The organism is Bacteroidota bacterium (genome assembly GCA_016721765.1).
In the GTDB taxonomy this organism is placed as follows: Bacteria; Bacteroidota; Bacteroidia; order UBA4408; family UBA4408; genus UBA4408.
This window is the reverse complement of the sequence record JADKHO010000002.1, coordinates 230,686-288,356: the sequence shown is the minus strand read 5'-3', so window position 1 is coordinate 288,356 and position 57,671 is coordinate 230,686. Positions and strand designations below refer to the sequence as shown.

Sequence of the window (57,671 nt, the reverse complement as noted above, 5' to 3'; positions counted from 1 at the left end):
GCCACATCGTTCTCACTCAATAAATTTTGCAAGTCATCTGGAGTATAAATACTCACACCTTCCAATTTTTTTTTGCTTTTATTTTTATCGTCGTCAATAAAGGCAAGCACTTTATATTTTGTTCCGGCATCTCTATCGAGTGTTCTTTTAGCTATTAATCCTGCTTCTCCGGCACCGTAAATAATTACATTAATCTTTTCCTGCAAACGACTTTTTTGATTAAAGTACAACAGCTTTACCATAACCCTTGAGCTAATCATAATAAAAATGGTGCTCATCAATTCAATAAAAACAATGGAAAATGGAATGAGGAAAGTTTGATTGTAGAGATAGGAGAAAAGATTGCACCCGATAAAAAACAAACTCCCGGCAGTAATCGTTATAAAAATTCGTTTCGCATCTTCTGTACTGGTGTAGCGAATAATGCCGGCATAGGTTTTACCAATAAAGAAGGATAGTAGTCTAATCCCGATAACTAGCGCAAACACAAGCGGTAAAGCATTTTTATCCGCTTCTGGGGGCATCGAAAAATTAAATCGAAGCAAATAAGCAATACAAAGCGATACTATACAGATGGCCACATCAATTAACAAAATAATCCAACGGGGCATGCTGTTTTTTAACTCGAGCATTCTATTTTTGAAATGTTTTATAGAGTTCAAATATAATTGATATGTTTGAATGATGCTAGCTATGGGCATATTGCTAACTATTTTGCAGTGCCGCTTTGATCGAGTTGTATGATGGAAAGGACTACTTTATTTATCGATGTTATCTTGCCGCTGGCATTGCCACAGCGCTACACCTATCGCGTTCCCTTCGATTTAAATGAACATGTTCTTGTTGGTCAGCGGGTAGTGGTGCAGTTGGGTAAAAGCAAATTGTATACAGCAATTGTGAGAAGCGTTCATTCCACACCGCCTTCAAAATACGAGGCCAAATACATCGATAGCATTTTGGATGTAACACCAATCGTGAATCAAAAACAACTTGAGTTGTGGGAATGGATGGCGAAATACTACATGTGTACTGTTGGCGAAGTAATGAATGCAGCACTTCCATCCGGGTTAAAATTATCGAGCGAAACCAAAATATTGCTCAATCCTGCTTATACTGCACAATCGGATGAACAAAAATCATTACTCGAGCAAAGTTTAAGCGATAAGGAATTTTTAATTGCTGAGGCCCTTCAATTAAGAGAAGTAATTTCAATTCAAGAAGCCAGCGAGATTGTTGGACTCAAGATAGCTTATCCCATTATAAAAAGCCTCCTAGAGAAAAATGTTGTGCTGGTTGAGGAAGAATTGAAAGACAGATTTAAAGCTAAGGTCGAACAGTATGTAAGACTTAGCGAACAAGCGTCTTCCGAAGAAAAGTTAAAAGAAATTTTTGATAAATTAGAGAAAAAGGCATTTAAGCAATTACAAGTGCTGATGGCTTTTATTAAGCTGTCCGAAAGGTATTCCAATTTTCCAAAAGCAGTTAAAAAGAAAGAGTTATTAAATGAAAGTGGGGCCGGGGCATCCGTTTTAAATGACTTGGTGAAAAAGCAGGTGCTCGAAATTTATGAATTGGAAATAGATAGGCTGGGAACCTTTGCATCGGAAGGCAAAACCGTAAATTTAAGTGAACAGCAAGAAAAGGCTTACCAAAAAATTAATTCGGATTTTTCTAAAAAGGAAGTGGTGCTTTTGCAGGGTGTAACCTCAAGCGGTAAAACCGAAATTTATGTCAAACTTATTGCAGATGTCCTGGCTCGCGGAAAGCAAGTTTTATACTTGCTGCCCGAAATCGCATTAACCACTCAAATCATTAACCGCATTCGTAAATTTTTTGGCGAAGTGGTGGGTGTGTATCACAGTAAATTTAGTGAAAACGAAAGGGTAGAAGTTTGGAATAAAGTACTTGCTTTTCAACCGAACGATCCTGCGAAAGGAACCTTAAATAGCGAAGCTGTTAACAAGCTTGAATCCCCTGATAGAATTGATGGATTGCGCACAAATTCAAATTATCAACTCATCATTGGCGCCCGTTCTGCTTTGTTTTTGCCTTATGCTGATTTGGGATTAATAATTGTGGATGAAGAACACGATACTTCTTACAAACAATACGATCCTGCACCGCGCTATAATGCACGCGATTCAGCACTTTTTTTAGCGCAAGTTCATCGTTCTAAAACGCTATTGGGTTCAGCAACTCCGGCCTTAGAAAGTTATTTTAATGCCACTCAAAATAAATATGGGTATGTGCAGTTAACCGAAAGATTTGGTGGGGTTCAGCTTCCTGAAATTTTACTAGCGGACGTGCAAGAAGCAAAAAAGCGGAAAGAAATGAAATCGCATTTTACGCCTTTGTTGCTCAATCATATTCAAATGGCCTTAGAGAATAAAGAGCAGGTAATATTATTTCAAAACCGTCGTGGATTTGCTCCAATGCTCGAGTGCAATACCTGTGCCTGGGTGCCGCAATGCACGCAATGCGACGTGAGTTTAACCTATCATAAAAACGTAAATTTATTAAAATGCCATTATTGTGGCTTTAGTACAAAACCTCCTACAGCCTGCGAAGCATGCGGTTCCACCGAGATGTTGATGAAGGGATTTGGAACCGAAAAGATTGAGGAAGAACTTGCCATCTTTTTTCCAACAGCCCGTATCGCCAGAATGGACCTCGATACAACCCGCAGCAAATACGCCTACCAACAAATTATTCAAAGTTTTGAGGAACAGCAGGTAGATGTTTTAGTTGGTACACAAATGGTGACAAAGGGTTTAGATTTTGACCATGTGAGTGTAGTCGGGATATTGAATGCCGATAGCATGTTGCATTTTCCCGATTTTCGTTCTTTTGAACGCAGCTACCAACTCATGGCACAGGTGAGTGGGCGAGCAGGGCGGAAAGACAAACGAGGAAAAGTAATTATTCAAACGCATACACCCAACCATCAGGTAATTCGCACGGTTATTGAAAATAGTTGGGAAGAATTTTATACCGCACAATTGTTGGAACGCAAAAATTATTTGTATCCACCATTTTATCGATTAATTAAACTTACGCTTAAGCACAAGGATGCAAATATTTTAAACAATGCGGCTGCCGACTATGCTGATCAATTGCGCTTGAGTTTTGCTCATCGCGTGCTAGGTCCCGAATTTCCTGCTGTTTCGCGCGTACGCAATTATTTTTTGAAAAATATTTTAATAAAATTAGAAAAGGAAATATCCATTCAGCAGTCCAAACAAAAAATTGCTGCTTTAAGTGCGGAATTAAAACAAATTCCGGAATACAAGTCTATCGTTCTAGTTGCAGACGTTGACCCTGTTTAATATTAAAAGCGACTCAGTTTTTTTGTAACAGAGTAAGAATCATTTTTTATTCTAACAAAGTACAAACCACTTGTTTCTGCTGTTAAATCAATAGGAATTACATTAAGTCCTTGCGGCAGATAAGCATCTGTAAGCATGCGAATCAGTGTTCCATTGGCCGAGTATAATTCAATCTTTACTTTCCCACTTTGCTTTTGTTCAAAAGATAAAATACTTTTAGTGTCGGCAGGGTTAGGATAAACAAGCATATTATTGATTTCATTTTGCTCAGCTAGCCCAATTGAAATTACCGGACGAATGCTGTCTCTGTAACTAACCGAAGTAACCGTTTGCAGCGGCCCATCCGTAGCATTAATGGTCAAATAGGGAATACCACTGTTAACACCAATCCATTTGTATTCAACAGTTGGTTGTTGCACAATTTGAGTCCCAAACATCAGTTGGGTAATATATATCGTATCCGTAGCATAAGTGGTTGATTTCACCCGCAAAGTGTTGAAAGTTCCAAAAGGAGTAATCAATGTTCCCCATCCATCCACTATGTTCACACGTGTCGCCCTTCTTCTTAAGTATCCAATGCCCGGTAAACTCAGTTGAAACTTATACTTGCAGGAATCTTCATTTAAATAATTCATCGGAAAGCGATACACATAATCCAATGAATCGTAAGGAATAGAAGTGGGTAGTCCACTAATTGTGGCTCCAAATCCTACTTGCGCAAATGCCGCCGTGTTTACTTTATAAAAACCATAGGAATTGCTTATGGTAATAGGAGCCCCCGGAGGTAATGCCGGTGTTGCAATTTTTGTGGCTACTGTTGCTTTTGTGTTGGGATAAGTAAACTGATTATTAAAATACAGTTGATATAAGAATGGTGTTGAAGAAACCGCAACAAAGGTATCCACAGTTTGTGTCAGTGCCGTTAAGGAAGAATAATCCCAAGTGATGTTTGCACCCGTTGTGTCTAAATTATTGATGCCGATGCCCGATGCATTACTCACTCGAAAAGTGTCGCCTGCAATGGCAAAATCATTTTTAGTTATGGTGATTTGGGCTTTAGCCGCTGCAAATGCAAAAGTTAAACAAAGTAAGAGTAAGTTTTTTTTCATTTTTTCATTTTAATGGAAGTGTCAAAAATACGAATTTTCGTTGGCTGTTTTTTAATAAAGTTTTGCTTGTGCCGCATAATAACTTGCTTTTGCAGTATCGCCAATTGCCCCATATGCCATGCTCAAATTGTTAAATATTCCATTGCTGGGACTTAATGCCATTGCCTTTTCGAAATATGGGATGGCGGATTTAGGGTCACCCATGTTGTGAAAACTTGCACCTAAATTAGCGTAAGCATCGGTATATTTTGAATTGCTTTGTATCGCTTTTTTGAAATACGATTGAGCCGTAGCATATTCCTTTTTATTAAAATAAATTACACCCATATTATTTAAAGCTTCGGGATAATCAGGTTTTATTTTTAGTGCTTTTTCATACACTTCACTCGCTTTTTCAATTTCGTTTATGTTGTAGTACACCACGCCCATGTTGTAGTAAATACGCTCATCCTTATCATAAATTGCAAGTCCTTTTTGGTAAGATGAAATGGCTGATTTCGCAGCTTCTTGCTTCACAAAAAGGTCTGCACTGCCTTCTACTTTTTCGCGAAATTCATTTGCATAAGCAAAATGTACACGGGCGCTGTTGGGAGCAGTTTCGATTCCGGATGCAAAAAGCGTCGAATTATTTTTCCAAACGGCATTTCTTGAAATGGTTTTAAACGAAAAAAGCAAACACAACACCAAGCAAGTAGCAATTAATTTGGAAGCAATGCTTGCGCTAACTTTTTTTAAATCTAACTTAAGAATAAGTGCCAGCAAAAATGGAAAAGCAATGCAAAAGGCCAGAGATGGCGCAAACAGGAAGCGCTCGGCAAATGAAGATCCAATCTTAAAAAACAAATTGGAAGTAAGGGAATAGCTGATTAAATAAAAAAGAATGGCAAATGAAAAAATACTTTTCTTTTTTAGTCCAAGAATTGCAATCATGCCAAGCCCCAAATAAAGCAGCAAGGAAAGCAATGCCTCAATACTGCTCCAGCTTACAATTGGAAATTCATTAAAGGAGTAATCATAGGATAAAGTGATGGGGAAAAACAATAAGGTAATAGCCTTTAATAACATGGTAAAGTTAGTGGCCAATTGATCACTAAAGTTCGTTGCAGCTATCAATGAATTGTCCATTAAAACTAAATTTTTTGAAAGCATGAGCGAGTCTAACACAGCCATGCGAATAAGTAAATTAAGCCCGGCAATTGCAACGAAGGGCAGGCTTAAAAGCACAATTCTTTTGAAAGTTGAAGGTGTGAAAAAATAAAGTAAAAGTGGGATTAATCCCAAAAAGGTAAAACCATTCTCCTTGCACAAGAGGCACAAGAAAAAGCTGATGTAACTCCACACGGCATGTTTTAGATTATGACTGCTTTCGTATTTAAAAATAAAATGCAGTGAAATCAATCCAAATAAAAAACAAAGCAATTCATCCCTGCTTTTAATATTTGCCACTACCTCGGTGTGCAAGGGATGCAGCATAAAAAGCAACACAATTAATAAGGGGACATAAATGGGATAATTGGAAAATATTTTTCTTAAAAAGAAAAATAAAAGTGTACATATTAAGGCGTAGAGTAATACGTTAAAAAAGTGATTTGCCTTTGGTGAATTTCCAAAAAGCGATTTTTCGAGAGCAAAATTTATTAATACTAAAGGTCGGTAATCCGAAACATTGGTGCTGTCAAAACCAACCAAACTACCTTGTTTTACAAGCTCAGGAAAAGAACTTATACCTTTTTGAATAAAGCTGTTCTTGCGTGTATAAATATCATCATCTTGGGCATATTCATGTTGGAGCGTGTTGGAATAAATGAAAAATGCTAAGAAAAAAAATAGCAAAGGCAACCACTTCGAAATGGCTGTTGAACCGCTATTTGAGACAGTTGCTTTGTTTTTTTGTTTTTCTTTTACCATATAATTCTTTACTCAAAAATTTAAGGCTTGAAGATAGTTTTTTTGTTTTCAAATAAAAATAAGGCTTTGTATTAAGCTTATTAATACAAAAACATCATGATTGATATTCATTCATTAAACAATGGCAATCAGCTATTACCAAAATCCTTTCCATGCAACTGCTGTAGGATACATTACTACCTCATAAAAAATCATAATCATCCTAATAGATCAGCGTTCTATTTGAGTTTAATGAGAAAAATTTAGAACAGGAGATTGTTTTTTTTACCACTTTTGCAACAACAAGTAGCTGGAACTGTTTAATGGATCAAAAAACAATTGTTGTAATAGGAGGGGGAGCAGCCGGTTTTTTTGCAGCCATCAATGCAGCACAAAAAAATGCAACAGCCAAGGTTTTATTGCTCGAAAAATCAACAAAGCTGCTTTCTAAAGTAAAAGTTTCTGGAGGTGGAAGATGCAATGTAACCCATGCCTGCTTTGATATCCAACAGTTAGTTAAAAGCTATCCGCGTGGACAAAAGCAGTTGTTTCAAGCATTTCATCAATTCAATACAACCCACACCATCAACTGGTTCGAAAGCAGGGGAGTAGCGCTCAAGGCGGAAGGGGATGGTCGTATGTTTCCACAAAGCAATTCCTCTCAAAGCATTGTGGATTGCTTGATGCAAGAAGCTGAAAAATATCATGTACAACTGAAATTACAAGCCAATGTAAAAGCGATTCAAAAACGTGAAAATGGGTTTTTAATTCAAATGGAAAATGGCGGGGAATTCAGTTGTAATAAACTGATCATCGCAAATGGTGGAAGTGCAAAGCAAATTGATTATGACTACCTAACAAAATTAGGTCATAGCATAGAAGCCCCCGTTCCATCATTATTTACTTTTAATATTCCAAATACACCCATCAGCAAATTAATGGGACTATCGGTGCAACATGCTAAAGTTTCAATTAGCGGTACCAAACTTAGTCAGGAAGGGGCATTGTTAATTACACACTGGGGATTTAGCGGTCCTGCAGTGCTAAAGCTTTCTGCATGGGGTGCACGTAAACTTTTTGAACGCAATTATACATTCGAAATTCGGATCAATTGGTTAGCTCAATTTAATTTCGAAACCATTCAAAAGGAATTTACAAATTTTAAAAACGAAAGGGCTGCAAAGCAGGTCAGCACTTGCCCGTGGAACGAGATTCCGAAACGCTTATGGGAGTATTTTTTGGCGAAGGCCGATATTGTTGAAAATTTAAAATGGGGCGATGTCTCGAAAAAACAGTTCAATAAACTGGCTGAAATTATTTGCAACGATACCTATCAAGCCAAAGGAAAAACAACTTTCAAAGAGGAATTTGTAACCTGTGGTGGAGTTAAACTCGATGAAGTTGATTTTAAAACCATGGAAAGTAAAGTGTGTAAGAATTTATTTTTTGCCGGCGAAGTGCTTGATATAGATGGTATCACAGGCGGATTTAATTTTCAAGCAGCATGGACTACTGCTTGGATAGCTTCACAGAATGTCTGAAAATAAATTTAGTAATGAATTAATTTTTCATGTAATTGCTCTATCGGCAATCCCATCACATTAAAATACGAGCCTTCAATTTTATCGATTAATGCAATTTGATTTTGTGATGCCGTTGGTTGGATGCTTTTTTCAATTACATCCAATTTACCAATTCGGATTAAAAACTCAATTTCCTGCGCTGAACAAGGATTCATATTAGGTGCTAAAGTTTCTTGTGCACCGTAGGAACCTGCCTTGTCGTAAGGTTTACAAGTAGAAATATAAGTTTCTATATCAGCGTTGCTGAGCGTTTTAAAATAAACTTTAGTTGCAGTAAAAAAAGTTTCGGTTTTGAGCTTTGATTTAAGGCAAACTCCGGTAAACACTTCATGCATTTTTCCAGAAAGCATTTTTAACATACGCACCGCATCTTCAAAATTTTCGGGTTTATTTAAGACTTCATTTTCTACCCAAACAACCGTATCGGCAGTAATGACAAGGTTCTTATCGTCTTCCAGCTCTGCATCAAAATGATTTGCTTTGTGTGCACAGAGATAGAGAGGTATTTGTTCGGCCTTCAATTCTGTAGGAAAGCTTTCGTCCACTTCTTTTGTTTTTACTTCAAAACTAAAACCTAAATCCCGTAGCAACTGTTGCCTTCGCGGCGATTTTGAAGCAAGTAATAAGTTATATGGCAATTGCATCTTATGCGTTGTCTGATTTAAGTGCACCAATGCCCGCAAAAATCCAACCGGCTATAAAACACAAGCCACCTAAAGGAGTTATCGGGCCGAGCCACTTGTAATTTGTTAATCCAATGAGGTCATGCAAAGATAAAAGGTAGATTGAACCGGAGAATAATCCAATTCCTAATACAAAGGCCCATGCAGCATATCGAAGGAAGTTGAATTTTATTTTATCATCTAAAGCAGCAATTAATAATAATGCAAAAGCATGATATACTTGATACCGAACACCTGTTTCGTAACTAGTAAGTTGCTCGGGCGTAATCAGTGGTTTTAAGCCATGTGCCCCCAAGGCGCCTAAAATTACAGCAGTACCGGCTAAAATACTTCCCAATAATAAAACTGTTTTTGTTTTCATGGATAAAAAATAAAGCCCTTCAAAATGAATGTCATTCAGAAGGGCTTCAAAAGTAGAATTTTAATCTTAGCGCTGAAAACTGCTGATGTAAGAATTTAACTCATCAATAGAAGAAGAGAAACTAAAAGCATCGTTCACCTTGTAATAATTCCCAATATCAAAAGTATAACCGTAAGCATATTTGGCCAAATCCAATCTTGTTTCTTCAAAGCTAAAAAGCATCATAATTTCTTTTACTTGCCCGGATAGTAAGCAATTGCTTGCAATTACTTGTTTGGCAATAGTAAGTTTGGTTTCGTCAAAGCTCTTTGATGAAATAGAATTCTTTACACCATCAAAATCCTGACGCGAAAGGGGCCAAGGGCAGCCCACCGGACCATTGTAACCGGGCATTGAATATACATTTTGCTGTTGTTGTTGATGTTGTGGCTGCTGTTGCACCGGTTGATCGTAGTTACTGCTGCTACTGGTTGTAGTAGTTGTGGTAGTAGTAGTTTGTGTGCTGCCGTAGCCATCCATACCATTCACATTTACATTCATTCCAACACCTCCAATTCCAACATTTATATTCACATTATCTGGTTCGCCGTAAGTCGTGGTTGTTGTAGTTGATTGCTGCACTAATGTAGGCGTGTTGTGGTACATAACAACACTTTGATGTGCGCTTGGAGGCATTGATTGCGCCATTGGCACGGTGCTTTGCAAGCGTAAAGTATATACCCCTTGTGCATTTTTTTTAATGGCATAGGTTATTTCTGAACCGGCATCTACAAACACCGTTTTGTCCATATCGCCAATACTTTTGTTGACAAAAATTACTTTTAATTTGTAATTCGGAGCATTTAATCCGGTAACTTTTACATTGGTTTCGGGACGGTCATTTTGTTTAATGCCATTTAAGATAACGGTAAACTGTTCGCCTTGTTCGGTAAATAAAATAAGGTTGGAAACTTGTGCAAAAATGCTGCTAATGCTGAGTGTTGCTGCTACAAAAAGTAGGTAAATTTTTTTGTTCATAGTTCTTTTTTTTAGTTGAATCTTGGCCTAACCAATAGCTATGCCATTTTTTTCGAGTTCGAAAATACTAATTTCTTTGTAATGAATTTTCATTACTACAAATCGTATGATATTACTTATTGTTCAAGCTTCTGAACAATAATTTGGTGCGATAAACAACCATTTTCTCAGATGGAATAAAATTTAAATTTAACCGAATATCTATATAATCTGCAATCCGCTCAATAATTACTATTTATCAGCGTTGCATTACAATAATTTAATAGTTTTGTTTTACTCGCTATGATTCAAAAAGCCCTTCGATTTTCATTTCTTTTTTTCGTTTTCTCACAAGAATTGAGAAGTCAAAACTGGCAACAAATTGCTGATTTTCCTGCAAGTGAGCGCGACGATGGGACGTGCTTTTCCATTAATAATTATGTGTATTGTGGTACTGGGTTAAAGACCGGTTTTTCTATAAGCAAGGATTTTTATCGATTTAATACCCAAACTGAAACATGGGATACAATTGCAGCTTTGCCTCAATTTATGGAAAGGCAATATGCTTGTGGATTTTCATACAATGGCAATGGTTATATTTTTGGCGGAACCGGATTTGGAGTACTAAATGACCTATGGCGCTATTCTCCATCTTCAAATTCCTGGACACAGCTTAGTTCCAAGCCGGGTGCAGGCCTCTCTGGCGCTGCTTGTTTTGTGCTCCAAAATAATGCTTATTTTGTGGGTGGAAATAATACAACAATCACAGCAAGTCCGCAGGTTTGGCAATATAATATTACAACTGACACCTGGACACAAAAAAGTAATTTCCCCTCAAAGGGCAGTTGGCGGGCTAATGCTGCAGCCTTAAATGCAAAAGGATATCTGCTTTTTGGCAAAGATTCGCTTGGGAATTTTAATCGCATGTTATATGAATATTCTGAAACTTCTGATAATTGGACACCCATTTCTAATTTCCCTGCAAAAGCAAGAACCTATTCATCCATGCAGGTACTTGGAAATAGCCTTTTTGTATTTGGCGGAATAGATTCATTAGCTAATTATTACAATGATTTTTGGCAATACAGTTTTGATGATACTATTTGGCATTCTCAAGCAGCCATGCCGGCACAAGGCCGCAAAGGGGGTATGGCCTTTAGTTCCGGTTCTGCATTTTATTATACTACTGGTATTGATTCACTCAACACCCGTTTAAAAGAAAGTTGGAAAATTGAAAACATCATTTCTGTGAACGAATTAAATAGTTTCAGCGCAATTCAAGTATTTCCTAACCCTTGTCGGGATTATTTTAGTTTAAACGTACCAGATAAAATAAACTATTCTATGGAGCTTTTGAACTGCGTGGGTACCATTATTTGGAAAAAAAATGTGGTTGAAGGTCAAAAGCAGGATATTTCTGAATTACGCAGTGGAGTTTATTTTTTGATAGTTTATAATGGGGAGCAGTTTATCCTAAAAAAGCTTTTTGTAATGAATTAGAACTTTGTTAACCAACAAACTAATATTTCATAAAACTCAAACGATTCAATGCTGATTGTTTTTTTTGTTTTGATGCGAGAATAGTGATTTTAATCTCATAAATTGATAAAAATCATTTCCTTAGTTTTTTCTTAGAAACAAAATTCACTTTAAATCAACTTGTTTTAATTGAATAAATGCAGTTTTCATCTAAATTATAAACAATCTATAGTCAATATTCATTCAATAAAAATTTGCATAATCAGCTAAAAACTGTAAATTTGCGCCTCTAAAAAATAAATTATTTAAAAATGAAAAGCAATTTACATCCCGAAAACTATCGTATGGTAGCTTTTAAAGATATGTCGAACGAGTATACTTTTGTTACCCGCTCAACTGCCGAAACCAAAGATACTATTACAATTGACGGAGTGGAATATCCTTTAGTTAAATTGGAGATTTCTCACACTTCACATCCTTATTACACCGGTAAAATTAAATTAGTGGATACAGCAGGACGTGTGGATAAATTCCGCAGCCGTTACAATAAAAAAGAAGTTGCAGAATCAACTGAAGCAAAATAATTTTATTCATATACCTAAAAAACCTTCTGCCAATTTGGTTGGAAGGTTTTTTTTTGCCCTAAATTTGGCATTTCAAGCAATCCTAAAAAAAGCACACAATGAACTATATCTTTTTTGACGACAAAACGAACGATCAATTATTGCCCCTTACCTTTACCCGCCCGGTTTGCGACATCCGCTTAGGCATCCTAACCATCCGCGAAAAGTGGGAAAAGGTACTAAATACCAAAACTTCCACATTAGCTAAGGAATACCTCAATGTAAAATTTCCTTATGCTGTTAAGGAGGACGAAGATTCAATTTACATCAATGGCGCTGTATGTCCTAGTCCTGAATTGATTGAGAAAATTAGCGGTTTGGAAGAAGGTAGTGGAATTGTAAGCAATGGCTCACTGCTAGCCATAAACAATGGGAAAACCAAATTCTCATTCGCTAAGTTCAGTCTAAAAAAACTTCAAAAGCAAGTGGAACTCGAAACTCCCGTGATCCGCCTTAACCAGGTATGGGATATTTTTGCCAAGAATGCCGAAGCCATAATGCTCGATTTCGTTTTGCTTACTGCAGGTCGCACTTCTATGCCAATTAGCCGCAGCAACAAATACGTTAACCCGGAATGGATATTTATAGAAGAAGGTGCCTCCGTTGAATGTTCTATTTTAAATGCCAAGGATGGACCTATTTATATTGCCAAGGATGCCGAAGTAATGGAAGGCTCTTTAGTGCGCGGACCATTTGCGCTTTGTGAGCACTCCGTTTTAAAAATGGGTGCCAAGGTTTATGGTGCTACTACCATTGGTCCTTATAGTAAAGTAGGAGGTGAGATAAGTAACTCTATGGTACTGGGATTCAGCAATAAAGCTCACGATGGATTTCTTGGAAATTCCGTTATTGGTGAATGGTGTAATTTGGGTGCTGATACCAATAATTCGAATCTAAAAAACAATTATTCAAAAGTTCAGATTTACAATTATCCAAGCAAAAAATATACTGACACAGGATTACAATTTTGTGGTTTAATAATGGGCGACCACAGTAAGTGTGGTATCAATACAATGTTTAATACCGGAACAGTAGTAGGCGTTTCGGCCAATATTTTTGGCGCGGGTTTCCCCGATAAGTTTATACCCTCATTTACATGGGGAGGTGTGGAAGAAACAGATGTGTTTCAAATTGACAAAGCCATAGAATTAGCTGAGCGGGTGTATCAACGTAGAAGTATGGAATTTGATGCTGCCGACAAAAAAATTATGAATTATTTGTTTAAGAATAAGAAATAATTGACATTAAATAATTCTCGTTTGTTTTAATCGCAAAGCACGCAAATGAGGCGCAGCGGGCGCGGAGTGATCTATGTAAAGCTTACAAAAAGCGAATCTTAAAATCGTACGAATAAAATCAACTATAATCATAATCATCCGCGTAAATCAGCGTTCAATGTAACACATTTATGTAGAATCCCTTTGAATTAGCCATGTAAACAAATCCGCCAAAATCAGGAACCCAGACCCCTGCGCAACCCCCCAAAAAAAACTTTTTTAAGAGGCAGAAAATCAGCTATAATCATAATCATCCGCGTTAATCAGCGTTCTATTAAACACTTTTATGCAGATTGCATTTGAATTAACAAGGTGAACAAATCCGCCAAAATCAGCACAACCCGCGTCATCTGCGTTCAGTAAAAGCACAATTAACGACTTATAGCAGTCTCAATCACATTGCGCCAGATTAAAATAACCACACCTGAAATCGCCACCAATGCACCTAAGGTTGATTTAAGTGTTATCTTTTCACGGTAAAAAACGTATCCTAAGGGTAACACAATTACCGGTACCATTGAAAAAATGGTTTGTGCCACCGATACATTTATAAGCGACACAGCATACATACTAAGCACCACACCTAAGGTTGGGCCAAAAATAGTTCCGGCAACAATATACTTTAATCCCTTATTTTTATTTTCCCACAGGGGCTCATTAATCTCCCGCATTCGGCCAATGGTTATGGTAATTCCATACGTAACAAATGTTGCGGCAAACAAGCGAATAAAAGTTGCATGCACTGACGAAAGGGAGTGATGTTCAATTTCATAACCCATCCCCATTTTTGCGAATACCAAACCAAATCCCTGGCAAAGGGCTGCCAACACACCAAATAAAATTCCTTTTTCCTTTTTCCCAAATTCACTGTCTGCAATTTTAGCTTGTTCTTTCTTACTCATGCTTATCCATATAATTCCCGAAATGGTGATCAACATTCCGAAAATTCCAATCCAATTTAAAGCTTCACCCAATAAAAAATACCCCAGTACAAGTGAGGCTCCCGGTGCTAAGGTGGTGAGTAAGCTACCTGTGCGTGTTCCAAGAATGGCATAAGAAGTAAATCCAAAATAATCACCCAGCGCTAACCCAACAAGTCCCGATAATCCGAACCATAACCAATGTTGGGGTAGGGGCAAAGTAAACAATTGGATAGGTGTTAAACGAAATGCCAAGAGTAAAAAAATGGATAACAAAATAACTCCCAAAAGCAACCTAAAATGATTCACCGTATTGGGATTCATTCTGCGTGACGCTTCGGTGAATGGAAAGATACCGATACTCCATGAAAGTGCCGTTAATAATGCCGCTAATTCACCCCAATAGGTTGTATCCATAATTTGGTAAAACTAAAATAAATTGTTCAGAATTTTAAATGTACACCAACAGCTTTCAAACACGTGAAAAGCCAATAAAATAGAATTCAAACGTAAGAAACATAGCGACATTTATTTTTACCAATATTGAAAAAAAGCTAACACCTTCCTTGAACAGTGGAAATCCGCAAAATCCACCCGATTAGCGTTCCATTAATTGCTTACTGGTATTATTTTTTGGAGCCAATAAAAACATCCCAATCACTCTTCTAATTTTTGTAAATTCGCCTTCCAAAATAATCTCATTCCATGTTTGAAAATTTAAGCGAAAAGTTTGATCGGGCCTTTAAAGTGCTGAAAGGTCATGGAAGTATTTCCGAAATAAATGTTGCCGAAACCTTGAAGGAAGTCCGCAAAGCATTGCTGGATGCGGATGTTAATTTTAAAATAGCAAAACAATTCACCGATACTGTTAAAGAAAAGGCACTTGGACAAAATGTGCTAACTTCTATTTCACCGGGTCAGTTAATGGTGAAATTAGTGCATGAAGAACTCACCGCACTTATGGGGGGCGAAAAAGCTGACATCAATTTAAAAGGACAACCAGCTATTATTTTAATGTCGGGCTTACAAGGTTCCGGTAAAACCACCTTCTCCGGAAAGCTCGCCAATTATCTCAAAACAAAAAAAGGTAAAAACCCTTTGCTTGTTGCCTGTGACGTGTATCGTCCCGCTGCAATTAATCAATTGCAAGTGCTTGGCGAACAATTGGAAATTAAGGTGTATGCTGATGTTGACAATAAGGATCCTGTTAGCATTGCAAAAGCTGCGGTGCAGTTCGCAAAAGACAATAACCACAATGTGGTGATCATCGATACCGCCGGACGATTGGCTGTGGATGAGGTGATGATGAAAGAAATTGAAGCAGTAAAAAGAGCAATTAATCCATCCGAAATTTTATTTGTGGTGGATTCCATGACCGGTCAAGATGCAGTGAATACTGCAAAAGCATTTAACGATAAATTAAATTTTGATGGGGTAGTGCTCACCAAATTAGATGGAGATACCCGTGGTGGGGCAGCGTTGTCTATCCGCTACACAGTAGATAAGCCTATTAAGTTTGTGGGTACTGGTGAAAAGATGGATGCTCTGGATGTGTTTTATCCGGAACGTATGGCCGATAGAATTCTCGGAATGGGTGATGTGGTAAGCCTTGTAGAGCGCGCCCAAGAACAATACAACGAGGAGGAGGCACGTAAACTGAGTAAAAAAATAGCTCAAAATCAGTTTAATTTTAACGACTTTTTAGGTCAGCTTCAGCAGATTAAGAAGATGGGGAATTTAAAGGATTTGGTTGGTATGATTCCCGGAATTGGCAAGGCGATGAAAGGAATGGACATAGATGACAACGCGTTTAAAGGCATTGAGGCCATTATACATTCCATGACTCCATTTGAAAGAGAAAATCCTACCGTGTTAAATGGTAACCGCAGGAAGCGCATCGCAAGCGGTAGCGGCACTAATATTCAGGAAGTAAATAAACTCATCAAACAATTTGAAGATACCAGCAAAATGATGAAAATGATGGGTAATAAGGAACAAATGGCGCGCATGATGAAACAAATGCAAAACATGCCAATGCCCAAACGATAATTTATTAGCCCTGTTTATGCAGGGCTTTTTTTATTTATAAAAATATGATTTTATTAGACGGAAAGGCTACTTCACTTGCCATACAGGAAGAAATTAAAATAGAAGTAAGCCGTTTGAAGGAAAGTGGCGAAAAAATTCCACACCTCGCTGCGATTATTGTTGGCAACGACGGAGCCAGCGAAACGTATGTGGGCAGCAAAGTTAAAACTTGCGAGAAAATTGGTTTTGAATCATCGCTTTTGCGCTTACCGCTTGAGATAACAGAACAGGAACTGCTGGATAAAATTACTGAACTAAACCTCAATTCAAAGGTAGATGGATTTATTGTTCAGTTGCCTTTGCCCAAACACATTAACGAGCACAAAATTATTGAAGCCATTTCCCCCGAAAAGGATGTGGATGGATTTCATCCGAGCAATATTGGTAAAATGGTATTGAATTTACCCACCTATATTCCCGCCACACCATTCGGAATAATGGAACTTTTGAGACGCTATAAAATTGAAACGGAAGGAAAAAATTGTGTGGTAATCGGGCGCAGTCATATAGTGGGTTCGCCCATGAGTATATTGATGGCACGTAATACAAATCCCGGCAATTGTACGGTAACACTAACACACAGTAAAACAAAAAACTTGAAGGAAATATGCACTCAGGCCGATATTTTAATTGTTGCCTTAGGTAAAGCTGAATTTTTAACTGCTGATTATGTGAAACCTGGGGCTGTTGTAATCGATGTGGGTATTACACGAGTAGAAGCGAAAGAAACAAAATCAGGTTATAAAATTTTGGGCGATGTAAAGTTTGATGAGGTAGCAGCAAGGTGCTCCTTCATTACTCCGGTTCCAGGTGGAGTAGGACCCATGACGATAGCATCGTTGCTGCAGAATACGCTTCTCGCTGCCAAAGGAAAAAGAAATTAATCTTTTTCTAAAATAACTACTGCGTTCACAATGTCCTTTAAATGGGTGAGCGAAACATGAATTTTTGAAATTTTCTTTTTATTCACGGTTTGCAGCGTTTCTCCTAATAATTTTATATCGGGTTTACCCAAACGATTGTTCACAATCTCCACTTCATTAAACGACATCTTGCCGCGCCATCCTGTGCCAAAAGCCTTAAAAAACGCTTCCTTTGCAGCATAACGCGCAGCATAATTTTCACCCTTGTTTTTTTTGGTTTCGCAATAGGCAATTTCCTTTTCGCTGAAAACTCTTCGCTTCGCAAGTTCTCCTTTTTCAATGAGTTTAAGTACGCGCTCCACTTCTATAATATCTGTACCAATTCCGAAAATCATAATGTTAGTTTGATTTTTGAGTATTCAAGTTGCTGTTATTGTAGCTGAACGAAAAATAGATGACTAAGCCAATTAACAACCAAATTGCGAAACCTATCCAATTCTCTAATTCAATTTCGGCCATCATGTATAAGCAACTTGTCAAGCCCAGTACCGGTATTAAAGATAGGTTTTTGATAAAGCTCCAATACACCAACAAGATCGAAATAAAAATAAAAATCCACATGGGAATGTTGTGTTTAAACACATTCCAACCACTGCTGTATATTGATTCGGAAGGAAGTGATGCCAATCGTAGAATTGCGTTAGTTTGATTTGGTTTTAAGGCATTTAGATTTTCGGCAGCTGAATCTAGATTTGCACTGCACACAAATTTTACATCATAAGTTGCGAGCGCTTTTTGTTGCAAATGTTGCACTTCCTGAGAACTTAAAAGTGGAAGAATTTCTTCGGCAGATTTAACTTTTCGGGCGGCTAAAAAATCTTTAACATTATCGGTATTATAGTTCCATGATAAAACTAAACAAAGAAAAAACAGAATACCCGAAATGTATTTTGAATTGAGATAGGGGGTTTTAAATTTTCCACGTGGGGCTGTTGGGTCGTTCTGTAATTTTAAAACACCGGCACATACCAGTACAAATGCGAAAAGCGTTCCAATACTGCATAAATTCGTTACCATAGTTAAATTCAAAAATAATGCAGGTACAGCAACTACAAAGCCGGTTACAACAGTAGCAAAGGAAGGAGTTTTAAATTTGGGATGTATGCGTGAAAAAATTTTAGGTAATAAACCATCGCGGCTCATGCTCATCCAGATGCGTGGTTGACCTAATTGAAATACGAGCAATACACTTGCCATTGCAACTACTGCGCTCACCGCAATAATTCCACTCAACCATTTTAAATTTAATTTTTGAAACACAAATGCCAATGGATCACCCACGGCCAATTCATTGTATTTTACCATCCCGGTAAGTACTAAAGCGATGGCGACATATAAAACGGTACAAATAATAATTGCCCACATCATGCCTTTGGGCAAATCGCGCTGTGGGTTCACACATTCTTCGGCGGTGGTGCTGATGGCATCAAAACCTATATAAGCAAAAAACACTGCTGATACACCTTTTAGAATTCCACTTACACCATTGGGAGTGAAGGGATGCCAATTATTCGTATCAACATAAAAAACGCCTACTGCAATTATTAAAAGTACAACAGCCAATTTAATAATTACCATCAAGTTGGCAGCATTGCGTGATTCACGAATTCCTTTATATACCAACCAAGTAATAAAAATTATGATTCCGAGCGCCGGAATGTCAGCCACAAAATGAAAACCACCCATAGTCGGAGCGCTTAGCCAAGCTTGATAAGCATCTTGCAAAGAAAGTGATAGGCTGTTCAAAGCTGCCCCATCTGAAAGCTCTTTCATTGCAGCCGTATATCCCTTGGAAGCACTTAGGTAATCCATCGTCATCCATGCCGGCACATGAATTCCGCCACTGGCAAGCAATCCGGTAAAATAATCGCTCCATGAAATAGCCACGGTAATATTCCCAATTCCGTATTCCATAATTAAAGCCCAACCAATAATCCAAGCGGTAAGTTCTCCAAAAGCTACATAAGAATAAGTATATGCACTGCCCGAAACCGGCACCATGCTAGCAAATTCCGCGTAAGCAAATGCCGCAAAACCACAAGCGATTGCAGTGAAAATAAAAAGAAATATAACCCCTGGACCGCCATCGGCACTTGCTTGACCAATGGTGCTAAAAATACCGGCGCCAATAATTGCAGCAATACCAAAAGCGGTTAAATCCTTTACGCCCAAATGCTTTGCAAGTCCTGCATGTGCATTTGCTTCATCTTCCTCTTTAACTTTTTGTAAAATCTGTTCAACTGATTTTTTTCGGAAAAGAGTATTCAGGTTCATAATTGCTTTTTGGTTCTTGCAAAAATAGAAATATTTACTTGCCTTTACTCTGAATGATAGGGTACTTAGAAACTTGTGGTGTGTTACAAATAAAAAAGGCCGCACCGGTTAACCGGGCAGCCTCTTGGGTTAGGGTTAGATTTTAAATTACTTGCTTACCACGATTTCTTTGGTGGCAGTATAGTGATTGGAGGTAATTTTAGCGTAATACATGCCTGATTCAAATTTACTGAAATCAAATTCGAGCATTTGATAATCGGATTTTACATAATTTTTTTCAAGTATTTTTTGTCCCATTCCATTATACACTTCTAATTTAAAATCCTCTGCAATTGGCAATTGAATTTCCATATTCAATGGGCCTAAAGTAGGGTTAGGAAAAATATCGAGTGAAACTTCTTTTGCTGCATTCTTCTGAATTGAAAGTGGATTACTTCCAACAGTAAAGGCTTGAAAAATTTGACTACCAAAATCGGGATTAAATACTTTAAAATTAGGAGATGTCAACTTTGAAAATTTTGCCGTTCCTGAACCTCCTGCGGTATTTGCCCACCAGCTTAAACCGTCGTTACCGGTATCATTAAAAGTAAAGCGGTAGCATCCTGGAGCAAGTCTAAATGTATCGCGATAAGTTGTATTCGCTGTTAAGCCTGTAGTTCTTGAGTAAAGTGTGGTACCTGCAGTATTTTTTAAGGTGTAGTTATTTTGGGTAGGTTGATTGTTCGTTTTGAAAACAAAAATCATTACTGAGTCATACATTGGTGGGATGTTGACCATTGTTTTGGCGGTATCGTCGTAGTTATATTCATCAGCAACACCATTTACAGTGGCAATATAAGCTTTAAATGTTTGATAGCTTGGATAAGTTGGAAGTACATCGCCCAAAACAACATCTACAGCTTTATTTTTAGCAAGGTTTCCTACCCAATTGTAAGTGCTTTGTGGCATTCCTTCAATTCCATATTTAATGGTTGCGCTTGTGATGGCAGCACTTCCGTTATTGCGAATATTAATTTTAGCATTGTCACAAATGGGGTTCATACGGGAGTATTCAAACATCGAATTTGGAGAATATACTTCTTCAATGGAGGCATCATTAACATGCGTTGAAGGACCATATTCAATTAATTGAGCATTTACAGCGTAGCGAGCGGAAGGGTTGGTGCTGGTATAACTTTGCATGTTCATATCAAAAATATTAGAAGAACCTCCGTTAACTGTTGCCTCATAAAAATCGGGGAAAACCCAAGAACCCGGGCACCAGTTTCCGCGGCTATAAATCCAAGTGCCACCCTGGGGATAAATAGGGGTTAGTCCACAATTGGTGCGCCAAATACTGCGTTGACCCAAAATGTTTCCATTTAAATAGAGTGTGCGTGTTTTAGAGCAAAATTCTGAACAGCCATTATTATCAGAGCCATGCCCCGATTGTAATATACGCATGCGCATGGTCTTGGTATTGCCGGTTGCGACAATGGTATCCGGTTGCAGGTAATTTTCGATTGGATTACCGGAATATCCGAAAGGCATGCTGCCATTCCACAGTTGTGTAAATTTTATTGGTTCCATCACCGGTGTACCTTCAATAAACTCGAAATACATATTTACCAACCAACCTTTTGCAGTTGTTTCATAGCCATCGTGGCGGTATTCCACTTCAACTGAATCATGCAAAAATAGTGCGTAGTCAGTTATATCCATGTGAAATTCAGAATGCCAAGCTGAAGTCATTCCATTCCCGTAAGGAGTAATAAAACGAGCAATTTCAATATCTTTTGAAGGAGCATTTACTCCACCCACTCTGCGCAAATACACATAGTCCAAATAGTCCCATTCGCCACAAGCCATTCCGGGAGGGCATTTGTAGTTGATGTGTAAGATAACTTTACGGTATTTTACACTGGTATCGGCAAAAACAGCCCAACTGGGATAAGGATGACTACCTGCTCCTGGATCGGTAACAACAGTATAATTCCAATGTGAAAAAACTGTACTGGTGTCACCAATAGATGCTTGTGACATACTAACATTGCCCAGCAACATCAAGGCGACAATGAATGGAACAAATTTGATTAGTTTCATAATGATAGTGAAGATTATATTCGGGTTAATATTTAATTAATGGCTAAAAGTACAGCTTCCTCTGAGTGCACTCAATAACTAATATTAGGGGTTTTAAATGAACTTTTTTTTGTATTAGATTTTTTTTAAAACAAGAGATTAACTTCCGATGCAAAATAATCAACCGATAATTTCTGCATTAAATCGAAACAAGTAAAAATATCTCTCTTTATAATTTATATTTGTAAGCAAATCCCACTTGTGAAAGCAAAAATCATTCTGTTTGCCGGTTTCTTCTTTATTCAGTTCGGCATCTTGCTCGCGCAAACTCCCATTAGTTATCAAGGTTTGGTTCTTTGGCTCAGGGCCGATACGGGAGTGGTGATGTCTGGCAATAATGTAACTGAATGGGATGATGTGAGTGGAAATTTAAATCATGGATTTCCAAACGCGTCATTGCCATTTATAAGTTCGGTTTCTGCAATTAATGGTAAATCTGCAGTATATTTTAATGATTGTCGTTTAGCATTAACCACCAATCCAATTTATAACCTGAATGATTATACCATATTATTTGTTGCAAAACTAAATCCAACGCAAGGCGCCTGCTATTTCTATGATTTTAACGCTGCAAACAATCACTGCCTTTCTACCGTTGCTCAAGGTATTGGTGAATCTGGCCAAGCTGTAAAAGTTCCTTTAGATTCATCCGCCTACTTCATTTACACAAAACAATACGATACACTTTCAACACCCAACACCACATTTTTTTTTAATACAATAAATCAAAATTTAGGCTACAATTATCCTCGTGCAAATTTCTCAGGTTCCAAATGGATAGGTGCTTCACCCTCAGGCGACTTTACTAAACAGGGTTATATAGCTGAATTTATTATTTATAATCGAAAGTTAAATCCTACTGAACTAGCCGGTGTTCACAATTATCTTTTAGGTCATTATTCCCAAGCAAACGTAAATTTAGGTCCTGATTTAAATTTGAATTCCTTTTGTAGTCAAACACTTCACGCAGGTACCGGGTATAAAAAATACCTCTGGTCTACCGGCGATTCAATTGATTCAATTACGGTTTCTGCGCCGGGCACGTATTGGGTAAATACGATAAATGCATTTGATGTGCCGTCTAGCGATACCATCGTGATAAGTTATCCAAGTGTGGCTCAAATTAACGATACGATCTTATGTGCAGGTGCAACATTTACTTGGAATACCGGTTTGAGTAAAGCTGATTATACCTTTGAATGGCAAGATCTTTCGACCGATTCGCTTTATATCATCTCACAGCCCGGTCCGCATTTTGCAAAAATTACTGATGCTTTTAATTGTTCGTTTTACACGGATACCATTTTAATTGAATACGATAACTTTAATACGTATAGAAGTTACCCGAGTGACACCGTTTTTTGCTCCGGTAATTCTTTAGCGCCCTTGCAATTTCCGAATAGTATAAGCAGTTACACCTGGAACAATAATTCGCAATTTCCCACGATTCAAGTAAATCAACCTACCGGATTTTATACCTATTGGGTAGATTTGATCGATAGTTTAGGCTGCCCAAAAAGAGATAGTATTATAGTTGAGATTAATGGTGTAGCACCTAGTCCGCTTTTTACTTTTGATTCGCTTGTATGCTATGGCGACCCAACACATTTTACTGATTTTTCTTTTCCACCTTCTGGAGATACCATTGTATCGTGGCTTTGGAATTTTGATGATTCTACTTCTGTTAGCAATATAGATAGTACTCAAAACCCTACCCATTTGTATAGTGCAGCCGGCGTGTATCAAGCAAAATTAAAGATTACTACTGTGGCCGGATGTTCTGCTGTTTTAACTAAGGAAGTGCACATTAATCCAATTCCTCTTGCCAATTTTGTGAAAACAAATTTGAATGCATGCGAAAACAATGAAACTTTTTTTTCCAATACCAGTCAAACTTTTGGCAGCCCGGTGCTCAGTTATACCTGGGATTTTGGTGATCCCGGAAGTGGAACTAACAATAGCTCTTCCCTTAAAAATCCAAAGCATGTGTATAGTGCAGCCGGTACTTATCAAGTTTCGTTAACCGTTTTAACTGTATTTGGATGCAGCGATAGTATAAATAAAACCATACAAGTGATTCAAGCACCTCAGGCAAATTTTAGTAGTGCAGTTACCTGTGAAGGCTACCCGGTTGCGATGCAAGACAATTCCTTTTTACCTTTTCCTCGAACGGTATTAAACAATTCTTGGAATTTTAATGACAATAGCCCATTAATAGTATCGTCGTTTCCGAATTTAATATCTGCGGTAACGCATTCCTTTTTAAACCCTGTGGGAACACATTTGATAACGTATAAAATAACTGACAGCAAAGGCTGCAAAGATTCGATTGCTAAAGTAGTTCAAGTAGTTTCCAAGCCACTGGCCAACTTTTCTTACACCAAGAATTGCCTCAATGGATTTACAGAATTTACCGATAAAAGTATGCAAAGCACTAGCCTCGGTGTGGATTCTCTTTTCAGTTGGAATTGGAAGTTCGATAATGCAGGCACTTCATCACTTAAGAACCCCACCTACAAATTTACTAGTATTGGCGCGCATACCGTTCGACTAATTGTTAGAACCTTGCAAGGCTGTGCCGACACAATTGTAAAAACAGTATTAATTAGTCCGCTTCCAATAGCCTCATTTTCCCAATCTGCAACGGTAGGTGATCCACCTTTACCTATTGATTTTATCAATACATCAACCGAAGGTGTAATAGGTTTTAGCTGGAATTTTGGTGATGGCTCAGCACTTAGTCAAATCGAAAATCCAACGCATATTTTTACTGATACCGGTACCTTTGTGATTCGCCTAACGGTTACCGATACAAGTGGTTGCACAGCAAATGCAGTGCATTCACTTTTTGTAAAAACAGCTTCTGTTGATATAGCCGTTTTGGCAGTGCGAACCAGCTTAGATGAAGAAAATTATCTCCACGTAAGTGCGGACATACAGAATCAAGGAACCCGAAAAATCTATAAAGTGGATTTGTATAATTTTATTAACGGACAAGCACCCTCTAAAGAAATTTTAACTGATACCTTGGAAATTCAAGAATCTATTACTTACAATTTTATCGGTTTACATCGCATCAGTGACAGCAATGCATCTAACTTTGTATGTGTGGAAGCCATCAAACCCAACGGTGTAGACGATTATTTTCCTTGGAACAATGAAATGTGTATTTCTTTCATCGACGATGCATTTATTTTCGCAAATCCTTTTCCCAATCCGGTGGTGGAAGAGTTAATGGTACCGTTTATATTACCTGCTGATGGGCAAGTTGAAATTAAAATTTATGATGGCTTAGGTAAAGTGGTGTTGGATAATGGAAAACAAAATTTTAGCAAAGGCTTGAATCAAACCGTGTTAAAAACTAATTTTCTACCCTGTGGAGTGTATGCAGTGCGTGTTTTTTATAAAGATAAATCGGAAGTGAAGCGATTTATTAAATTAGGAAATACTAAAAATTAATAAGTGGGATTCGGTATGCAACTTGTTTTTGCAAGCAACAACGCACATAAAATTCGAGAAATTCAACAGTTAATTGGCGAGCGCTTTCAATTGAAAACACTCCATGATATTGGCTGTTTCGATGATATTCCCGAAACACAATCCACCATAGAAGGCAATGCCTCGCAAAAGGCAAATTTTGTATTTGAGCGCTATAAACTAAATTGTTTTGCCGACGATACCGGTTTGGAAATAGAAGCATTAAGTAAAGCGCCTGGTGTGTTATCGGCGCGCTATGCTGGGGAGGAGCGCGATAACGAAAAAAACATTGATAAAGTGCTGAAAAATCTTCTGCCTTTTCAAAATAGAAATGCGCATTTTAAAACCATTATCTCCCTTATTCTGGATAAGCAAGAATTTCTGTTTGAAGGAATTGCGGAAGGAACAATTGCTTTGGAACGGACCGGAACCAATGGTTTTGGATACGATTCAGTTTTTATTCCCAAGGGATTCACACAAAGTTTTGCGCAAATGACGTCCGACGAAAAAAATAAAATTTCTCACCGCGCTATTGCTTTTAAAAAACTGGCGCGCTATTTAAAATCGATTCAACAAAGCTAATTATCCTTATTTACTTGTCATCGTAATTACAGGAATCAGCATCTCTTCTAAGGAAACACCCCCGTGTTGAAAGGTGTTGCGGTAATAACTCACATAATGGTTGTAGTTATTTGGATAAGCAAAAAATTTATCTTCCTTCGCAAATACATAAGCCGAACTTACATGCAATTTAGGCAAGAATGCATCTGCAGGATTGCGCACTTCAAACACATCTTTCTTCACATAATCTAAACTCTTACCTTGTTTGTAACGCAAGTTAGTATTGGTATTCCGGTCACCAACAATTTTTGTTGGTTCCTTAACTAAAATAGTTCCATGGTCGGTAGTAAGTACCACTTTGCATTTTTTTTCAGAAATTAATTTTAGTGCTTCCAGCAATGGGGAATGTTCAAACCAACTTTGCGTGATGGAGCGATACGCCGATTCATCGCTTGCCAACTCGCGAATCACTTCCATTTCGGTCCGTGCATGTGAAAGCATGTCGACAAAATTATAAACGATTACGTTTAATTTATTGGTCATCATATTGGGAATACTCTCTACCATCCGCTTTCCGGCAGCCAGGTTGGTGACTTTTGTGTAGGAAAACTTCACGTTTTTATTTAATCGCTTCAGCTGTTCACCTAAAAAATCAGACTCGTGCAAATTTTTCCCGCCTTCATCTTCATCATTAAACCACATGTTTGGGAATTTTTTTTCAATTTCAGAAGGCATTAATCCTGCGAAGATGGCATTGCGCGAATATTGTGTGGCGGTGGGTAAAATGCCGCAATACATTTCTTCTTCATCAATCCGGAAATATTCATTAAACACATGCTGAATCATTTTCCACTGATCAAAACGCAAGTTGTCAATCAGTATCATAAACACCGGCAATTCTTTGTCAAGATGTGGAGCAATTTTATTTTTAAAAAGTGTGTGAGAAAGGAGCGGAGCCTTATCTTTTCCGGCATTTAACCAGCCCAAATAATTACTTTCCACAAATTTAAAAAACTGCTGATTGGCTTCTGTTTTCTGCATTTGCAGCACTTCGGCCATTCCACTGTCTTTCGATTTTTCGAGCTCCAGCTCCCAAAAAATTAGTTTTTGATATACTTCTTTCCACTCCTCAAAATTTAATTTATCGCTAAGTGTGATACCAATATTTCTGAAATCTTGCTGATATGCTGAAGTTGTTTTTTCGCTGATTAAACGCTTGTTGTCAAGATTTTTTTTGATGCTCAATAATATCTGATTCGGGTTCACCGGTTTAATTAAGTAATCCGATATTTTGGAACCAATAGCATCTTCCATAATGCTTTCTTCTTCACTTTTGGTAATCATTACCACCGGTAAATCAGCTTTCAGGTTTTTAATTTTACCAAGCGTTACGATGCCTGAAATGCCGGGCATATTTTCGTCCAGTAGCACGAGGTCCACATGTTGTTGCTTAATAATGTCAATGGCTTCGTCACCATTGTTGGTAGTTATTAGCTCATAGCCCTTTTCGCGTAAAAAAAGAATATGTGGTTTTAATAAATCAATCTCGTCGTCCGCCCATAAAATCGTTATTTTTGCCATACTGCTTTTGTTTATTGAATTTATGATTAGCTGATTAGCGCATTAGCTGATTAGCTGGTGAAATTGAATTTAGATTTTTATTTTTTTGATGAACCAATTATTTTATTTAAAACCTTAAGAATGCTAGTTATTTGTTTCATAAGATCATTCGTTTCGGGATAAGATGTGGAATAGTTGCAAAGTAAAAGCCAATATTAAGTTTCATCGGCCTCTTTAGCCGCTATTTTTAATTTATGTATAAAATCAGCCTTACTTTCCGCATTTTGCGCTTCTTTGACATTCGCTCCGATACTTGTACCACTTCTAAAAAGTTGATTACTTAAATTATACTTTTTTAATTTTTCTAATTGTTCAGTGAAACTAATTATGTTAATTGAAAATTCAAAAGTGAGTTTTACAATTAAATTATTTTTATGTTTGGGATTCTCTAGAATCAGTTAATTTATTGATTTTACTTTCAACAAATTAAAAAAATGCCATTTTGGTATGCAAGCTAGATGTCTATATATCACCCAATAATCACTTAATTAATTAATCATAATTGTAAAAAAGCAAAGAACATAATCCACTAATTAACCTAAATTATAATCTAACAAGCAAAAAATCAGCTAATCAGCAAATCAGCAAATCAGCATATCAGCATATCAGCTAATCAGCTAATCAATATCGTCACCGAAAATAGTCATTAATACACTACACGTGAAAAGTAACACTGTTAACAAACGTAAAATCTTTAACGATCCGATTTACGGTTTTATTACATTGCCCAACGAAATAATTTTCGATCTCATTGAGCATCCCTATTTTCAACGCTTACGCAGAATTAAACAATTGGGATTAACCGCTTTGGTGTATCCCGGAGCCTTGCATACACGCTTTCATCATGCTATGGGAGCCATGTACCTGATGACCCAAGCCATTGATGTTTTGCGTTCGAAAGGGGTTGAAGTTAGTGCCGAGGAAGCCGAAGGAGTGACAGTTGCAGTGCTTTTGCACGATATAGGGCACGGTCCCTTTTCACATGCACTGGAATCGAGCTTGGTAAACGATGTGAGCCATGAGCAAATTTCTGAAATCTTTATGGATAAACTCAATGAGGAGTTTGGCGGCAGACTCAGCTTAGCCATTCAAATTTTCAGGAATGAGTATTCCAAAAAATTTCTACATCAGCTGGTTTCCAGTCAGCTGGATATGGACCGCTTGGATTATTTGAAACGCGATAGTTTTTTTACGGGTGTATCGGAAGGAATAATTAGTTCGGATAGGATTATTGCGATGCTAGCCGTTTCTAACGATTCGCTTGCCATTGAAGCTAAAGGAATTTACAGCATCGAAAAATTTATCATCGCCCGCAGGCTCATGTACTGGCAAGTGTATCTGCATAAAACAGTTTTATCGGCCGAGCATTTATTGGTAAATATTTTATCAAGAGCAAAGGAGTTAAGTGCATCCGGAAAAGATTTGTTTGCCACCCCGGCTTTGAAATTATTTCTTAAACATAACTATACAAAAAATGATTTCATTGCAAATGCCTCTATTTTAAATGCATTCGCAGAGCTTGACGACAACGATATATTTACTTCAATTAAAGTTTGGAAAGATTCGGATGACCCTATTTTAGCGGTGCTTTGCCGCTGCCTCGTGAACCGCAACCTCTTTAAAATTGAATTGCAAAACGAGCAGTTTTCCTCTCAAAAAATAGAGGATTTAAAGCAAAAAGCGAAAGCGAAATACCACTTGAGCGATGACCATATAAAGTATTTTGTGTTTTCCGATAGCATTAAGAACTCGGCTTATAATCCAACAAGCGAGCGCATTAGCATTTTGTATAAAGACGGTAAAACAGTGGATATTGCGGATGCAGCTGATCAACTAAATATTTCGGTGCTTTCAAAAGCGGTGGAGAAATTCTTTTTGTGTTATCCTAAGGAGTTGGTTTAAAAGTCTGTTAATTATCAAAATTAAATTGAAAAGGAGCTCCACAAATTTTTAATACTTTTGAATCATGGAATTCACAGCAGCACAAATAGCCGCCCAGCTCGGTGGAGTAGTGGAGGGCAATAGCGAAGCCAAGGTAAGCGCGCTTTCAAAGATTGAAGAGGGGAAGGCAGGTACTCTTTCCTTTTTAGCCAACCCTAAATACACCCAATATATTTATACCACCGAAGCCACGGCGGTAATCGTAAGCAAAGACTTTGTTGCAGAGCAAGCCATTAGCACCACTTTAATTCGAGTAGAAGATGCTTATAAAAGTTTTGCGGCTTTACTCGAATTTTACAACCAAGTAAAACTCAAAAAAGCAGGAATTGAGCAACCTAGTTTTATTTCCGAAAGTGCCAAGCTTGGCGCAGAAGTGTATGTTGGAGCATTCGCCTATATCGGAAACAACGCAAAAATAGGCGCTAATGTTAAAATTTATCCACACAGCTTTGTGGGCGATAATGTGGTGATTGGAGATAATACCACCTTGTTTGCAGGAGTTAAAATTTATAGCGATTGTAACGTTGGTGCACATTGTACGTTGCACTCCGGCGTGGTAATTGGTGGTGATGGTTTTGGATTTGCACCCAATAGCGAAAACAATTACAATAAAGTACCTCAAATCGGGAATGTAATTCTTGAAGATAGAGTAGAAGTGGGTTCCAATACTACCATCGACAGAGCAACCCTAGGTTCTACCATCATCCGCAAAGGAGTAAAACTGGATAATTTAATACAAATTGCACACAATGTGGAAATTGGAGAAAATACAGTGATTGCTGCTCAAACTGGAGTAGCGGGTTCAACTAAAATTGGTAAGGATTGTATGATTGGCGGACAGGTTGGAATTGTGGGTCACATCAGCATTGCTAATGGAGTGAAGATTGCTGCTCAATCCGGTGTAGGGCAAAGTATTGCTAAGGAAGGTGAAATAGTGCAAGGCTCCCCTTCGTTCGCCATCGGCGATTACAAGCGCTCTTATGTGGTTTTCCGCAACTTGCCGGATGTTCTGAATCGATTAAAAGATTTAGAAAAAGAGAAATCATAAATTTATTGTTCGCGTGCGGAGTTTATAGAACGCTGAATACACTGATGATGCTGATTTTCGCGGATTGGGTTCGTATTTTAATTCAAATTAGTTCTTCGTGGATGGAATTAAATAGAACGCTAATTTTCGCGGATGATTATGATTTTCGCAGATTTGGCTCCTAATAATTTATGGCTTCTTCCTCAAAAGTGCAATATATAAATGCTTCGCACTAAAACCTCCGCGTTCTTAACGCTTCCTCTTCATACTCCGCGGTAACGAATATTGCTTAATCTAAAGTAGGTTTTATTACCTCTTTTATAAAAGACAAAATAAAAAAAGGAGGACAATTGCTGTCCCCCTTTTAAGTTCAAAAATGAATTTATTACTTATTCGACTGTAACACTTTTTGCGAGGTTACGTGGTTGATCTACATTACATCCTCTCATTACTGCTATATGATAAGATAGTAATTGTAAAGGAATTACAGAGATTAGCGGAACTAATACATCATCTGTTTCTGGCACTTCAATTACATAGTCGGCAAGGTCTTTCACCACCACATCACCTTCAGTAACAACAGCAATGATTTTACCTTTTCGGGCTTTTACTTCCTGAATGTTGCTTACTACTTTTTCGTAAGAAGCACCTTTAGTGGCAATTACAATAACCGGCATTTCTTCGTCAATTAATGCAATTGGACCATGCTTCATTTCAGCAGCAGGATAACCTTCGGCGTGGATATAAGAAATTTCTTTTAGTTTTAGTGCACCTTCCAAAGCAACAGGGAAACTGTTTCCACGACCTAAATACAAAGCGTTGCTAGCATCCTTAATTTTAGCTGCCAATGCTAGTATTTTCTCATTGTTTTTCAGCACTTTCTCCACTTTATCAGGAACACTTGCCAATTCGGTTACCAATTGATTAAAACGAGAGCTGGTAATGGTTCCTTTGCGTTGTGCAATGTTTAAAGCCATCAGCGTAAGCACAGTTACCTGAGCAGTAAATGCTTTTGTAGAGGCCACTCCAATTTCAGGACCGGCATGTGTATATGAACCGGCATGTGATGCGCGCGCAATGGATGAACCAGCCACATTACAAATACCTAAAATGGTAGCCCCTTTTGATTTTGCCAATTCAATAGCCGCCAAAGTATCGGCAGTTTCACCACTTTGAGAGATGGCAATAATTACATCACGTTCACTGATAATCGGATTGCGGTAACGGAATTCCGAAGCATATTCTACTTCTACCGGAATACGTGCTAAATCTTCAATTAAATATTCGCCCACCATACCGGCATGCCAAGATGTACCGCAACCAATAATTATAATACGGTCGGCATTCACGATTTTTTGCATGTATTCGGCAATCCCGCCTAAGCGCACCAAAGTACCGCCATCCGTACGAATACGGCCACGCATACTGTCTTTGATAGAACGCGGTTGTTCAAAAATTTCTTTCAACATAAAATGCTCGTAACCGCCTTTTTCAATGGCTTCCAAGTGCATTTCCAACTCTTGTATGTAAGGAGTTTTCTTTTGGTTTTTAATGTTTATGATTTTAATTTCTTCGTTACGGCGCAATACCGCAATTTCTTCTTCCTCTAAGTAAACCACATTTTTTGTGTATTCAATAATTGGCGTAGCATCTGATGCTAAGAAGAACTCGCCTTTTCCGATACCGATAACCAATGGACTTCCTTTTTTGGCAGCCACCAGTAAATCCGGTTCATTTTTACTCATCACCACAATGGCGTAAGCACCCGAAACTTCATTTAAAGCCAACCGTACGGCTTCCACCAAATCAATTTTTTCCTTAATCATGATGTCCTCGATTAAGTGAATCAATACTTCCGTATCGGTATCGCTGTTGAAATTGTGTCCGCGTGATTTTAACTCCGCTTTTAAAGAGGCATAATTCTCGATAATACCATTGTGAATAATCACCAGGTTTTTACTTTCAGAACTATGTGGATGCGCATTCGCATCATTAGGTACACCATGAGTAGCCCAACGGGTGTGACCAATTCCAATGTTACCATCAGTTGATTTTTTATCAATAAAAACTTCTAAATCAGAAACTTTTCCTTTGCATTTATACACATTTAAATCGTGATTTAAAAGCGCTACCCCGGCGCTGTCATAACCCCGGTATTCTAAGCGGTGCAAACCTTTCATGATTATTGGATAGGCTTTTTTGTCACCAATGTAAGCTACAATTCCACACATAATTTTAGAGTTTAATTTTTGTATAAGTTAAATTGAATTGAATATTGTTTCCACCTTTTAAGACACTTCTATTTGCATTATTTAAGCCAATTGTTTTTAAATAAAACCCATGGTCGCTTATTTTACCAGAGGCAACCAGTTGCATATAACGTGATAGGTTAAATTTGTACTGTTTATTTGTTGCATCATAAGCTTGTCCGTAATAAGCATTACCTGCATCATAATCGGGTATAAAAACCGCCTTTCCGGTGTCATTCATTGCAAACAAATATAAAGAATTGTTTGGTACGTATTTATCAATAAAAGGTTCGTCAATTTTAATAATTAATTCGGCTCGGTTAATTCCAATGGGAGCTGAATCCAGCAATTGCTGAATGATTGGAACCTCTATTTTACACTTTATTCCGGCAAGGTCTTGAACAAAAATTTGCTGTTGCCCTAATGTCGGATTGCTTAGTTGATTTTGAATTAATGGCGCTGTGGTATAATTATGTGTTACAAAATTGATGCGAGCACTTTCTACAAAATTATTTGAAGCGCTTGAAATCACATAGTTAAAACTCTTGGCTTCATCAGTATGATAATAGGCAGTTATTTTCGATGAAGAATTTAATAAATCAAAAAATAAAATAGCTCCTTGGTTGTTCCCTTGAAAGCTATTGTCACTCTTTACATATAAACCTTTAAAATACTTGATAAAGAGTTCTTGCGTAACTAAATTTTGAGCATTTGTGCCGTCCAAAGCCATTAATTTTCTTCCAAATACAGCTGTATCTAATTTAATCCGCAATTGAGGTGCCTCTAAAACACTTCCCACTTTTACCGAAGTTGATAATTTGGGTTGAAAAATTTTTGTTCCAATTGGTTGAGCTGCGTTGTAAAGGGTATCGGTATTGGTATTCGTAAAATAATCTTTACTTAAAGAAAGATCTTTTGTTAATTCATACACATTCACTTTTTGTAGTCCATTAGATTTACTTACATCGCCATAAGCAGAATAATAAACTAAGGACAACACAATAGAATCAATTTTAGGATTTATGGCACCTGTTTTAAAAATTGGATTGGGACCCTGCATATAAAACTGAGTGGCAAAGGAAGCTTCGGTTTTTCCAAAAATCGGGTCTTGATAGGAGCCTAGAATATTGTAATCCGTCTCATCCGAACTTCCCGGATCCTCTAACATAATGTAAGATTTTATGTCGGAACTTGTAAGGTAGGACAGATTTAACTTATCCGCATCAGGTTGAATATCTGCATCTGTTAAACTTTCATCCTTACACGAAAGCAAGGTGAACAGGCAAGTGTATAAAAAAAACATCCTAACCAAACCGAATTGGCTTGGATAGGATAGTTGTTTTGTAGGAAGAAAGTTCAAGAAATTTACTAAATGTGTTTTTTCAATTCTCATACCTTATTCAGCCAACACCGTCGCATCTTCTAATACTTCATCATAAAAATTAGAGTATGCATCTACATATTCTTCCACCGTTTTGAAACCAAGAGTTGGCTTACTTAGGCCTTTAAAGTATTTTTCTAAATCGGGATGTACTTTTTCGCTTCCTTTAATAACGGCATCGCTATAATCCATAGCAGCTTTACTAATGTTAACAAAAGAAGGGTCTTTTAATTTTTTAACATCACTATCCACCACACCATCTAACAGCATTTTTTTGCTGTATTTCGCATCCAATGATTTATCAAAACCATCGTCATACACCGAGTAAATCACTTTGGTATCGGCAAATAAAGGATCATCTTTGAATGCTTTTTTAATATAGATAGGCATAGGGCTAGTAAACCAACCGTGGCAGTGAATAATATCCGGACTCCAACCTAATTTACGAACCGTTTCAATTACCCCGCGGCAAAAGAAAACCGAACGTTCGTCGTTATCCGCAAAATGAATATTTTTTTCGTCGGTGAAGGTGTGCTTGCGTTGAAAATATTCTTCATTATCAATAAAATAAATCTGCATTCGAGCACTTTGAATAGAAGCAACTTTGATAATTAGCGGATGGTCGCTGTCGTTAATGATTAAATTCATTCCCGACAATCGGATTACTTCGTGAAGTTGATTTCTGCGTTCATTAACATTTCCGAAGCGAGGCATAAAGGTTCTGATTTCTTTTCCCTTTTCCTGTATTCCCTGCGGTAAGAAGCGACCGATGTTCGCCATTGGACTCTCTTCGAGATAGGGGAAAATCTCCTGTGACACAAATAACACTTTTGCTTTCTTCATATACGTTTAGTTTAGGTTAAGGTTATTTTTTCAAAGTGCAAATTTAGTAAAAAATCTGCTCATTTTCAAGTTTATATATTAGCTTTGCCCGCTTTGTAAGTAAGTTCTAACGCATTTATTCCATAGAAGCCCATAAACAGGCTAATTCAGGAAATTTTTAGCAGGTAATTTATGATTGTTTTAAAGCTTAGACAAGAAGTCAACAATGCAATAACGGCTTTACATGCCGAAAACAAACAAGTTGGCTTTGTGGCCACTATGGGTGCTTTGCATCAAGGGCATTTGAGTTTAATTGACATTGCGGCCAGGGAAAACGATTGCGTGGTATGTAGTATTTTTGTTAATCCATTGCAATTCAATGATAAAGCAGATTTCGAGAAATACCCCAATACCCTCGAAGCCGATTTAAAATTGCTGGAAGCTAAAAAGTGTGCTATTGTTTTTGTGCCGGATGTGCAAGAAATGTATGGTAATGAGGATACTACACAGTTTGAATTTGGCAATTTGGATAAAGTAATGGAAGGCGTATATCGTCCGGGTCATTTTTTAGGAATGGCTAAAGTAGTAAAACGCCTTTTTGATACCGTGAAACCGGATGTAGCTTATTTTGGTGAGAAGGATTTTCAGCAACTTGCCATTATACGAAAGTTTACACACGATTTAAAATTGCCGGTAAAAGTGGTTGGTTGTCCAATAATGCGGGAAACAGATGGATTGGCAATGAGTTCTCGCAATATGTTGCTTAGTAAAGAGGAAAGACTGGTATCTCCAATAATTTTTAAAACACTCTTAGGGGCTAAGAAGAAGGTTGGAAAAATTTCAATATCGGAGCTAAAAGCGTGGGTGGAAGCTGAAATAAACGCGGTAAATCATTTTAAATTGGAGTATTTTGAAGTAGCTGAAGCCGAGAATTTAACTTTGCTGAACGAATGGAAAAGTCTTGCACCCATAATGGGATTTATTGTAGTGCGTGTGAATAACATTCGATTAATTGATAATATAGTGTTAGTGCCATAACCAAATGAAAAAGCGAATTCTTCAAATTGCCAAAGCCTTGCTCTTTTTAAGCATAGGTATGGTATTGATTTGGCTGGTTACTCGGAACTTAACCGATAGTGATAAAAGCAACATTATGGCTGCTTTTAAACAAGCCGATTATTTTTGGATAGTTTTAGCTATGATAATAAGCGGCTTAAGTCACTGGAGCCGAGCCATCCGATGGAAAATGTTGCTTGAAGCCATGGGGCACAAACCCAAATTATCGAATACTTTTTTTGCGGTGATGATTGGTTACTTGGCCAACTTCGCACTTCCTCGTTTAGGTGAAGTTTCGCGTTGCGGAGTATTGACTAAATACGAAAAAATCCCTTTTTCCGAATCCTTTGGTACTGTAATAACCGAAAGAGCATTTGACGTTATTTGCTTATTGCTGATTTTCATACTCACCATTATCATGGAATTTGATAAAATTTTTGATTTGGTGAATAACAAGATTCTGCAACCCTTGCAACTAAAGCTTATTCACATGGCTGATAATTCATTCATTATGATTGCGTTTTTTGTTGCGGTAATGATGGCTATTTGGCTAATAATAAAGTTTAAAACCAAGATTGGCGCTATCTTTTCCGATAAATTTATTGGATTATTAAAGGGTTTTTGGGAAGGCATCAAATCGGTAAAAAATGTAAAAAATCCTATTGCTTTTATTGCGCACACCATTTTTATATGGAGCATGTACACGCTCATTATTTATTTTGCATTTTACAGTTTTGCTGAAACCGGGCATTTAGGTCTGGGAGCTGCTTTCTCAATTTTAGCATTCGGAAGTGTGGCCATTATTTTTGTGCCCGGAGGAACCGGTGCTTATCAAGCATTAATAACTGAGTTGTTAACCACTTCTTATTTTATTTCATTTGCCATTGCTTTTGCCTTTTCATGGATTGTGTGGACCTTGGGCTTAGTTGTTATTTTAATACTAGGTTTAATTTCGCTCGTATTATTACCGATTTTAAATAAAGAAAAACCATGAACCATCTAGAAGCTATACAAGCCAAAATTTTTACGCCCCAAAGTTTACTGCCCTGGCTAAAAAGGGCGCATCTCCGCAATAAACGAGTAGTTTTTACAAATGGTTGTTTTGATATTTTGCATCAAGGACATGTTGATTACCTCGCAAAAGCAGCCGATTTGGGAGATTATTTATTGGTCGCTGTAAATTCGGATGCTTCTGTAAAACAACTTGGAAAGGGAAACTCAAGACCCATTCAGTCTGAAAGTGCACGTGCCATGTTAATAGCCGCGTTGCATTTTACTGCGGCAGTCGTTATTTTTGAAGAAGCCACACCTTATGAGCTTATTCAGTTGGTGCAGCCCGATGTGTTGGTAAAAGGTGCCGATTGGAAAGTAGAACAAATAGTTGGATACGATATTGTGAAAGCCAAGGGTGGTGAAGTCTGCACAATCGACTATTTACCGGGCTTTAGCACCACCGCTATTGAAACCCGAATTAAGAATAGCTAATTTATCATGCTTAAATACCTGGCTAAATATCGTGAGGAACAGCCACTGAGATTAGTTTTAGCGTCCGCTATACTATTTCGCTTGTTGGCTGTTATTTTTTCGAAAGGCTATGGCATGCACGATGATCATTTTCTGGTCATTGAAGCCGCGCAATCTTGGGCCGATAACTTCGATTATAACAATTGGCTTCCTTCAAAAGAGGTATCTGCAGGTCCTAGTGGACACAGTTTGTTTTACACCGGATTACATTACTTGCTTTTTAAAGGGATGCAGTCTATTGGGCTTTATGACCCGCAGCTAAAAATGTTTGTGGTACGCTTTATTCATGCTGCATTTTCGATGTTGGTGGTGCTATTGGGTTATAAAATTACCGAACAGTATGCCGGAAAAAAAGTGGCATTTAGAGCAGGAATGATGTTAGCCCTTTTTTGGTTTATGCCCATGTTAAGTGTGCGTAATTTAATTGAAGTGGTGTGTGTTCCTTTTTTGATGTTGGGCACTTGGATGTTGCTTAAAAATGAACCTACAAAAAAGTCTTCCATTTATCTTTGGGCTGGATTTATCGCCGGTACTGCATTTTCTATTCGCTTTCAAAGTACCTTGTTTGTTGGAGGATTGGGTATGTTATTATTGATTCAACGAAATTGGAAGGGGGCTTTTTTATTTGGTGTAGGTGCAGCATTTAGCATTTGCCTTTTGCAGGAATTACCGACTATATTTTGTGGAAACGTCCTTTTGCCGAGTTTGGCGAATACGTGCGCTACAATATCGAAAATGCCAACAATTACAATACCCAGGCCTGGTATCAATATTTTTTGTTGCTTGGCGGATTATTGCTTCCACCCATTAGTTTGTTTTTGCTTTTTGGATTTTTTAGATCCTGGAAAAAATACTTGCTTTTGTTTTTACCGAGTTTTATTTTCCTTGCCTTTCATTCCTACTTTCCAAATAAGCAAGAACGATTTATTTTTCCAATTATTCCATTTATAATTATTCTTGGAAATATAGGCTGGAGCGAATGGGTAGCCGGTTCGAACTATTGGATGAGGCGGCAAAAATTGCTTCAGGGCTGTTGGGTTTTCTTTTGGATACTAAACACTATTCCTTTGCTTTTTGTGTCGGTTGCTTATTCTAAGCGGAATCGTGTTGAGGCGATGACCTATCTATCGCATAAAAAGGATGTGCGTTATTTGGTAATTGAAGATAGCAACCGGGATGATTTTGTGATGCCTCCACTATTTTATTTGCGCAACTTTAATAGTAATTCTTGGGGTGTGTATGGAGTAACGAGCGTGCATACTGCAAAAGATTTATATGAAGAGCAAAAGAATGTCAAGCGGAGCGAAACACCTAATTATGTTATCTTTTTTCAAGAAGAAAATTTAGCGCGGAGGATTGCTAATTTTAAAAAATATTATCCCGAGCTAAGCTACGAAACGGCTATTGAGCCCGGTTTTATTGATAAAGTGGTGCATCATTTAAATCCGGTAAATAAAAATCAGGTTTGTTTTATATTTAAAATGCAGGATTAATACCTATGGCTAAAGTTAAAACTTCTTTTTTTTGTCAGAATTGCGGAGCTCAATCGGGTAAATGGATTGGGCGTTGTCCTTCGTGCAATGAATGGAATACCTATGTGGAGGAAGTAATACAGAAGGAAGCACCAACACCGGGAATTGCCCCTGCATTGAGCAAGCGCACGGCTCAACCGCAGCTCATCAGCGAAATAAATGCAAACGAAATTGACCGTATTGCCATTAATGACCAAGAACTGAATCGAGTGTTAGGGGGCGGATTGGTGCCGGGTTCATTGGTATTATTTGGAGGCGAACCGGGTATTGGAAAATCAACTTTAATGTTGCAATTGGCTTTGCAAGCCAATAAACTAAAAGTGTTGTATGTGAGTGGTGAGGAAAGCGAACAGCAAATTAAAATGCGGGCCGAGCGTATTCAAGCAGGAAACTCCAATTGTTATATTTTAACAGAGACTTCCACCCAAGCCATTTTTAGGCAAATTGAATTGCTTGAACCGGATTTATTGATTATTGATTCTGTTCAAACCTTGCATACCGTGCATATTGAATCTTCGCCCGGAAGTGTTTCGCAAATTCGGGAATGTGCTTCTGAGCTGTTACGCTTTGCCAAGGAATCGGGCACTCGGTGTTTTTAATTGGTCATATCACCAAAGATGGAAATTTAGCGGGACCTAAAATATTGGAGCACATGGTGGATACCGTATTGCAATTTGAAGGCGATAGAAACCATGTGTACCGTTTATTGCGTAGTATAAAAACCGATTTGGCAGCACCAATGAATTGGGTATTTACGAAATGTTGGGCAGTGGACTCCGGGAAGTGAGTAACCCTTCGGAGGTGCTCATTTCCAATAGAGACGAGAGCTTTAGCGGGATTGCCATTTCCGCCACTTTAGAAGGTTTACGCCCGATATTAATTGAAACACAAGCATTGGTAAGTTCAGCGGCATACGGCACACCACAGCGTTCGAGTACCGGTTTTGATTTAAGAAGACTGAGTATGTTGTTGGCTGTATTGGAAAAGCGCTGTGGATTTAGACTGGGCATAAAAGATGTTTTTCTTAACATAGCCGGTGGATTGCGCGTAGATGATCCGGCAATAGATTTGGCGGTGGTGTGTGCGATTTTATCGAGTAATGAAGACATTCCCATTTCCTCCAAAATTTGCTTTGCAGCCGAAGTAGGCTTATCAGGAGAAATACGACCGGTTACACGGGTTGACCAGCGCATTTCGGAAGCAGAAAAGTTAGGTTTTGAACAAATATTCATTTCAAAATACAATCAAAAAGGGTTGGATACACAAGCTTTTAAAATTAAAGTGGTGGCAGTGAGCAAGGTGGAAGAGGTATTTCAGTATTTGTTTGGGTAGGTAGTATTGAGTATTGAGTATTGAGTATTGAGTATTGAGTTCAAAGTACAGAGTACAAAGTACAAAGACTTTTGAATGTAATGCACCTTCGCTCGCGTCCCGCGAGTGTAGCTATTCCCAAGCCTCCGGCTTACTATCGAAATCAGGATTTAGTTAAAACAAATAAATTTTAGGATATGATTTAATGCTTATTTTTAATGCTAATCCTGTAGATTTGGATGCTGAATAAAAACAATCCTGATAAAAATGAAATTTTTTGGAATAATCCCTGCCCGTTATGCCTCGACCCGTTTTCCGGGTAAACCATTGGTGGATATTGGAGGTAAGAGCATGATTCAGCGGGTATATGAACAAGCTTCTCAGCTGGCTTTACTTTCGGAAGTTGTAGTGGCTACGGATGATGATCGCATCTTTAAACAAGTGGAAGATTTTGGCGGTAAGGTGGTTATGACAGCAACATCCCACGCAAGTGGAACTGACCGTTGCTTTGAAGCTGCTCAAAAAATGGGAGTGTCGGCAAGGGATGTGGTGATTAATATTCAGGGAGATGAACCTTTTATTGCACCCGAACAAATTGCATTGCTTTGTTCTTGTTTTGAGGAGGAGTCGGTTAACATCGCTACTTTGGTTAAAGCGATACGTTTACAAAGTGAATTGGAAAACACTTCTACACCCAAGGTAATTTTAGCTAAAAACAGGGATGCCATTTATTTTAGCCGCAGCATCATCCCGCACCAGCGCGGAAAAGAGCTTAACGATTGGCTAAATGCCGGTACCTATTACAAGCACATTGGAATTTATGGTTACCGCATGCAAACACTTTCAGAATTAAAGGCATTGCCCCAAAGCACCCTCGAGCTGGCCGAATCGTTGGAGCAATTGCGTTGGATAGAGAATGGTTATCGTATTCGAACAGCTATTACAGACATTGAGTCTACAGCCATTGATACGCCTGAGGATTTGAAGAAATTGACCGGTTTTTAAAATTTTTGTACTTTCGCCTCAAAGAAAAAAATGCTGTTTAAAAATTACATAAGTAAATTGCTGTTGGAGTACGATTGCGTGATAATTCCTGATTTTGGAGGATTTGTTGCGAATTATGCTTCCGCCAGAATTCACCCTACTCAGCATACATTTGAACCTCCTTTTAAGCAAATCGCATTTAATAAAAACCTTAATACTAATGATGGCTTACTTGCTAATGCAGTGGCCTTGGATCAAAATATTTCCTTTAAGGAGGCAGCTAAATGGATTGAAGAAGAGGTGTTGCGCTTAGAAATAAGGTTGGCTAAAAAGGAAAAAGTGGATATTAGGGACGTAGGTACTTTTTACTACGATGTTGAACGAAACTTGCAATTTAATGCTTCCACTTCGGTAAACTATTTGTTGGAATCGTTTGGTTTGAGTGCATTTCAATCGCCTGCTATTAAGCGTGATAATTTTGGTGAGCGGATTGAAAAACAATTTGTGGATCGTCCTGCCATTCCTAACCCGGTAAAGAAAAGAACCAAGCGTAAATTATGGCCTGTGGCGCTTTTGTTGCCTGTTGTGTTTGCTGCATTGCTTTTACCTTTTAGATCGAGTTTATTGGGTAATTTACAGGTGGCTAACTCCAATCTGTTTTCACTTTCGGATGCTGAAAAACCAAGTTATATAGAGCGTTCCCAGAGCTTAGTATTTGATATACTGCCGGAAAAGCAGGAGGCCACTGCTGATGCAAGTGAAGCGCAAAACACTGTAGATTACCTCGCTTTAACAAATGACATATCAAAAACGATTCCGGTTAAAATGGAGGAACCATCGGTGGAAACCTCAACTGAAGTACCGGTAGTGGAAGTAAAACAATCCGGTTCAGTTCATTATGGTCATGTCACTTATTATTTAATTGCCGGCTGCTTTAAAGAAAAAATTAATGCCGATGCTTTGGTAAATGAGCTGATAGCAAAAGGATTTGATGCCGGAATTGCCGGACAAAATGCTTCGGGTTTATACCGTGTAAGTTACCACAGTTTCACCGATAAAACTTCTGCGGAAGCAGCAAAAGCAGAGTTAATTGCTGATAACCCCGGGGTGTGGTTATTTCAAAACTAAACTTTTCCTTTTTTAGCTCTCAATTTTCGATAGAGGCGTACCGCTAAAATCAACAATACGCTTAAAAGTACAAGGCCTGCGATTCCGTAAAGCCAGTTCAAGGTATCTTTCAATACTACGATAAAGATAATAGCTACTAAAAAAATGGTGGAGACTTCGTTCCACAAGCGCATTTTGAATGCAGAATATTTAACGATGTTATTTTTTTGCTGATTCAGGATTAATCCGCATTGTAAGTGATATAGCGTGAGTCCGAACACAAAGGCAATTTTAAGCACCAACCATCCCGGATAGATTACTCCAAAAATTTCAAACACCATCCAAAACCCAAACACATAGGTGCCAATCATTGCAGGCCAGGTTATCATGTACCACAATTTGCGTTGCATTATTTTAAATTGTTCTTGTAAAATTAATTTTTCGTTTTCGGGTTTTGATTCTGCTTCGGCGAAGTATACAAAAAGGCGTACAATGTAGAAAAGACCGGCAAACCAGCAAATCACAAAAATGATGTGTAATGCCAACAAATATTTAACATCCATAAACTGATTTTTTTACAAAGCTAACAAATAAGAATTTTTGTGATGGATGAATTATATGATTTGAATTACCTTCGCCCAAAATTTAATAAAATGGCCAAATCAAAAACAGCGAAGGAAACGCTTGCAGTAATGTCGGAAATAGTGTTGCCCAACGATACCAATACTTTAGGGAATTTAATGGGAGGGAGATTATTGCATTTAATGGATATTACCAGTGCTATTTCGGCCCACAGGCATTGCCGTAGGGTAGTGGTTACAGCTTCTGTAAACAATGTATCCTTTAATCATCCCATAAAATTAGCTGATATAATTACGATCGAATCAAAGGTTTCGCGCGCTTTCTCTACCTCGATGGAAGTATTTATTGAGGTGTGGGTGGAGAATCATGTTACTGGTGAAAAAACAAAATGCAACGAAGCCATATATACTTTTGTGGCTGTAGATCAATTGGGTAATCCAATTGGTGTTCCTGAATTGATACCTGAAACCGAGGAAGAGAAATTGCGCTATGATGCTGCTTTGCGCAGAAAGCAATTAAGTTTAATTTTAGCGGGGAGGATGAAGCCTAGTGAGGCGACCGAATTGAAGGCACTGTTTGCTTAAGGGTGATTGCTTTTTTAATGTTTTAAAATTTAAACACATAGGAGCATAGGAACATAGGTTTCGGATAGGGTTTATATTAAGGGTGATTGCTTTTTTAAGGTGTAAAAATATAAACACATAGGAGCATAGAAACATAGGTTTCGCATAGGGTTTATTGGTTTGTCTTAAATAGATTGAATATTTGCTTTTCGGGACGAAATCTAAAGAATCATATTATTCTTAATAAATCAGCATTCTATTTTACAATGTATCTTACAAACAAAGGAAGCGAGATAGGTTTCTTTTTGTGTTATTTAGAATGAGTTTCTATTACTCAAACAAGGGCACGTTTCGGTGTTCAAAATTTTTGATGGAATTTTGAATGTATCCCATACGCCAAGCACGATTGGCTTCCTTATTCAAAATATCCAAAACCGGGAAATTATCTTGCAAAACAAGAGCATCGCTTGTGTCAAGATTTTCGTGTGGCAGAGTAACCGGATGAAGGGTGGCGAAAAAAAGTGCATTGCGATAGGCTTCTTCTTTACCGGTTGTTTCGGTTAGTACAAAAAATCCTGTGCGTAAGAAAGTTTTGTAAATGGAGCGCATACCTCTACCTGCGCTGCCATTGAGGTAGCCATTACCGTTTAGAACAATTGTGCCGTTTGAATCCAATAGTCTTTTAGCTTTTAACAAACTTTCTTGAGTAAGCACATGGTTTGGGTTTTCTTCGCCTTTAAACACATCAAAAATTATAACATTGTATAGCTTTGTGCAAGCATTGAGGTAATGACGGGCATCATCTAAGGTTACTAAAACCTTGGGATTTAAGCTGTAATACGTTTTAGCAATGGCAATCATACGTGCGTCAAATTCTATAGCGTCAACTTCAAAACCCTTGTTTACCAATATATTTGCTAAAACACCACCACCTAATCCCAGCAGCAATACTCTAGTTCCCGTTTTACGATAGGAGAGTTGTTCTTCTATTTTTTTAATGTAGGGTAAATAGGGTGTTGCAGTATCGGCAGGAGTATAGGTGGTTTGAATGATGCGGTTGCAAAAAAGTATTCGCGAGTAATAGGCCAGCGAATCGTGTTTGTAAATAGGATAATCGACAAGAAGCAATTGGCCCAATAATCCTTCTTTATTGTAGATGATTTTAATATCGCTATCGAGTTTGTTGTTGGGACGAGCAGCTAACAAAATCAATATTGAGAAAAAGAAAAAAAGCGGAATAAATTTTTTCTGTTGGAAAATTTGTATTGCCGGAATGATGCCCAACAATATGCCTGAAACGATTGCGGGCAGGGTTAATCCAAATTCAGGAATGATGTAAAAACCGAGTAAAAAGGTGGACAAAATTCCGCCTACTGTGGAGATGGCATAAATGCTTCCTGCAATTCGTCCTGCATTTTTTTCATCCCCCGAAAGGGCTGCAATTATAAGCGGAGAAACCATACCCATCATAAATACAGGAGGCATTAAAAATACTGTTCCTGAAAAAATTAGTGCAGGTATTAAGGCTTGGTTTTGCAGTTGGTGCAGCAAAATTTTGGAACTAAAGGGCATGCAAATTAAGAACAATGAGGCCACCAACATTACGTAAAACAACAGTAGTTTATTTTTACTGCGATAAGAAAGTTCACCTCCCACAAAATAGCCACAGGCAAGTCCTCCTAAGGTGATTGCCAAAACAGTTGCCCAAACATATAGCGAGGAACCAAAATAAGGCGCAAGCATTTTCGCGCCAAGTAATTCGGCTGCCATCACACAGGCACCTTCAATAAAGGAAAGCAGGTAATATGTTTTTTTGTTTAACAAATTTATCAGGCATTTTTAACGAGCCATTTGTGCAATACAATTAGCAACCAAATGCGGTTATACAAATAATCGTGACCCGAATGAAACATTTTTTTGAGGCGATCAACTTCTTCATATTTAACTACTCCGTAGTGACTAACAATTTTTTCATTTAAAAAATCGTGAATCAAAAAGCTAAGTTCATTTTTTAGCCATTTTTCTAAAGGTATTGCAAAGCCTTGTTTGGGGCGGTTAAAATAACTTTCTGGCACGTATTGAAATAGAATTTCTTTTAGCAAATATTTGGAGACGCCGTTTTTGTGTTTCAGATTTGGCGATAAGTTCAAAGCAAACTCAACGATACGATGATCGAGATAGGGAACGCGTGTTTCGAGCGAATAACGCATGCTGGCACGATCCACTTTCGTAAGCAAATCGTATGGAAGATAGTATTCGATGTCGAACAAGGCTTGTTTTTCATTTGCGCGCAAGCTTCTCTTGTCGCTGAGTGCAGCCAATGAAAAGATGTCGGATTTGGCATCGTTGTATTTCTTTTCCAGCAATGCATCGAGTTCCTGATTCGAGAAAAGATATTGTTCTTGAGAAAAAATATGGCTGTTGATGTTATCGCTTTTAGAATACTCAAACAACTTTGAAGCACGGCGGTAACGATTATTAAAGCTGGCCAACACTTTGGAAATGGGCTCACGGGCTGTTTTTAAGAAAATATTATTTAAACGATTTGCCCATTTATAAGCACCATATCCAAAAAATAATTCGTCGCCACCTTCCCCCGAAAGGGTAACCGTAACATATTGCTTGGCAAGTTTAGAAACCAGCATGGTGGGAATAGCCGAGGAATCGCCAAAAGGCTCATCGTAGGCTTCAAACACATCGTCAATTAAATTCATGGCATCGCTATAATGCACAATAAATTCGTGATGGCTGGTGCCCAAGTATTTGGCAATGGCTTTAGCATAATCCGATTCGTTAAAACGGTTTTCATCGAAGCCGATAGAAAAGGTATTAACCTTAACGTTCGATAAATTGCAGGCTTGAGCAGTAACTAAACTCGAATCGATTCCACCACTTAAAAAAACACCAAAGGGAACATCGCTTTTTAATTGATACTGAATGCTGCTCATCATTAAATCGCTCAGCAACACGAGTGCCTTCTTTTCGTTGGTAATCACATCGCGCGTAATTTTTGATTTTACCGACCAAAATTTTTGGTGATCCAGTCCATTTTTTGAGATTTGAAGCATGCTTCCGGCTTCCAATTTATAAATGGATTTATAGATGCTGTTTGGTGCTGGAATGAATCCTAAATGCAAGAACTGAGAAATAGCAAGTTCATTGATTTCGAGCGGTATGGAAGTTAATTTTTTAAGGGCTTTTAATTCGGAAGCAAAAGCAAAATTCGTTCCATCCCAATAATAATAAAGTGGTTTAATTCCAAGCCTGTCGCGGCAGATAAAGAGCTCGTTTTTAAGTTTGTCATAAATTACAATGGCAAACATCCCGTTAAGTTTTTGAACAAACTCAGGCCCGTATTGCACATAAGCTTCGAGTATTGCTTCGCTATCGGATGCTGAACGAAAATTAGTTTTATATTTTAGTTTCAGCTCAGTAGCAATTTCGCGGTAATTGTATACTTCGCCATTGTAAACCATAACATAGCGTTTATCCGCTGAATGCATAGGTTGACTTGCGTTATCCGATAAATCAATTACACTTAATCGGCGATGACCTAATCCAACAATTGCATCCCTAAAGTAACCGGAAGCGTTGGGGCCACGATGCGCCAATGAATCGGTCATAACCTGTAGCTCAGGCTCTGAAAAGCGTTGCGATACTGAAAAAAATCCTGCTATGCCACACATAATTTTTTAGTAATTAGTAAAATTTTTAAGTAGTATAGAATAAAAACGCTTGGTGGATAATACAGAGGGGCTTTTGATGAGCGCCTTCCATAAATAGAGTAGTGAGGTGGTTTTATTGTTTTTGGTTAATGCAATGTGCAAGGAAACATAGGTAAAGGAATGTGCAGTTAATAAATTTAAGTATTTACCATATTTTTCTATAAACTTGGCATCCTTTGAAACGTAGTGAATAAATAAGGCTAATCTCATGATTAATTTTTCGTTGTTAAAATTAAGCACACTGCGCAAATCATGGTTTATGATAGTAGATGTAATGGTATTATTATATAAAATTGGATAGCGTGAAGCCAAACGTAGCCAAAGTTCATAATCTTCGGAGGCGGATAAATCGCGGTCTTCGTTAAAGGGATTTTCTAATGCAATGTCCTTTCGAATAAAAACGCCGTTGCAGCTTAATAAATTTCCTTTTTTTACCAGTTGAATATTTAAGTCACCTTTAATATTAGCACGTTTGGCAAGAGTTTGCGTGCTTACATCCAAGATGTCGTAATTCAAGTGAAACACTTCCGGAGAACTATTTTCGCGAACCATTTTATCTGCTTCACTCAAATGGTTGGGATAGAGGGTATCATCGGAGTCTAAAAAATTGATGTAACTTCCTTTTGCCAAATGAGCACCTCAGTTGCGCGCTTTGGCACGTTCACCATTTTCTTTTTATGGTAAATCAAACGTGGGTCTTTTATTTTAAGCACTACTTCCTCTGTATTATCAGTGCTACCATCATCCACTACAATAATTTCAAAGTTCTGATATTCCTGATTTAGCACACTTTGAATGGTGTTTGCAATAAAGTTTGCGCGATTATAAGTTGGGATAATAACACTGAATTTTCTCATTCAATTGGTGGTGCCCTTTTTTAGATTGTTTATTGAAAACTTTTTAATGGGAAACAAAACTAAAATAAAATTAATTGTAAGCACTTAATTTTCGCCCGAATGATTAATTAGAGAGGGAAGTGGTATTAAAATGAGTATGGTTATGCCTTTTGTTTGATTTGGTTCCATATAGGAAGGCTTTTGATACAGGTTTCATGGAAACTAATTAAAAGATTGCATTACCTTTTAACTAGGCTCTCTTCCTTAGGTTTGTATATTATAATTATAACATTAGGTAACCGAAAGCAATCCTTTAAAACGAATATCTTGGATTTCTATAATAATAGTAATGTGAATTAGGAGCATAATAGCTATTTGTATGGCCCTAAATTGATGGCTTTTTATGATAATTACATGATATATCTTGGGCTTAATTTATTAAGCTTATTTTTTCTATATGTTTTCGAATTCGATGATGGTTTTGTGTGATGCTGTCAGCATCGTTTTTCTTGCGCTTTGATTGGTTATAGGGGTGTGATGTCTTTGACATCTATTATGTTACTATTTTAAACTTTTTTTCTATATGTTTTCGAATTCGATGATGGTTTTGTGTGATGCTGTCTGCATCGTTTTTCTTGCGCTTTGATTGGTTATATGGGTGTGATGTCTTTGACATCTATTATGTTACTTTTTTAAACTTTTTTCTTTATGTTTTCGAATTCGATGGTGGTTTTGTGTGATGCTGTCTGCATCGTTTTTCTTGCGCTTTGATTGGTTATATGGGTGTGATGTCTTTGACATCTATTATGTTACTATTTTAAACTTTTTTTCTATATGTTTTCGAATTCGATGATGGTTTTGTGTGATGCTGTCTGCATCGTTTTTCTTGCGCTTTGATTGGTTATAGAGGTGTGATGTCTTTGACATCATTATTGATGTTATTTTAAACATTGATTTTGTTTAATCAATTTTTAACTCGAAAATGTCCAATCCATTTTTTAATCGAAAATGTTCAATCCTTGTTTAACCTAAATATATTCAATTCATTTTTATTGAATATCGCTATTCATTTTTACTTGAATATGTTCAATCTTTGTTTATCCTAAATATATTCAATTCATTTTATAATTGAATATCGCAATACCATTTTTTCTTGAATATGCCAATCCATTTTTATTTGAATATGTTCACCCAATTTTTACTTGAATATGTTTCATACCATTGTTGATGAAGACGGGCGCATAATTTTTAGGCTTGGGGTTTATACTTTTTTCATTTGGTAAAATGCTTAATATGACTTACCTAAAGAAAAGCAAATTTTTTCACCATTTGTAACAGAATATTGCCGCTCCTTAATGAATAATTAACCTCCCACTTGAACTTCCGCTATTGCTTTTAGCCGAGTAGAAGTAAATTCCAGGAGCAAGTTTGATTTGAACTGGAAAATTAGTTTTGCCTTTGCTTATTGTTTCAAGTTGTTGAAACACAATTTTTCCTTGGGCATTTTTAACAATTAATTGTAATTCTTGAAATTTATCAGAATGAACTTCAAATTGGAAATCTCCAGAAGTAGGATTAGGATGGACTTTTGCTGAAAAAAATGCTGTATTGAATTCGGTTATCCCTACCGTGCTTTGAAGGACTCTAACAGTTTTAAAAGCTTCAATACTATCGCCCAAGTTATTATAACTTATGAGGCGAAATGCATAAAATCCGGGAACAAGTGTGTTGGTATTCCAATTGGACAGCAATCCTTGATGCACTTCACTTGGCACATTCAACACAATAGGACTCCACGCAGAATCACCCGCTGACTTGTAGTAAAGACTATAACTGTCGAAATTCATCCAGCCGCCGGCAGGTCCTTGATCAATCCACACTGAGCCATTCACAGGAATAGTAGAGTTGGTATAAGCCGTGTCGGGAGCATCAATAAAGGAAAGCCAAGTAACTCCATTGTTATAGGCAACAGGATTTTGAGCGAGTTTACTTTGAACACATACCATTAGTCCATTGCCAATTGCCATGGGCGGAAGAAATGGAAGCCATGAATATGCAAGTACAAATATTCCATTTTTTTCACTTCTAACAGTTGAATAAACATCCACATCATTCGCTAAAATAAAACTGGTATCTGTTGCCCAAAAATAGCCACCGCTTCCATCTAAAATAAACTGCGAAGAAAAAATAGAAGAACGTGATTGACATCCCACTTCGCCCAATTGACAAGCTGTAATATCCACATGCGATGAATCGAATGCATAAAAACTCCAAGTTTGCACGGTACAATTTATCAGATGTAAATTGCGATCGGTTACCGGCATCACATAATTTGAATAGGTGGAATTGTCGTAAACTCCGGTAACACTCACATTATCTCCCCGCATAAACCATGCGCCAATGGCTCTTACTTTGGAGTTACTCAGTGTTACATCACTTCCATTCACCGGCATGAGTGCCCACCAAACCGTACGCGATGAATCCACCTGTACACTGTAATCAATACCGTTAATACCCGGCAATGTGTTGTTGAAAAGATAGCTGCTAACCGTATCCCCGGAAGGGAAAGAAAAATTTATTAAGGCACTATCCGGAATTTGATGCCAAAGTAAAAGGGTGTCCACGTTTTTAAAAATGGAAGTAGATTTATCGTTTAAAATATACTCGCCTGCTATGTTGCAACCATCAATACTGATTGAAGGACTACCAAACATTCCGCATGTAGTAAAATCGTTTTGATGAATATTTTTGAATTCTGCTTTTCCACTATCCGCAAGAAATAAATTGTGCGAATAGCCACTGTAATTTAGCGAGCAGTTTTGCATGCGCGCATAGCCATGTTGCACAACCAGTAGAGAGCGTTCGTAAAAAAATTGTTGCGGAAAGATAAGCGTTGAAGAATCGGCGAAAAGCTTTCCATGCCCAAAAACATACACATCACCCACATTTGTTGCATTTGCATTTTTAAAAATAAGTACTCCGTCATTATAAACATAAATGGGGCCTGCATGTGTCCAGTTTCCTGTGATAATAAGGGTATCGTTGGGAACTTCGCCTACTGCAAGTGTATCAATAAGTGCTGTTTTAGAAAGTGCTGTTGTGCTAATAGGAGCAGCAGCAATACTTGATGGATAGGTATTTTTTAATTCAAATAGTTTTCGAAATGAAGTAGTTGGGGATGGGTTTGAAACGGGTTTGTTTTGCCTTTTTTCGGAACTTTGTTTTTGTGAAAACTGGAGTGCCCGGTTTATACGAGCTTGAGGAAATAAGGGTGCGACTTGAGCTGAGCTGCTAAAATGTTGCGCCAGTATCAGAAAGCAAAGGAGTACAATTTTTTTCATTTTTTGGAAGCAATTATTTTAATTGAAACTGATTTAGGATGCAGTAAAATTAAAATTCTGGCTTGAATTAAGAAATGATAAAAAAGGTAATGGTGAATAACTTTGTTTGTAAAATTGAAAGCACTCATAAATTCTAAATTTATTTTACCGTTAAGTTTGACATAGGTTAATGGTTCAATTTAATTGAAACGAATGGCAGTACAGAAGAAAAACCTTCGCAAACGTTCATTGACAGGCTGTTGACTGATAAACTAAAACGTAAATAAAATGGCAAAAAAAGAGAAAAAAATTTTTGTGTTAGACACCTCCGTGCTTTTGTTTGACCACAATGCCTTCTATAGTTTTAAGGAACATGACGTGGCGATTCCCATTACAGTATTAGAAGAAGTTGATCGATTTAAAAAGGGAAACGATGTTATTAATTTTGAAGCCCGTGAGTTTATCCGCAGCCTAGACGAATTGTCGAAAAAATATTTGTTGAATGATTGGATTCCAATAAATGGACCAACGCGTGGCAAGTTTAAAGTGCTTATGGATGAGCGCAATGAAATAGATGCCAATAAAATTTTTGGAGAAAAAAAAGCAGATCATAATATATTAAATGCAGCCCTGCATTTAAAAGTAGAATTTCCAAATCGAGAAGTAATTCTCGTTTCGAAAGACATTAATCTCCGCTTAAAAGCAAAGTCGTTGAAGCTTTTTGCCGAAGATTTTTTGACCGGTAAAATCAAAGACATTGACCTTTTATATAAAGGAAATACATTAATTGAAGATGTTCCTGTTGCTGCAATAAATGCCATCTATCAGCAAGGATATTGTAAGCCTAGCGCCATCAAATTAAAAAACCCCATTGCCAATCATTATTATACTTTAAAGTTTGGGGATACTTCGGCTTTAGCCTATTACAATCCTGAAACCGAATTGATTGAAAAAGTGAATAAGGAAGCAGCTTATGGAATTAAAGCACGCAATGTGGAGCAAACATTTGCCATGCATGCCATCATGAATCCAAATGTTTTGTTGGTTACCATTCAAGGCGTTGCAGGTACCGGAAAAACATTGCTGGCATTAGCGGGAGCAATGGCTCAGAAAATGAATTTTCATCAAATTTATTTGGCTCGACCAATTGTGCCATTAAGCAATAAAGATATTGGTTACCTTCCGGGGGATATTAAATCAAAGATTAATCCTTACATGGAACCGCTATGGGATAATTTGAAATTTATCCAAAGTCAATATAAAGAAACCGATAGGGAGTTTCAGAAAATTACGGAGATGGTGGATAAGGAAAAGCTACACATTACGCCATTGGCTTACATCAGAGGAAGAAGCTTGTCGAATATTTTTTTCATCATCGATGAGGCACAGAACTTAACACCACACGAAATCAAAACAATTATTACACGTGCAGGAGAGAATACAAAAATTGTTTTCACCGGGGATATTTTTCAAATTGATACGCCCTATTTGGATACACACAGTAATGGCTTATCCTATTTGATTGATAAAATGAGCAACAATAAATTGTATGCGCACATGACACTCGAGCGTGGTGAGCGAAGTGAATTGGCCAATTTGGCAAGTTCAATGCTCTAGTGAAAAGATAGTTGTAGTTTTTTACCTGATGTGGAACATTTTTTGTAATCACAACTGTCCATTAACTAAAATTACTACTCTGGCATATTATGGATTTCAAAATTAAGGAACAATCAAGGCGAGCTCATATTGCTGCGTGGTATTTGAAATCTGCAAACATGGCCATCGTTTTTGGTTCAACCATTTATTTGTGGAAGATTAAAAAGGAAGTTTTTCTGAAAGATAAAAGGCATCTCGCACATGAATGTTGCCATGTGAACCAATATCGACGCTATGGATTTTTTAGTTTCTTAGTTTTATATGTATGGGAATCCATACGAAAAGGCTATTATGAAAATCGATTTGAAGTTGAAGCCCGCAAAGCTGAGGAGATTGTGGATTTAACTGTTTAGTATCGATTTGGTGGCAATACACTTGTAGTCTTAAAACTTCCATAAATTTCTGTTATTTTCGCTGCTTCTAATTCTCAATATCCCATGCAGCTTAAAAAAATACTACTCTTTCTTGCTATTTCTGTTTGCGGAATAACTGAAATTAAAGCCTTGAGCTGTGTAACAATTTCGCCCCAAAATCCAAGCATAGCTGATACTATTACTATTCAATTCAATGCAGCTTGCGGCAATAAGGGACTACTTAATTTTAGCGGAGACGTTTATATGCATGCCGGTTTAATTACTGCTACCAGCGCGAGTCCAAACGATTGGAAGTATGCAGTTGGGAATTGGGGAGTAGTGGATAAGCCGGCAGTAATGCACAGGGTAGGAGTAAATTTGTATGAAAAGAAAATAGTTCTAAAAGATTATTTTGGTGTTCCCGCTTCAGAAGAAATAAAATCACTTGCATTAGTTTTTAGAGATGCAAGCGGTGATAAAGTGGCTAAAACAGCGGAGGAGAAAGATATTTTTGTTAAGGTGGATATAAAACCGCTCACAGTTAACCAAGTTTATTTATCGAATTATTTTTCACATGAAGTTAAAAATGGACGATTAATTATTAAGAGTGATACTGCAATAATAACTATTCAAGCCTATTCGAATTCCATTGTTAAAATAGCTTATTTTCCTAAAGGAAAGGAGTTGGTAGATACATCTTATAGTGTGGTTTTGTTGCCGCAAGAAGTGGCCAGTAAGGTAAATGATTTTACCGATTATCTTTCTTATAATACACCTTCACTAAGCGTTCGCATTACTAAAAAGCCGCTTCGCATAAGTTATTTTAAAGCGGAAGTAAGCCCAACTGAAAATTCATTTTTAACTGACGAAAATGGATTTTTTACTGAATCTACAACAAAAGGATTTCGATTTGCATTAAGGGAAAATGAATCGATTTACGGCACCGGTTCTCGTGCAACTGCCTTGAATAAAAGAGGACAAAAATTTTCATCTTACAATACCGCCAGTTATGGTTATAAGATTGGAGCACCTACATTGAATGTTAATATTCCAATTATTGTTTCCACAGAATTGTATGGAATTTATTTTGAAAATCACTCTGCTGGCTATTTCGACATAGGTGCCAGTGATAAAAATGTGCTTCAATATAAAGTGGAACAAGGAGCTATTTCCTATTACTTAATATCAGGAAATTCATTTGCAGAGATCATGAACGATTATACTTTGCTTACCGGTCGTCAGCCGCTTCCTCCCTTATGGGCATTGGGCTTTATCCAATCAAAATACGGCTACGAATCAGATAAGGAATCGCTTAAAATTGTAAAAAAACTGCAAAAGGAAAAATTTCCAATTGATGGATTGGTGCTGGATTTATTTTGGTTTGGTTCGCCCAAAACGATGGGGAATTTGGATTGGGACCGTAAAAAATTTAAACAGCCCGAACTACTAATTAGAAAATTGGATTCCATGGGTGTAAAGTTGATTCCTATCACAGAGCCCTTTATTGCCAAGACTTCCACAAGCTATGATTATTTGAACAAGAATAATTTGCTCACAAAAAATAGGTTTAATGAAAGTTATATACTTGAAAATTTTTGGGCGGGGCCTTCTGGTTTGCTTGATATGTACAAGCCGGAAGCAAGGAACTGGATGTGGAGTAAATATAAAAGCCAAATTGACAAAGGCATTGCCGGTTGGTGGTGCGATTTGGGTGAACCCGAAAGTCATCCCGATGGAATGATACATGTGCTTGGAAGTGCGCGCTATGTGCACAATGTGTATTCGCAATTTTGGGCAGCAATGCTATCTGAAAAATATGAACAGGAATATCCCGATAAACGCCTCTTTAACTTAATTCGATCTGGGTATGCAGGTATGCAGCGATTTAGCACCTTTCCCTGGAGCGGCGACATTCAGCGGAGTTATGATGGTTTGAAAACGCAAGTGCAAATTATGCTCGGCATGGGCATGAGCGGTGTGGGGTACACACATTCTGATTTGGGTGGATTTACAGGTGGCCCAAAGAATCCGGAATTGTACACACGATGGTTACAGTTTGGTGCTTTTTGCCCCATCATGCGTGCTCACGGCGAAGGAGTGCACCCTGAGCCTGTTTATTATGCTAGCCAATACAAGAACATAGTTCGTAATTACATTAACTTACGCTATAAGTTACTTCCGTATAATTACACGCTGAGCTATGAAAACACAAGTAGCGGAATTCCAATTGCTCGTCCTGTAAATTTTTACGAGCCTACTAACAAGGCACTTTCAAATGTTTGCGATGAATATTTTTGGGGACCCAATTTTTTAATTGCACCGGTTTTTGAAGCAAATGCAAGTACTCGAAAAGTTATTTTTCCTTCCGGAGATTGGATTAATTTTTGGAACGACAGCACTTACAAAGCACACACCACAACTACTGTGTATGCTCCCTTGGAAAGCATGCCAATTTTTGTAAAAGCCGGAAGCATTATCCCAATGGGGAGATTATTTAGTACAACCAAGAATTACAAATCCGATTCATTGTTTGTTTACATTTATCCGCAAGCCGGAAAGTGGAATTCCGATTTTAGTATGTATGAGGATGATGGAACTACCGCTAATGCAGTAGAACGCAATCAATTCGAAAAATTAAATTTTAGTGCAAGTGCCACAGCTGAACAATTAACATTAAAGCTAATTAAAAGCACTCAAACCTATGCAGCTGCTCCTTTGCAACGTTGCATCACTTATATTGTAAAACTTCAACATGCAACTCCACGAACTATAACTATGTCTTCAGGCGAAATTATTGAAGTAAGTAAAGATGGAATTTTTGCAAAATCAATGAATGCCGCAAGCTATAATCAGTCAGAAGAAGTACTTTATGTCCGATGCAACTACAGTGGTAATGCCGAAAGTGTTGTTACTATTGCCTATTAAATTTAAAAGATGAAAATTGCTTTCGATGCAAAACGTGCATTTTTGAATAAAAGTGGATTGGGAAATTATTCCCGTTCTAGCATTAAATCCTTAATTCAAAATTATTCAGAAGAATATTTTTTATATACACCACGCAGCTGTGAAGGCAGTTTCCTGGATTTTATTTCACACCAAAAGAATGTTCACATTATAGAACCACAATCTTTTTTGAACAAGCAAATACCATCACTGTGGCGCACTTTTGAAATTACAAATCAACTTAATTCTTTAGGCATTGAGGTATATCACGGATTAAGCAATGAACTTCCAAGAAATATTTCAAAATTTAAAGGAAAGAAAATTGTTACGGTGCACGATTTAATTTATTTGCGTTTTCCAGAACTGTATCCGGTTATTGACCGACAAGTGTATGACAATAAATGCAAGCGCTCTTGCATGAAAGCTGATGTGGTGATTGCTGTGAGTGAGCAAACTAAAAAGGATTTAATTGAATTTTATAGAATCCCGGAACAAAAAATTAAAGTGGTTTATCAAAGTTGTGCTGAAGTTTTTTATCAGGAACCAAGCATCACTGAGTTGAATCAAATTAAAGAAAAATACAAGTTGCCGGATGAATTTTTACTCTCAGTAGGTACGATAGAAGAACGAAAAAATGTAATTACCATTCTAAAAGCAATGCTGTTGGTGGAGCACATTAAATTGGTGATAGTGGGTAAAAAGCGCGCTTATTTTAAAGAAGTAAATGAATTCATTCTCAAAAATAAGTTAAGCGAACGCGTGTTTATTTTAGATACTGTTGAAACCAGCGAACTTCCTGCCATGTATCGCTTGGCAAAAATATTTATTTATCCTTCCTTGTTTGAAGGTTTTGGCATTCCTGTGTTGGAAGCAATAACCTGTAAAACTCCAATTATAGCCTCCGGTAGCAGTAGTTTACCGGAAGCAGGTGGAAGCAGTTCCCTTTACATTGATGCCACCAATCATTTTGAGTTAGCTGACTTAATTCGAAATTTACTTCAATCACCAACCCTTAGAACGAATGTTATAGAAAAGGGATATGAGCATTCTAAAAAATTTAGACCGGAAGCAATCGCCAAGGCCATGATGAAAATTTATACCGAATAATGGAAAACGAAATAAAAGCAGCAGTAGAAGCGTTGCGACAAGGAAAAATAATTCTTTATCCCACCGATACCATTTGGGGAATAGGTTGTGATGCCACCAATGAAAAGGCAGTTCAACGCATTTTCGAAATTAAAAATCGCCCTAGCGAAAAGAGTATGATTGTATTAATTGATCATGAATCAAAACTCAATAAATACGTAAAAGATGTGCCTGCTCTTGCTTGGGATTTAGTTGAATTTGCTGAAAAACCGCTGACCATTATTTACGATAAAGCTTGCAATTTAGCACCCAATTTAGTGAATGCTGATGGCACGGTAGCTATTCGTGTTACGAAAGATGAATTT

Annotated in this window: 44 protein-coding genes and 2 pseudogenes (2 of these 46 only partly in view); 25 read left to right on the top strand and 21 right to left on the bottom strand. The window is 37.6% G+C overall.

The features are described from left to right. Positions 1-632 carry the start of a polysaccharide biosynthesis protein gene (locus IPP32_09670; protein ID MBL0048346.1) on the bottom strand. Its footprint begins 1,237 nt before the window's first position, so the window shows 632 of its 1,869 coding nt (coding positions 1-632); it begins with the start codon at positions 630-632; its stop codon lies off the left edge, out of view. 108 nt (positions 633-740) lie between these two features. Between IPP32_09670 and priA the strand changes: the two genes are divergently transcribed. After that, a complete protein-coding gene (priA, locus tag IPP32_09665) occupies positions 741-3,326 on the top strand; it encodes a primosomal protein N' (protein ID MBL0048345.1) in 2,586 nt (861 codons plus the stop codon). 2 nt (positions 3,327-3,328) lie between these two features. Here the strand turns inward: priA and IPP32_09660 are convergent, their stop codons facing one another. Next, positions 3,329-4,435: a T9SS type A sorting domain-containing protein gene (locus IPP32_09660; protein MBL0048344.1), complete on the bottom strand. Its 1,107-nt coding sequence runs from the start codon at positions 4,433-4,435 to the stop codon at positions 3,329-3,331. A 51-nt stretch (positions 4,436-4,486) separates the two neighbouring features. Further along, positions 4,487-6,343 (bottom strand): tetratricopeptide repeat protein, encoded by a 1,857-nt coding sequence (locus tag IPP32_09655; GenBank protein MBL0048343.1) that lies wholly within the window; start codon positions 6,341-6,343, stop codon positions 4,487-4,489. Positions 6,344-6,645: 302 nt separating this feature from the next. On the opposite strand from IPP32_09655, the gene IPP32_09650 reads away from it, so the two are divergent. Next, positions 6,646-7,863, top strand: coding sequence for an NAD(P)/FAD-dependent oxidoreductase (locus IPP32_09650; protein MBL0048342.1), 1,218 nt, complete (start codon positions 6,646-6,648; stop codon positions 7,861-7,863). Positions 7,864-7,871: 8 nt separating this feature from the next. On the opposite strand, the gene maf is transcribed toward IPP32_09650, so the two are convergent. From maf to IPP32_09635, 3 genes are all read right to left on the bottom strand, one after another. Beyond that, positions 7,872-8,543 (bottom strand): septum formation protein Maf, encoded by a 672-nt coding sequence (gene maf, locus IPP32_09645; GenBank protein ID MBL0048341.1) that lies wholly within the window; start codon positions 8,541-8,543, stop codon positions 7,872-7,874. A gap of 7 nt (positions 8,544-8,550) precedes the next feature. Further along, on the bottom strand, positions 8,551-8,949 hold the full coding sequence (locus IPP32_09640; GenBank protein MBL0048340.1) for a DUF423 domain-containing protein: 399 nt from the start codon (positions 8,947-8,949) through the stop codon (positions 8,551-8,553). A gap of 66 nt (positions 8,950-9,015) precedes the next feature. Then, positions 9,016-9,966: a DUF4476 domain-containing protein gene (locus IPP32_09635; protein MBL0048339.1), complete on the bottom strand. Its 951-nt coding sequence runs from the start codon at positions 9,964-9,966 to the stop codon at positions 9,016-9,018. A 282-nt stretch (positions 9,967-10,248) separates the two neighbouring features. Between IPP32_09635 and IPP32_09630 the strand changes: the two genes are divergently transcribed. The 3 genes from IPP32_09630 to IPP32_09620 all read left to right on the top strand — a co-directional run bounded on the left by IPP32_09630 (position 10,249) and on the right by IPP32_09620 (position 13,285). Beyond that, complete coding sequence (locus tag IPP32_09630; protein MBL0048338.1) at positions 10,249-11,445, top strand: T9SS type A sorting domain-containing protein; 1,197 nt, start codon at positions 10,249-10,251, stop codon at positions 11,443-11,445. A 290-nt stretch (positions 11,446-11,735) separates the two neighbouring features. Next, on the top strand, positions 11,736-12,008 hold the full coding sequence (locus IPP32_09625) for a type B 50S ribosomal protein L31 (protein ID MBL0048337.1): 273 nt from the start codon (positions 11,736-11,738) through the stop codon (positions 12,006-12,008). Between the two features lie 98 nt (positions 12,009-12,106). Continuing rightward, positions 12,107-13,285: a GlmU family protein gene (locus IPP32_09620; protein ID MBL0048336.1), complete on the top strand. Its 1,179-nt coding sequence runs from the start codon at positions 12,107-12,109 to the stop codon at positions 13,283-13,285. 410 nt (positions 13,286-13,695) lie between these two features. Here IPP32_09620 and IPP32_09615 read toward each other — a convergent pair whose 3' ends face one another. Beyond that, on the bottom strand, positions 13,696-14,661 hold the full coding sequence (locus IPP32_09615) for a DMT family transporter (protein ID MBL0048335.1): 966 nt from the start codon (positions 14,659-14,661) through the stop codon (positions 13,696-13,698). Positions 14,662-14,949: 288 nt separating this feature from the next. Between IPP32_09615 and ffh the strand changes: the two genes are divergently transcribed. Next, complete coding sequence (gene ffh, locus IPP32_09610) at positions 14,950-16,293, top strand: signal recognition particle protein (protein ID MBL0048334.1); 1,344 nt, start codon at positions 14,950-14,952, stop codon at positions 16,291-16,293. 44 nt (positions 16,294-16,337) lie between these two features. Beyond that, positions 16,338-17,216, top strand: coding sequence for a bifunctional 5,10-methylene-tetrahydrofolate dehydrogenase/5,10-methylene-tetrahydrofolate cyclohydrolase (locus IPP32_09605; GenBank protein ID MBL0048333.1), 879 nt, complete (start codon positions 16,338-16,340; stop codon positions 17,214-17,216). On the opposite strand, the gene acpS is transcribed toward IPP32_09605, so the two are convergent. The 3 genes from acpS to IPP32_09590 form a co-directional block, all read right to left on the bottom strand. After that, entirely contained in the window at positions 17,213-17,590 is a 378-nt protein-coding gene (gene acpS / locus IPP32_09600; GenBank protein ID MBL0048332.1) for a holo-ACP synthase, read from the bottom strand. The two genes, IPP32_09605 and acpS, sit on opposite strands and share 4 nt — an antisense overlap. Positions 17,591-17,594: 4 nt before the next feature. Further along, positions 17,595-19,529, bottom strand: coding sequence for an amino acid permease (locus tag IPP32_09595; GenBank protein ID MBL0048331.1), 1,935 nt, complete (start codon positions 19,527-19,529; stop codon positions 17,595-17,597). 147 nt (positions 19,530-19,676) lie between these two features. Further along, complete coding sequence (locus IPP32_09590; protein MBL0048330.1) at positions 19,677-21,611, bottom strand: T9SS type A sorting domain-containing protein; 1,935 nt, start codon at positions 21,609-21,611, stop codon at positions 19,677-19,679. Positions 21,612-21,851: 240 nt separating this feature from the next. Here IPP32_09590 and IPP32_09585 point away from each other — a divergent pair, with 240 nt between their 5' ends. Together IPP32_09585 and IPP32_09580 are read left to right on the top strand one after the other, a co-directional pair. Further along, positions 21,852-25,109 (top strand): PKD domain-containing protein, encoded by a 3,258-nt coding sequence (locus IPP32_09585; protein ID MBL0048329.1) that lies wholly within the window; start codon positions 21,852-21,854, stop codon positions 25,107-25,109. A gap of 15 nt (positions 25,110-25,124) precedes the next feature. After that, complete coding sequence (locus tag IPP32_09580) at positions 25,125-25,709, top strand: non-canonical purine NTP diphosphatase (protein ID MBL0048328.1); 585 nt, start codon at positions 25,125-25,127, stop codon at positions 25,707-25,709. 6 nt (positions 25,710-25,715) lie between these two features. On the opposite strand, the gene IPP32_09575 is transcribed toward IPP32_09580, so the two are convergent. Then, positions 25,716-27,269 (bottom strand): PglZ domain-containing protein, encoded by a 1,554-nt coding sequence (locus IPP32_09575; protein MBL0048327.1) that lies wholly within the window; start codon positions 27,267-27,269, stop codon positions 25,716-25,718. A gap of 77 nt (positions 27,270-27,346) precedes the next feature. Continuing rightward, positions 27,347-27,703 (bottom strand): annotated as a pseudogene (locus IPP32_09570) (four helix bundle protein). Between the two features lie 265 nt (positions 27,704-27,968). On the opposite strand from IPP32_09570, the gene IPP32_09565 reads away from it, so the two are divergent. Continuing rightward, on the top strand, positions 27,969-29,210 hold the full coding sequence (locus IPP32_09565) for an HD domain-containing protein (GenBank protein ID MBL0048326.1): 1,242 nt from the start codon (positions 27,969-27,971) through the stop codon (positions 29,208-29,210). A gap of 64 nt (positions 29,211-29,274) precedes the next feature. Next, positions 29,275-30,297 carry a UDP-3-O-(3-hydroxymyristoyl)glucosamine N-acyltransferase gene (gene lpxD, locus IPP32_09560; protein MBL0048325.1) on the top strand — a complete coding sequence of 341 codons (1,023 nt, stop codon included), beginning with the start codon at positions 29,275-29,277 and terminating at the stop codon, positions 30,295-30,297. A gap of 368 nt (positions 30,298-30,665) precedes the next feature. Here the strand turns inward: lpxD and glmS are convergent, their stop codons facing one another. The 3 genes from glmS to IPP32_09545 are packed head-to-tail and all read right to left on the bottom strand — an operon-like array spanning position 30,666 to position 34,749. Then, complete coding sequence (glmS, locus tag IPP32_09555) at positions 30,666-32,507, bottom strand: glutamine--fructose-6-phosphate transaminase (isomerizing) (GenBank protein MBL0048324.1); 1,842 nt, start codon at positions 32,505-32,507, stop codon at positions 30,666-30,668. 4 nt (positions 32,508-32,511) lie between these two features. Further along, a complete protein-coding gene (locus tag IPP32_09550) occupies positions 32,512-33,918 on the bottom strand; it encodes a DUF4270 domain-containing protein (GenBank protein MBL0048323.1) in 1,407 nt (468 codons plus the stop codon). A gap of 3 nt (positions 33,919-33,921) precedes the next feature. Continuing rightward, positions 33,922-34,749 carry a glycogen/starch synthase gene (locus IPP32_09545; protein ID MBL0048322.1) on the bottom strand — a complete coding sequence of 276 codons (828 nt, stop codon included), beginning with the start codon at positions 34,747-34,749 and terminating at the stop codon, positions 33,922-33,924. Between the two features lie 171 nt (positions 34,750-34,920). On the opposite strand from IPP32_09545, the gene IPP32_09540 reads away from it, so the two are divergent. The 8 genes and pseudogenes from IPP32_09540 (at position 34,921) to IPP32_09505 (ending at position 42,263) form a co-directional block, all read left to right on the top strand. Continuing rightward, the gene (locus IPP32_09540) at positions 34,921-35,766 is read left to right on the top strand and encodes a pantoate--beta-alanine ligase (protein MBL0048321.1); all 846 of its coding nucleotides are present in this window, start codon (positions 34,921-34,923) and stop codon (positions 35,764-35,766) included. 4 nt (positions 35,767-35,770) lie between these two features. Then, positions 35,771-36,778 (top strand): flippase-like domain-containing protein, encoded by a 1,008-nt coding sequence (locus IPP32_09535; protein ID MBL0048320.1) that lies wholly within the window; start codon positions 35,771-35,773, stop codon positions 36,776-36,778. After that, positions 36,775-37,269, top strand: coding sequence for a D-glycero-beta-D-manno-heptose 1-phosphate adenylyltransferase (gene rfaE2, locus IPP32_09530; GenBank protein MBL0048319.1), 495 nt, complete (start codon positions 36,775-36,777; stop codon positions 37,267-37,269). The genes IPP32_09535 and rfaE2 overlap by 4 nt, the downstream gene beginning before the upstream one ends. Before the next feature lie 6 nt (positions 37,270-37,275). Next, a complete protein-coding gene (locus IPP32_09525) occupies positions 37,276-38,259 on the top strand; it encodes a glycosyltransferase family 39 protein (GenBank protein ID MBL0048318.1) in 984 nt (327 codons plus the stop codon). 53 nt (positions 38,260-38,312) lie between these two features. Then, on the top strand, positions 38,313-38,801 hold the full coding sequence (locus IPP32_09520) for a hypothetical protein (protein ID MBL0048317.1): 489 nt from the start codon (positions 38,313-38,315) through the stop codon (positions 38,799-38,801). 5 nt (positions 38,802-38,806) lie between these two features. After that, a pseudogene (gene radA, locus IPP32_09515) lies at positions 38,807-40,172 on the top strand (DNA repair protein RadA). A 246-nt stretch (positions 40,173-40,418) separates the two neighbouring features. Continuing rightward, a complete protein-coding gene (gene kdsB / locus IPP32_09510) occupies positions 40,419-41,156 on the top strand; it encodes a 3-deoxy-manno-octulosonate cytidylyltransferase (protein ID MBL0048316.1) in 738 nt (245 codons plus the stop codon). A 30-nt stretch (positions 41,157-41,186) separates the two neighbouring features. Beyond that, complete coding sequence (locus IPP32_09505) at positions 41,187-42,263, top strand: SPOR domain-containing protein (protein MBL0048315.1); 1,077 nt, start codon at positions 41,187-41,189, stop codon at positions 42,261-42,263. On the opposite strand, the gene IPP32_09500 is transcribed toward IPP32_09505, so the two are convergent. Beyond that, the gene (locus IPP32_09500) at positions 42,260-42,805 is read right to left on the bottom strand and encodes a CopD family protein (protein MBL0048314.1); all 546 of its coding nucleotides are present in this window, start codon (positions 42,803-42,805) and stop codon (positions 42,260-42,262) included. The two genes, IPP32_09505 and IPP32_09500, sit on opposite strands and share 4 nt — an antisense overlap. A 90-nt stretch (positions 42,806-42,895) precedes the next feature. On the opposite strand from IPP32_09500, the gene IPP32_09495 reads away from it, so the two are divergent. Then, a complete protein-coding gene (locus IPP32_09495) occupies positions 42,896-43,408 on the top strand; it encodes an acyl-CoA thioesterase (protein MBL0048313.1) in 513 nt (170 codons plus the stop codon). A 309-nt stretch (positions 43,409-43,717) separates the two neighbouring features. On the opposite strand, the gene IPP32_09490 is transcribed toward IPP32_09495, so the two are convergent. From IPP32_09490 to IPP32_09470, 5 genes are all read right to left on the bottom strand, one after another. Next, a complete protein-coding gene (locus IPP32_09490; GenBank protein ID MBL0048312.1) occupies positions 43,718-45,211 on the bottom strand; it encodes a fused MFS/spermidine synthase in 1,494 nt (497 codons plus the stop codon). Positions 45,212-45,216: 5 nt separating this feature from the next. Further along, positions 45,217-47,073: an asparagine synthase (glutamine-hydrolyzing) gene (gene asnB / locus IPP32_09485; protein MBL0048311.1), complete on the bottom strand. Its 1,857-nt coding sequence runs from the start codon at positions 47,071-47,073 to the stop codon at positions 45,217-45,219. A 6-nt stretch (positions 47,074-47,079) separates the two neighbouring features. After that, positions 47,080-47,742 (bottom strand): hypothetical protein, encoded by a 663-nt coding sequence (locus IPP32_09480; GenBank protein MBL0048310.1) that lies wholly within the window; start codon positions 47,740-47,742, stop codon positions 47,080-47,082. Further along, a complete protein-coding gene (locus IPP32_09475; GenBank protein MBL0048309.1) occupies positions 47,712-47,969 on the bottom strand; it encodes a glycosyltransferase family 2 protein in 258 nt (85 codons plus the stop codon). Before IPP32_09475 ends, IPP32_09480 begins: the two co-directional genes overlap by 31 nt. Before the next feature lie 1,331 nt (positions 47,970-49,300). Further along, positions 49,301-51,289: a T9SS type A sorting domain-containing protein gene (locus IPP32_09470; GenBank protein MBL0048308.1), complete on the bottom strand. Its 1,989-nt coding sequence runs from the start codon at positions 51,287-51,289 to the stop codon at positions 49,301-49,303. A gap of 267 nt (positions 51,290-51,556) precedes the next feature. Between IPP32_09470 and IPP32_09465 the strand changes: the two genes are divergently transcribed. The 5 genes from IPP32_09465 to IPP32_09445 all read left to right on the top strand — a co-directional run. Continuing rightward, positions 51,557-52,885, top strand: coding sequence for a PhoH family protein (locus tag IPP32_09465; GenBank protein ID MBL0048307.1), 1,329 nt, complete (start codon positions 51,557-51,559; stop codon positions 52,883-52,885). 89 nt (positions 52,886-52,974) lie between these two features. After that, positions 52,975-53,277 (top strand): DUF4157 domain-containing protein, encoded by a 303-nt coding sequence (locus IPP32_09460; GenBank protein MBL0048306.1) that lies wholly within the window; start codon positions 52,975-52,977, stop codon positions 53,275-53,277. An 84-nt stretch (positions 53,278-53,361) separates the two neighbouring features. Then, the gene (locus tag IPP32_09455; protein MBL0048305.1) at positions 53,362-56,202 is read left to right on the top strand and encodes a DUF4968 domain-containing protein; all 2,841 of its coding nucleotides are present in this window, start codon (positions 53,362-53,364) and stop codon (positions 56,200-56,202) included. 9 nt (positions 56,203-56,211) lie between these two features. After that, positions 56,212-57,327: a glycosyltransferase family 4 protein gene (locus tag IPP32_09450; GenBank protein MBL0048304.1), complete on the top strand. Its 1,116-nt coding sequence runs from the start codon at positions 56,212-56,214 to the stop codon at positions 57,325-57,327. Then, positions 57,327-57,671, top strand: partial view of a threonylcarbamoyl-AMP synthase gene (locus tag IPP32_09445; GenBank protein MBL0048303.1) — the 5' portion only. Its footprint extends 219 nt past the window's final position; only the first 345 of its 564 coding nucleotides appear in the window; its start codon is at positions 57,327-57,329; its stop codon lies off the right edge, out of view. The genes IPP32_09450 and IPP32_09445 overlap by 1 nt, the downstream gene beginning before the upstream one ends.

Excerpts from the sequence above, each read along its gene's own strand:
- priA (MBL0048345.1), top strand. The coding sequence starts at position 741 with ATGATGGAAAGGACTACTTTATTTATCGATGTTATCTTGCCGCTGGCA.
- IPP32_09660 (MBL0048344.1), bottom strand. The coding sequence starts at position 4,435 with ATGAAAAAAAACTTACTCTTACTTTGTTTAACTTTTGCATTTGCAGCG.
- IPP32_09655 (MBL0048343.1), bottom strand. The coding sequence starts at position 6,343 with ATGGTAAAAGAAAAACAAAAAAACAAAGCAACTGTCTCAAATAGCGGT.
- IPP32_09650 (MBL0048342.1), top strand. The coding sequence starts at position 6,646 with ATGGATCAAAAAACAATTGTTGTAATAGGAGGGGGAGCAGCCGGTTTT.
- IPP32_09640 (MBL0048340.1), bottom strand. The coding sequence starts at position 8,949 with ATGAAAACAAAAACAGTTTTATTATTGGGAAGTATTTTAGCCGGTACT.
- IPP32_09635 (MBL0048339.1), bottom strand. The coding sequence starts at position 9,966 with ATGAACAAAAAAATTTACCTACTTTTTGTAGCAGCAACACTCAGCATT.
- IPP32_09630 (MBL0048338.1), top strand. The coding sequence starts at position 10,249 with ATGATTCAAAAAGCCCTTCGATTTTCATTTCTTTTTTTCGTTTTCTCA.
- IPP32_09625 (MBL0048337.1), top strand. The coding sequence starts at position 11,736 with ATGAAAAGCAATTTACATCCCGAAAACTATCGTATGGTAGCTTTTAAA.
- IPP32_09620 (MBL0048336.1), top strand. The coding sequence starts at position 12,107 with ATGAACTATATCTTTTTTGACGACAAAACGAACGATCAATTATTGCCC.
- IPP32_09615 (MBL0048335.1), bottom strand. The coding sequence starts at position 14,661 with ATGGATACAACCTATTGGGGTGAATTAGCGGCATTATTAACGGCACTT.
- ffh (MBL0048334.1), top strand. The coding sequence starts at position 14,950 with ATGTTTGAAAATTTAAGCGAAAAGTTTGATCGGGCCTTTAAAGTGCTG.
- IPP32_09605 (MBL0048333.1), top strand. The coding sequence starts at position 16,338 with ATGATTTTATTAGACGGAAAGGCTACTTCACTTGCCATACAGGAAGAA.
- acpS (MBL0048332.1), bottom strand. The coding sequence starts at position 17,590 with ATGATTTTCGGAATTGGTACAGATATTATAGAAGTGGAGCGCGTACTT.
- IPP32_09595 (MBL0048331.1), bottom strand. The coding sequence starts at position 19,529 with ATGAACCTGAATACTCTTTTCCGAAAAAAATCAGTTGAACAGATTTTA.
- IPP32_09590 (MBL0048330.1), bottom strand. The coding sequence starts at position 21,611 with ATGAAACTAATCAAATTTGTTCCATTCATTGTCGCCTTGATGTTGCTG.
- IPP32_09580 (MBL0048328.1), top strand. The coding sequence starts at position 25,125 with ATGCAACTTGTTTTTGCAAGCAACAACGCACATAAAATTCGAGAAATT.
- IPP32_09575 (MBL0048327.1), bottom strand. The coding sequence starts at position 27,269 with ATGGCAAAAATAACGATTTTATGGGCGGACGACGAGATTGATTTATTA.
- lpxD (MBL0048325.1), top strand. The coding sequence starts at position 29,275 with ATGGAATTCACAGCAGCACAAATAGCCGCCCAGCTCGGTGGAGTAGTG.
- glmS (MBL0048324.1), bottom strand. The coding sequence starts at position 32,507 with ATGTGTGGAATTGTAGCTTACATTGGTGACAAAAAAGCCTATCCAATA.
- IPP32_09550 (MBL0048323.1), bottom strand. The coding sequence starts at position 33,918 with ATGAGAATTGAAAAAACACATTTAGTAAATTTCTTGAACTTTCTTCCT.
- IPP32_09545 (MBL0048322.1), bottom strand. The coding sequence starts at position 34,749 with ATGAAGAAAGCAAAAGTGTTATTTGTGTCACAGGAGATTTTCCCCTAT.
- IPP32_09540 (MBL0048321.1), top strand. The coding sequence starts at position 34,921 with ATGATTGTTTTAAAGCTTAGACAAGAAGTCAACAATGCAATAACGGCT.
- IPP32_09535 (MBL0048320.1), top strand. The coding sequence starts at position 35,771 with ATGAAAAAGCGAATTCTTCAAATTGCCAAAGCCTTGCTCTTTTTAAGC.
- rfaE2 (MBL0048319.1), top strand. The coding sequence starts at position 36,775 with ATGAACCATCTAGAAGCTATACAAGCCAAAATTTTTACGCCCCAAAGT.
- IPP32_09525 (MBL0048318.1), top strand. The coding sequence starts at position 37,276 with ATGCTTAAATACCTGGCTAAATATCGTGAGGAACAGCCACTGAGATTA.
- IPP32_09520 (MBL0048317.1), top strand. The coding sequence starts at position 38,313 with ATGAGGCGGCAAAAATTGCTTCAGGGCTGTTGGGTTTTCTTTTGGATA.
- kdsB (MBL0048316.1), top strand. The coding sequence starts at position 40,419 with ATGAAATTTTTTGGAATAATCCCTGCCCGTTATGCCTCGACCCGTTTT.
- IPP32_09505 (MBL0048315.1), top strand. The coding sequence starts at position 41,187 with ATGCTGTTTAAAAATTACATAAGTAAATTGCTGTTGGAGTACGATTGC.
- IPP32_09500 (MBL0048314.1), bottom strand. The coding sequence starts at position 42,805 with ATGGATGTTAAATATTTGTTGGCATTACACATCATTTTTGTGATTTGC.
- IPP32_09495 (MBL0048313.1), top strand. The coding sequence starts at position 42,896 with ATGGCCAAATCAAAAACAGCGAAGGAAACGCTTGCAGTAATGTCGGAA.
- asnB (MBL0048311.1), bottom strand. The coding sequence starts at position 47,073 with ATGTGTGGCATAGCAGGATTTTTTTCAGTATCGCAACGCTTTTCAGAG.
- IPP32_09475 (MBL0048309.1), bottom strand. The coding sequence starts at position 47,969 with ATGAGAAAATTCAGTGTTATTATCCCAACTTATAATCGCGCAAACTTT.
- IPP32_09470 (MBL0048308.1), bottom strand. The coding sequence starts at position 51,289 with ATGAAAAAAATTGTACTCCTTTGCTTTCTGATACTGGCGCAACATTTT.
- IPP32_09465 (MBL0048307.1), top strand. The coding sequence starts at position 51,557 with ATGGCAAAAAAAGAGAAAAAAATTTTTGTGTTAGACACCTCCGTGCTT.
- IPP32_09460 (MBL0048306.1), top strand. The coding sequence starts at position 52,975 with ATGGATTTCAAAATTAAGGAACAATCAAGGCGAGCTCATATTGCTGCG.
- IPP32_09455 (MBL0048305.1), top strand. The coding sequence starts at position 53,362 with ATGCAGCTTAAAAAAATACTACTCTTTCTTGCTATTTCTGTTTGCGGA.
- IPP32_09450 (MBL0048304.1), top strand. The coding sequence starts at position 56,212 with ATGAAAATTGCTTTCGATGCAAAACGTGCATTTTTGAATAAAAGTGGA.